Annotated in this window: 40 protein-coding genes, 1 tRNA gene and 2 pseudogenes (1 of these 43 running past the window's edge); 13 read left to right on the top strand and 30 right to left on the bottom strand. The window is 52.8% G+C overall.

The window, feature by feature from the left end:
* The 5 genes from QEH53_RS00480 to QEH53_RS00460 all read right to left on the bottom strand — a co-directional run.
* On the bottom strand, positions 1-409 hold the start of the coding sequence (locus QEH53_RS00480; RefSeq protein ID WP_309021148.1) for a hypothetical protein. It extends 3,191 nt beyond the left edge of the window; 409 of the gene's 3,600 nt are visible here — the first part of the coding sequence; it begins with the start codon at positions 407-409; the stop codon falls past the left edge of the window.
* A gap of 398 nt (positions 410-807) precedes the next feature.
* On the bottom strand, positions 808-2,727 hold the full coding sequence (locus QEH53_RS00475; RefSeq protein ID WP_309021147.1) for a family 43 glycosylhydrolase: 1,920 nt from the start codon (positions 2,725-2,727) through the stop codon (positions 808-810).
* A gap of 150 nt (positions 2,728-2,877) precedes the next feature.
* Complete coding sequence (locus QEH53_RS00470; protein WP_309021146.1) at positions 2,878-3,840, bottom strand: acetylxylan esterase; 963 nt, start codon at positions 3,838-3,840, stop codon at positions 2,878-2,880.
* A 43-nt stretch (positions 3,841-3,883) separates the two neighbouring features.
* Positions 3,884-5,833, bottom strand: coding sequence for a rhamnogalacturonan lyase (locus QEH53_RS00465; RefSeq protein ID WP_309021145.1), 1,950 nt, complete (start codon positions 5,831-5,833; stop codon positions 3,884-3,886).
* Positions 5,834-5,849: 16 nt separating this feature from the next.
* Positions 5,850-8,381, bottom strand: coding sequence for a glycosyl hydrolase (locus QEH53_RS00460; protein ID WP_309021144.1), 2,532 nt, complete (start codon positions 8,379-8,381; stop codon positions 5,850-5,852).
* A 222-nt stretch (positions 8,382-8,603) separates the two neighbouring features.
* Between QEH53_RS00460 and gnpA the strand changes: the two genes are divergently transcribed.
* The 3 genes from gnpA to QEH53_RS00445 all read left to right on the top strand — a co-directional run bounded on the left by gnpA (position 8,604) and on the right by QEH53_RS00445 (position 12,653).
* Positions 8,604-10,790: a 1,3-beta-galactosyl-N-acetylhexosamine phosphorylase gene (gene gnpA / locus QEH53_RS00455; RefSeq protein WP_309021143.1), complete on the top strand. Its 2,187-nt coding sequence runs from the start codon at positions 8,604-8,606 to the stop codon at positions 10,788-10,790.
* A gap of 128 nt (positions 10,791-10,918) precedes the next feature.
* A complete protein-coding gene (locus tag QEH53_RS00450; RefSeq protein ID WP_309021142.1) occupies positions 10,919-11,551 on the top strand; it encodes a DUF6250 domain-containing protein in 633 nt (210 codons plus the stop codon).
* A gap of 19 nt (positions 11,552-11,570) precedes the next feature.
* Positions 11,571-12,653, top strand: a complete 1,083-nt coding sequence (locus QEH53_RS00445) for a PKD domain-containing protein (RefSeq protein WP_309021141.1) — start codon at positions 11,571-11,573, stop codon at positions 12,651-12,653.
* Here the strand turns inward: QEH53_RS00445 and QEH53_RS00440 are convergent.
* The 4 genes from QEH53_RS00440 to QEH53_RS00425 form a co-directional block, all read right to left on the bottom strand.
* A complete protein-coding gene (locus QEH53_RS00440; protein WP_309021140.1) occupies positions 12,646-13,527 on the bottom strand; it encodes a glycoside hydrolase family 43 protein in 882 nt (293 codons plus the stop codon). The genes QEH53_RS00445 and QEH53_RS00440 overlap by 8 nt on opposite strands.
* A gap of 20 nt (positions 13,528-13,547) precedes the next feature.
* Entirely contained in the window at positions 13,548-15,959 is a 2,412-nt protein-coding gene (locus QEH53_RS00435; RefSeq protein WP_309021139.1) for a sodium/solute symporter, read from the bottom strand.
* 10 nt (positions 15,960-15,969) lie between these two features.
* Positions 15,970-18,669 carry a hypothetical protein gene (locus QEH53_RS00430; protein ID WP_309021138.1) on the bottom strand — a complete coding sequence of 900 codons (2,700 nt, stop codon included), beginning with the start codon at positions 18,667-18,669 and terminating at the stop codon, positions 15,970-15,972.
* A 125-nt stretch (positions 18,670-18,794) separates the two neighbouring features.
* On the bottom strand, positions 18,795-19,982 hold the full coding sequence (locus QEH53_RS00425) for a Gfo/Idh/MocA family oxidoreductase (RefSeq protein ID WP_309021137.1): 1,188 nt from the start codon (positions 19,980-19,982) through the stop codon (positions 18,795-18,797).
* Positions 19,983-20,190: 208 nt separating this feature from the next.
* Here QEH53_RS00425 and QEH53_RS00420 point away from each other — a divergent pair, with 208 nt between their 5' ends.
* A complete protein-coding gene (locus QEH53_RS00420; protein ID WP_309021136.1) occupies positions 20,191-21,246 on the top strand; it encodes a LacI family DNA-binding transcriptional regulator in 1,056 nt (351 codons plus the stop codon).
* Here the strand turns inward: QEH53_RS00420 and QEH53_RS00415 are convergent.
* A complete protein-coding gene (locus QEH53_RS00415) occupies positions 21,219-22,001 on the bottom strand; it encodes an MBL fold metallo-hydrolase (RefSeq protein ID WP_309021135.1) in 783 nt (260 codons plus the stop codon). The genes QEH53_RS00420 and QEH53_RS00415 overlap by 28 nt on opposite strands.
* A gap of 148 nt (positions 22,002-22,149) precedes the next feature.
* On the opposite strand from QEH53_RS00415, the gene QEH53_RS00410 reads away from it, so the two are divergent.
* A tRNA-Ser gene (locus QEH53_RS00410) sits at positions 22,150-22,240 on the top strand.
* A gap of 173 nt (positions 22,241-22,413) precedes the next feature.
* The gene (locus tag QEH53_RS00405) at positions 22,414-23,427 is read left to right on the top strand and encodes a zinc-binding alcohol dehydrogenase family protein (protein ID WP_309021134.1); all 1,014 of its coding nucleotides are present in this window, start codon (positions 22,414-22,416) and stop codon (positions 23,425-23,427) included.
* Between the two features lie 17 nt (positions 23,428-23,444).
* Here the strand turns inward: QEH53_RS00405 and QEH53_RS00400 are convergent, their stop codons facing one another.
* From QEH53_RS00400 to QEH53_RS00350, 11 genes and pseudogenes are all read right to left on the bottom strand, one after another.
* A complete protein-coding gene (locus tag QEH53_RS00400; RefSeq protein ID WP_309021133.1) occupies positions 23,445-24,293 on the bottom strand; it encodes a hypothetical protein in 849 nt (282 codons plus the stop codon).
* Positions 24,294-25,085, bottom strand: a pseudogene (locus tag QEH53_RS00395) (Na/Pi cotransporter family protein).
* Positions 25,086-25,314: 229 nt separating this feature from the next.
* Positions 25,315-25,995 (bottom strand): hypothetical protein, encoded by a 681-nt coding sequence (locus QEH53_RS00390; protein WP_309021132.1) that lies wholly within the window; start codon positions 25,993-25,995, stop codon positions 25,315-25,317.
* 161 nt (positions 25,996-26,156) lie between these two features.
* Positions 26,157-26,516 (bottom strand): YciI family protein, encoded by a 360-nt coding sequence (locus QEH53_RS00385; RefSeq protein WP_309021131.1) that lies wholly within the window; start codon positions 26,514-26,516, stop codon positions 26,157-26,159.
* Between the two features lie 15 nt (positions 26,517-26,531).
* A complete protein-coding gene (locus tag QEH53_RS00380; protein ID WP_309021130.1) occupies positions 26,532-27,002 on the bottom strand; it encodes a VOC family protein in 471 nt (156 codons plus the stop codon).
* A complete protein-coding gene (locus QEH53_RS00375; RefSeq protein WP_309021129.1) occupies positions 26,992-27,402 on the bottom strand; it encodes a DoxX family protein in 411 nt (136 codons plus the stop codon). Before QEH53_RS00375 ends, QEH53_RS00380 begins: the two co-directional genes overlap by 11 nt.
* Positions 27,403-27,438: 36 nt before the next feature.
* Positions 27,439-27,816, bottom strand: a complete 378-nt coding sequence (locus QEH53_RS00370; RefSeq protein ID WP_309021128.1) for a DUF1428 domain-containing protein — start codon at positions 27,814-27,816, stop codon at positions 27,439-27,441.
* A 30-nt stretch (positions 27,817-27,846) separates the two neighbouring features.
* Positions 27,847-28,227 carry a YciI family protein gene (locus QEH53_RS00365; protein ID WP_309021127.1) on the bottom strand — a complete coding sequence of 127 codons (381 nt, stop codon included), beginning with the start codon at positions 28,225-28,227 and terminating at the stop codon, positions 27,847-27,849.
* A gap of 72 nt (positions 28,228-28,299) precedes the next feature.
* On the bottom strand, positions 28,300-29,154 hold the full coding sequence (locus QEH53_RS00360; RefSeq protein WP_309021126.1) for a YciI family protein: 855 nt from the start codon (positions 29,152-29,154) through the stop codon (positions 28,300-28,302).
* Positions 29,155-29,399: 245 nt separating this feature from the next.
* Positions 29,400-30,644: an RNA polymerase sigma factor gene (locus QEH53_RS00355; RefSeq protein WP_309021125.1), complete on the bottom strand. Its 1,245-nt coding sequence runs from the start codon at positions 30,642-30,644 to the stop codon at positions 29,400-29,402.
* A 219-nt stretch (positions 30,645-30,863) separates the two neighbouring features.
* Entirely contained in the window at positions 30,864-31,781 is a 918-nt protein-coding gene (locus QEH53_RS00350) for an IPT/TIG domain-containing protein (protein ID WP_309021124.1), read from the bottom strand.
* Positions 31,782-31,894: 113 nt separating this feature from the next.
* On the opposite strand from QEH53_RS00350, the gene hemW reads away from it, so the two are divergent.
* From hemW to QEH53_RS00335, 3 genes are all read left to right on the top strand, one after another.
* Complete coding sequence (gene hemW / locus QEH53_RS00345; protein WP_309021123.1) at positions 31,895-33,061, top strand: radical SAM family heme chaperone HemW; 1,167 nt, start codon at positions 31,895-31,897, stop codon at positions 33,059-33,061.
* 73 nt (positions 33,062-33,134) lie between these two features.
* Positions 33,135-33,551 carry a hypothetical protein gene (locus QEH53_RS00340; protein WP_309021122.1) on the top strand — a complete coding sequence of 139 codons (417 nt, stop codon included), beginning with the start codon at positions 33,135-33,137 and terminating at the stop codon, positions 33,549-33,551.
* Positions 33,552-33,839: 288 nt separating this feature from the next.
* Positions 33,840-36,728: a glycosyl hydrolase 115 family protein gene (locus QEH53_RS00335; protein WP_309021121.1), complete on the top strand. Its 2,889-nt coding sequence runs from the start codon at positions 33,840-33,842 to the stop codon at positions 36,726-36,728.
* Positions 36,729-37,627: 899 nt separating this feature from the next.
* Here QEH53_RS00335 and QEH53_RS00330 read toward each other — a convergent pair.
* From QEH53_RS00330 to QEH53_RS00315, 4 genes are all read right to left on the bottom strand, one after another.
* A complete protein-coding gene (locus QEH53_RS00330; protein WP_309021120.1) occupies positions 37,628-38,605 on the bottom strand; it encodes a hypothetical protein in 978 nt (325 codons plus the stop codon).
* Positions 38,605-39,126, bottom strand: a complete 522-nt coding sequence (locus QEH53_RS00325) for a hypothetical protein (protein ID WP_309021119.1) — start codon at positions 39,124-39,126, stop codon at positions 38,605-38,607. Before QEH53_RS00325 ends, QEH53_RS00330 begins: the two co-directional genes overlap by 1 nt.
* A 95-nt stretch (positions 39,127-39,221) precedes the next feature.
* Positions 39,222-40,805 carry a glycoside hydrolase family 28 protein gene (locus tag QEH53_RS00320; protein ID WP_309021118.1) on the bottom strand — a complete coding sequence of 528 codons (1,584 nt, stop codon included), beginning with the start codon at positions 40,803-40,805 and terminating at the stop codon, positions 39,222-39,224.
* A 159-nt stretch (positions 40,806-40,964) separates the two neighbouring features.
* The gene (locus QEH53_RS00315; RefSeq protein ID WP_309021117.1) at positions 40,965-41,840 is read right to left on the bottom strand and encodes a hypothetical protein; all 876 of its coding nucleotides are present in this window, start codon (positions 41,838-41,840) and stop codon (positions 40,965-40,967) included.
* A 992-nt stretch (positions 41,841-42,832) separates the two neighbouring features.
* Here QEH53_RS00315 and opgC point away from each other — a divergent pair.
* Positions 42,833-44,473 (top strand): OpgC domain-containing protein, encoded by a 1,641-nt coding sequence (gene opgC / locus QEH53_RS00310; protein WP_309021116.1) that lies wholly within the window; start codon positions 42,833-42,835, stop codon positions 44,471-44,473.
* The gene (locus QEH53_RS00305) at positions 44,470-45,576 is read left to right on the top strand and encodes a hypothetical protein (protein WP_309021115.1); all 1,107 of its coding nucleotides are present in this window, start codon (positions 44,470-44,472) and stop codon (positions 45,574-45,576) included. Before opgC ends, QEH53_RS00305 begins: the two co-directional genes overlap by 4 nt.
* A gap of 78 nt (positions 45,577-45,654) precedes the next feature.
* Here QEH53_RS00305 and QEH53_RS00300 read toward each other — a convergent pair whose 3' ends face one another.
* On the bottom strand, positions 45,655-47,121 hold the full coding sequence (locus QEH53_RS00300) for a hypothetical protein (protein ID WP_309021114.1): 1,467 nt from the start codon (positions 47,119-47,121) through the stop codon (positions 45,655-45,657).
* A gap of 191 nt (positions 47,122-47,312) precedes the next feature.
* Between QEH53_RS00300 and QEH53_RS00295 the strand changes: the two genes are divergently transcribed.
* The gene (locus tag QEH53_RS00295) at positions 47,313-48,278 is read left to right on the top strand and encodes a phosphoribosyltransferase family protein (protein WP_309021113.1); all 966 of its coding nucleotides are present in this window, start codon (positions 47,313-47,315) and stop codon (positions 48,276-48,278) included.
* 131 nt (positions 48,279-48,409) lie between these two features.
* Here QEH53_RS00295 and QEH53_RS00290 read toward each other — a convergent pair whose 3' ends face one another.
* The 4 genes and pseudogenes from QEH53_RS00290 to QEH53_RS00280 form a co-directional block, all read right to left on the bottom strand.
* Positions 48,410-51,217, bottom strand: a complete 2,808-nt coding sequence (locus QEH53_RS00290; RefSeq protein ID WP_309021112.1) for an alanine--tRNA ligase — start codon at positions 51,215-51,217, stop codon at positions 48,410-48,412.
* A gap of 83 nt (positions 51,218-51,300) precedes the next feature.
* Positions 51,301-51,567, bottom strand: a pseudogene (locus tag QEH53_RS24120) (GxxExxY protein); the annotation flags it as partial.
* 152 nt (positions 51,568-51,719) lie between these two features.
* Positions 51,720-52,817, bottom strand: coding sequence for a 3-isopropylmalate dehydrogenase (gene leuB / locus QEH53_RS00285; RefSeq protein WP_309021111.1), 1,098 nt, complete (start codon positions 52,815-52,817; stop codon positions 51,720-51,722).
* Positions 52,818-52,963: 146 nt separating this feature from the next.
* Complete coding sequence (locus QEH53_RS00280) at positions 52,964-56,761, bottom strand: two-component regulator propeller domain-containing protein (RefSeq protein ID WP_309021110.1); 3,798 nt, start codon at positions 56,759-56,761, stop codon at positions 52,964-52,966.
* Between the two features lie 239 nt (positions 56,762-57,000).
* Between QEH53_RS00280 and QEH53_RS00275 the strand changes: the two genes are divergently transcribed.
* Positions 57,001-57,645 (top strand): MBL fold metallo-hydrolase, encoded by a 645-nt coding sequence (locus tag QEH53_RS00275; protein WP_309021109.1) that lies wholly within the window; start codon positions 57,001-57,003, stop codon positions 57,643-57,645.
* The last annotated feature ends 26 nt before the right edge of the window (positions 57,646-57,671 follow it).

Below are 57,671 nucleotides of genomic sequence, written 5' to 3'. Positions count from 1 at the left end.
CACCGGTATTCGCAAAGCTGTAACCAGCGCCGGCATCCTTTACGGTACCGCGGTCAGCGAGGCTACCACCCGTTGCGGTGAAGTTACCAAAACCTTCCGTGCTAGACTCGTACAGAAAGACGTCGTTGAGGTCAGTTGCGGCTGTGTCCTGCATTTGCTGCAGGGTCACTACTGTGATCGAAGCTGCGAGGTCAGAGACCTTGCTGTTAAGACGGCTACCGGCCAAGGTTCTCTCGGAGTAATATCCGATGTCGTTTTCTGAGTTGGTGATTTCGAACGGGGAAAGTTCGAAGATCTCATCTTCGTCGGTTTCCTCTTGCGAGTAACCAGCGGTGCAAGCTCCGAGCAATAGCGAGAGAGCTAATGTTGTTCGGAACCGGGGTATCGGGTTCTGTTTCGTTTGTTTCATCTTTGAGTAGTAGGTTTGATGCAAAGGTTGAAAAGGGGGCTTAGTGACCACGTTCGGTGGAGTAGACACGGGTCATCTTGGCGGGATATGGTTAGTCTTGGAAAACGGGACCGATTGGGGTTTGGTCCGGTGAGGTAAGCGTCAGGGTTAGGTGGGTCGGAGCGGATCCGGGGTATTTATATTTGTATGAAAAACTAGGTTCCCTTTTTTTCCAACGTAGCAAGAATCTGACAGTAAGAATACTGGTGTCAGATCCGCGAAATTGCAAACGATCGAGGCGTTTCATGGATACTTTGGGGTTTTCGCACCGCGTATTCATGAAAAACAAAAAGCGCGTTCCAAGGTATGGATACGCGCTAATATGTTGGTATATTGTGACGGTAAATACTGTCCTGCTTCTAGTGAGAAAACCTAGGGTCTAGTTTTACTGAAACGGGTTCGTCTCTATCTGCGTCAAGTTTCCCGTTTGCAAATTCTAACTCGACAACCTGTATCGAACTTCTCCGCGTTTCGTATCCATCCGGTAATGACAAGTCGGTTCTCCCGGGATGGGTGAAGTAGAAAAGGTAGGCGCGGTCGCCTTGCACAAGGACGTCGGGGTGACCGCCAATCACTCCGTCATCCTCGCCAGATCCGGGAGTCTCCAGTAGGTTTTTACCTTCTTGGCGTTGCCAATTGAGCGCGTCGTCAGAGCGATAAACACCGAGGCCGGACCAGACATCGGTTATCATCCAAAAGTAGCCTTTCCAGTTAAAGACCTTCGGTCCTTCTCCTGATTTGTCGCCAACAGCTTTCCCTTTGTCTTCCCAATTGAAAAGGTCCGTGCTGTCTGCGTAGTAGATCGATTTTCCGTCCAGTTCGTTATTGTACCACAGGCGCCAATGGTTTTCTCCGATCTGGTATACGCAGGCATCTATCACTTTCTCGTTAACGAGCGAAAGGGTGGATTGGTAGTTCCAGTTCTCGAGATCGTCGCTGGTTAAGTGCACTATCACTCTAGGGTGTCCCCAGTTATCGAATACTCCAGGTACAAACGTGAGATACATATGGTAGCTGCCATCGGGGCCCCGTATAACCTCGGGAGCCCAGTGCGTTGGATCTTCGACTTGGAGTTCGGGCGGCAGGCCGTTGATCTTCGCTTGGCTGTGGCGTTCCCATGAGGCGCCTTGGTCCTTCGATTCGGCGATTCCTATGTGCGTGCCGTGTACCCACTGTACCCCGAAGAGTTCGTCTGCATTAGCTCGCCGATTTGTGTAGAACATCCACCAGCGTCCGCGTAATTCGTTCCAGATAACGACGGGATCAGCTGCACCGTCGAAAATCGGATCACGGAAGAGGGGCTTGTCTGCGATTTTTTCGGGAGAATCTGGCTGTGGAGCCCCAAAATCTGGAAAGCCGGAATCAGTCCATGTGAATGGTTTGACCCGAGCATGGCGGTTCCAGTCCCGCAAAGAGTCGACTTCAAGATCCTTGTAGTTGCGTGCGTGATACACTAGGATGTCGTTTCCTTCCTCGTCTGTGGTGAAGCCATTGTGGCCAGGCCCGTAAATCCCGTTGTCTTCCGAAGTTTGAAAGACTGGGCCAGGCGACTTTATCCACGAGGCTGGGTCTAGCAGGTCTGCATCCTCGTCGGCCCACAGCAATCCCATGCGATAGTTGCGATCGGTCGCATTGACGGAATAAGTCATGAAGATTTTGCCGTTCCGCTTGAGGAACGCAGGACCTTCGTTGACCTTGTATTTCATAAGCTCCCAGCTGAATTCAGCTGTGGTCAGCATCGCTTGGGGACCTTTCAGCGTCCACGGGTTCTCCATTTCGGAGATATAGATATTAGAGTTCACGCCCATTTCTCGGTCCATCTGAGCCCAGACGTAGTAGCGCTTGCCGCCGTGCTCAAGGATGGTGGCGTCCAAAGAAAAGTCGTCCCAGTTGGTTTTAACTTGGCCTTTCTCCACCCATTCTCCCTCAAGCGGATTTGAAGATTCGTTTTCCAATACATACATCCGGATGCGCCACTTTTCCTCTGCGTCTCCAGCCGCGAAGTAAACGTACCATTTTCCATCGAGGTAATGCAGTTCGGGAGCCCAGATATGATTGCCCATCGGTCCTGTTTCATGGGCGTTCCAAATCGTAGTCGGTTCCGCAGTCGCCAGACCGGCGATGGTTTCGGATCGACGCATTTCGATGCGAAGGTATTGGGGAGTTGTAGCGATGAAGTAGTAGTAGCCGTCGTCGTGCTTGTGGATCCAAGGATCTGCTCGCTGCAAAATCAATGGATTTGGATAGTCTCCAGAAAAGAGATTCAGGGCGGATGCCATGGTAAAAAGGGCGATCAACAAGGGGCGACAGTGGAGCATTGCGACTTAAGTAGATTGTATTAAGGGCTTGGAAACGAATGTCTTTGCGAGCAGCGACTACAACGAGTAGTGCGCTAAATAGTGCCCGAATTCCGACAATTGGTTACGTCCTTAGAGTTTCGATAGGAAATTGAAAACCTGGTCCCACCCTCCAGTAGGCACTTCGTGGCCAAAGTCGGGATAGACGATGAGATCTTTGTCCGATGTGATTTTGTTGTAAGCTGCGAACTGGCTTGAGGGTGGGCAGATAGCATCCATCAAGCCGGTTTGCATGAGAACCTTAGCTTTGATTCTAGGAGCGAGGTGCTGGCAATCGATGTAGCCGAGCTTTTCGAAAACTGCTCTTTTGGTCTTGTGGGCCGGATCTCGCCGCCGGAAATAGTAAGAAAGCTCATCGTAAGCATCCTTTGCCAAGTCCATCTCCCAAACGCGTTGGTAGTCGCAGAGGAATGGGAAAAACACCGCGCAGCGTTTGATAAAAGGGGAAAGCGAGGCACAGGCAAGCGCGAGTCCGCCGCCTTGAGAACCGCCAAAGCAGCCGATTCGTTCTGCGTCGATTTCCTCGAATCCCGCAATCACGCGAGCGAGTTGAACTGTATCCAAAAAATGAGACCTGAAGAGTAGCTTCTTTGAATCGGGATCCTCCAATCCCCGGACGATGTGCCCTCTAAGTGTTGTACCGAGCGCTCCACCCACGTCCTGCGAGAGGCCTCCTTGGCCACGGCTGTCCATCGCGGCAATGGCGATTCCTTCGCTGGTGTAGGAGAGCTTGTCGTTCCATTCGCCGGATTCGGCGCTGTATCCGTGGAACATAAGAGCGGCGGGGCAACTCTTGGCGCTCTTTGGACGAAGGTACTTCGCGTAGATGCGAGCTCCGTCGATGCTGGTGAAGCGGAGATCGAAACAGTCAGCGCTCTTCGTCGTGATCGAGTTATTTGGTGTGAGCTCGGGGTCAGGATCGATCGCGGCGAGCTCCGTTAGCGAGTCATCCCAATAAGTATCGAAATCCTGGGGACAAGGGTTCGTTCCTTGATAGACTCTAAGTTCCGAGAGAGGTTTGTCGACGAGAGGCATGGGAAACAGAAATCAAATTGGGAGGTCAGGTGGCAAGTTCCTTTTATTCGCCCGCGACTTCGACTGGAGCACGTGTTGGCAATGGGGCTTCGTCTCCAAGATAGAAACTGGGATGGGGCGGTTGGTTGTAGGCCACGTTCTGCCATGCAAGGGCAACTCGGTATTGAGGATCGTGCAGTAGAGTCGGCATGCGATGCTTGGTCGGAGTCGTGGTTGTGTAGATGCGTAGCTCTGAGCTGTCGCGGGTCCTCCAGATCACCTCTTCGCGCCAATCACCCCAGACGTCTCCGCTTAGGGCAGGAGTTGCTTTCGTTCCGTTATTGGAAGAGCTGGCGTGAGCGATCAGCAAGGTATCGAGAGAGGACGTTTCTGGATTGAATTTTACGATGAAGTTCTGGTCGAGCAGTTCGCGCTGCAAGTCTCCATCCCACCAGATTGCGAAGTTCGTCGGCATGCCATGCGGCTTATCGTAGATCCATTCGCCTTCCGCGTTGAAGACTTTCGTCATGCCAGTGCCTGCAGCCCAGCTCTCGGCACCTGGGTGGTTTGGGTCGATATTTACGGAGTTTCCTCGCCCAGGACCTTCGCCTTTATCGCCTCCAGAGTTTGCGGCTTTGACAGAAGGCACAGTGAAGATCGCCTCGCCCGTCGCTGCGTCTCGCATGTTCATTCCTTGGTCGTCGAATCGTTCCTGGATGTTGAATACTTCCAAGCCGGGATTACTCGGCACCAAGTCGCTCACGTGCAACGCGTCCCCGTGGCCCCAACCTGTCGAGTAAAGTCCCGTGCCGTCATCGTCCAGCACCATCGAGCCATAGATAACCTCTTGCTTTCCGTCTGAATCTACGTCGGCGATCGATAGGCTGTGATCCCCTTGGCCGCGGTAGGGGCGGTTTTGGGGCGTGGCGTCACTGTCGAAGAGCCAACGTCGCCTGAGCTTGCCTCCCTCCAAGTCCCAAGCGACTACCACAGTCCGAGTGTAGTATCCGCGGCACATGATCAGGCTGGGGTGTTGGCCATCGAGGTAGGCGATTCCAGCGAGGAAGCGATCCATGCGATTCCCGTATCCATCGCCCCAGATTTCCTTCATCTCGTTGGCGGTCGGGCTTTCAATACTAGGATGGCGCGATGGCTCGTAGGGGACGGTGTCGATCACAGCTCCGGTTTCGCCGTTGAATACGCTAAGGTACTCGGGACCGGCAATTATGTATCCATCTTTGTTGCGGTGGTCCGCTTCTGGGTCACCGATTGCGTCTCCGAGCCCGTCACGAGTTCCGTCTCCGGTTTTGCAGGCTAGCTCAGCCTTGCCGTCACCGTCTAGGTCGTAGACCATGAATTGGGAATAATGGGCACCTGCCCGGATATTTATGCCGAGGTCGATTTGCCAGAGTAGTTCGCCCTCAAGGTTGTAAGCCTGTAGGAATACGGGGTCAGTCACGCCTTTGCGCGAGTTGTCCTGAGCCCGGCCTTCTTGTTTGATGATGATTTCGAGATCTCCATCGCCATCGAGGTCCCCTATGGATGCGTCGTTGGCGTGGTAGCCGTCTGGAGTTTGTAATGGAATGCTGAAGTATGCTTGAGGCTGCGATCCTGGAGCGAATGTGAAGGGCTTGCTGGGACCCGATTCCTCTTCGTCGACGATAGCTCGAACTGTGTATTCAGTTTTTAGATGCAAATTAGGATTGTCATCGATGAAGTGGGTTGGTCCGGTGAGCGGCTTTTCGTTTAGTTTCTCTAAGCCGCTGCTTTGGCCGCGGCGAGCCGCGTAAGCGCCCCAGTCGGTAGGTTGCTCTGAAGTTACAGTGTTACGGTAGACATTGAATGCGGTGTGGGAGGGCTCGGTGCCGAGAAGCCGCCAACTGAGGAATACCTTGCCGTCACTTGTCTGCACGGCGGCGAGTCCTCGATCGAGCTTCTCCATTTTTGGAGCCGCGTTGGCAAGGGATGCGGCGAGCAGAAGAAAGGGTAGCAGGAAATGTGTACGACTTAACATAGGAATTCTGAGTAGATTATTGCCTTGCTGATGTTTCCGTAATTTGGACCGGACCTAACAAACCGTAGGGTGCAACTTCCCAGTCAGAGGCGTCGAAGGCTCGGTAGTCGATATTCACCAAGTTGATGTCTTTAAAAATTCGCCAAGGGGTCTTGGTTCGGTCTAGATGGCGAATTCGATTGGTGGCAAGAGTGGCAATTTCGACGCGAAGCAGGTTGTCGCCTGTTCGGAGGGTATCGGCAGGGATTTCGAGTGTATGTGGTTTCAGAATACTCGTTCCGACTAGATCTCCGTTTACAAAGAGTTGTCCGCTGCTGCTCAGCTCTCCCAGATCGATTCGTAAGGGCAATTTGGACTGTTTCGAACTAAGGCGAAAGCGATTTTCGTAAGCGAGCAAACCGGCGAAATTTTCCATTTCCACTTCTCCCAGTTTCGTAATGGGTGAAAGCGATTCAAGAAGACGGCTTTCGGGCAGGGTGGGGCCTCCGTCCCTAAAGCTCAGGGTCCAGTCGTCTAGGAGTGCGATGGTGGTACCTCCAGCCGTATTCGTTGCGAAAGTCGCCCGATCCTCGGCACGTTCGTTGACCGTTTGAATTATCGTCGATTGGTAGGGCTCGAGGGAGAGGGTGAGGATTCCGTCGTTTAAGGGTGAGATACCGATCTGGCCTGTCCAAGGATCGAGCCGGCGGCAGACGGAACTTTTAGTCGGCAAAGGAATATTTACGCTTTCCCTTTCGTCGCTTCGATTGACGATGAAGTAGCTGTGTGTGCCATCGTCTTGGATACGGCGAATGGTACGGAAGGTAGAAAGTTCCTGCCATGTGTCGGGAACGAGATTCAAAATGTCTTCCGTGGTTCCATAGTGAATACGATTTGACTCAACAGCTTGGGTGACAAATGCGTCGAGCTCCGCCTGGCGTTTCTCGTGTGCGTGGTAGCCCGGTACTATCCATTCTTTCGGGTCCACCAGAGAAATGACTTTGATGCCTTGGCGGGCAAGTTGGTCGAGAGCTTTGACCGTGCGAAGCGGAATCCGTTTGAGCGACGGAAGCACAATAGTAGGAGTGGAGGCGGAACTCAGCACGCGTTGCTCGATTTGCCGGTCGGAGATGAAGTCGAAATGGACTCCGGCCTCCCAGAGCTGCTTGGAGGTGTGTTCTAAACCGGTTCCCTTGAACCAATCCCTGCCATCGATATTTTGGCGAAGTTTAGTTCCTCCGATTTCGGAGTATGGGTCCGCGATAGGTGAGTAGAGAAAGAGGTCGGCGTGAGGCTGGCCTTCTTGCAGGACTGTTTGTACTCGGGCTATGTAAGTATTGAGGGCAGGGATGTGATGCCAGAGCGGATTGCGGTTGTTGAGCTGCGTTGACGCGTAGAATACCCAGCCTGGCCAAGCGGCGTCCGCAGGGGAGTAGGCTGTCCCGTGATAAAAAAGATGATTCACGCCGCAAAGGAAGAGGTAGTCGGTGGCGCGTTTGATCTTCGCCAAGTCGCTAGTCCAATGCTCCGATAGCCACGTGTAGCTTTCAGCGGATACAAGTTTCTTACCGGTGACATGTGCCGCAGACGAGGAAAACTTGTGCATGAGAAAGTCCTGGCTGTCGCCGAAGATCTCGGTCTCCGGGATGTCAGATTTGGCGTAAACGTCGAGCAAGTTGGCTATGGATCCATGGGCTTGGTTGCGGGTAAAGAGGTGGTAAGCGTGCGTTTTCTGAGCCCAAGTGTCGCTGAAGTTTTCCAGCAGGAGTTCCTCAAGTGTTTTGCGATAGTCGTAACGCCAACGCTCGATCGTGTCCTGCGGAATGTCGGCGCGATCTGTATCGAAGATTGAATACGCATCCGGCGATGTGAGTCGGCCCCGACTTTGAAGCTCGCGTTCGAAGTCGTGAGACCAATCGGTCTCGTATTCCCATGAATCGTGGAAGACAGCTCTGATAAGATTAGGCGAAACCTTTTCGAAGAAGCGTTCGTGAAATCGGTCGAGGTAGTTCGAAACGGCCTCTCGGTCCAGCATGTCAATAGTGTATCCAGAGCCTCCCGGCGCTGGGCGTTTAACGCGCTCGCCACTGAGTTCGGGTTCGATCTCATAATGGATCTGCTCGCCGTTGATCTCCTTGTGAAGCTTGAGCTCGACGGCGCGCTCCGATTCGGGAACGAACTCGTGTCCGAGACGCCATCCCGTTCCAGGAACGATGTCGACCAGCAAGCCAAGGCGTTGAGCTTCCAGGCAAGCGTGCTCTATGAGCTCCAGCCATTCATCGCTCAGGAATTCCTTTTCCAGGTGTTCTAAACCTTGCACGCCGTAGATGGGAGTTATTTCGACACCGCCGATGCCGACGCTGCGAAACTCTTCCAGCTCGCGGCTGATTCCCTCTTTGGTTACCGCAGAGCCGTGCCACCACCAGCGCGTCCACGGTTTGTTGGTGGAGGTGGGTTCTGGCCAGTCCGCAGATTGTCCCCAAGCCGCAAAGGTAGCGGCGCACACGATGATTATTGACGGTAACAAGCGTTGAAAGAGAGTCGCTGGGAGGCGGGGGCAGAATTCCATAGGGGCGTCGTTGGAAGTGGAGCAATTTAGTAATTGCGAAAAGAAGTGAGATTAGGAGACGAAATGGAGCAAGCGATTCGCATGGAATCTGACTGTCAACAAAGGCACGACTGTATCCCAAGCCTCCGGCGGGCGCTAATTCTACTGTAGCGCCCGTGTCGAGGAATGACCCGTCGCAGGGATACAGCTGCAATACCTTTACCCTCTCACCCTAAGCAGAACATGGACAATCGATCACTGAATACTGGCGGATTCACCCTCCCCGGAGAAGCGGGCTACGAAACCCTCACTCTTGAACTTGCGAAAAAATGGGGGGCGGACGTGATCCGTGATTCAGACGGCACGCAACTTTCGGACGAAATTATCGAGTCCGACTACGATATCTATTCTACGCTTTGCCTCGTGCGGGCGGACAACGAGTGGGCCAAGGCCAACCGCTCCAAGCTCCAGCAGTGCTGCGTGATGAGTCGCCCCGTAACGGCAGCCACAGGATCCGTAACTGTCGATTTGCTCGACGGCTATTTCAAGGAACAGCTGGTGATAAACTCCGACGACGATCCTAAAGAGTGGTGGCAGGTCTTCGACCGCACTACGGGTGAAGAGGTTGACGTGGCTGATTGGAGTTTCGATCACGAGAATGGTTCAGTCACAATACGTGAGACCGTGAAGTGGCACCGCTACACGGTGAACTTCTTCTGCTACCGTATCTGGGAGGAGATTTCCATGTACAACCACGTAACGAACGATTGGGGAGACAAGGAGCACCTGATGCCGATCGACCCGATTTATCCGGAAGCTCGCGACCAAATCCGCAGCTATCTTACTCGCTGGCTGGAGGAACATCCTCATACCAAGGTGGTTCGTTTGACCTCCATGTTCTACAATTTTTGGTGGTTCTGGGGTGATCCAGATAAGCAAAAGTTCATCGTCAACGACTGGGGTTCGTACGAATTTTCTGTTTCGACTGGGGCGATACTCCAGTTCGAAGAAGAAAAAGGGTACAGACCCAAGAGTGAGGACTTTGTGAACGGAGGGCTCTATAATAACTCATACAAGGTTCCGAGTGAGCTCTACCGCGACTGGATGGACTTTGTGAACACTTTCGTCGTGGAGTTCGGCAAAGAGTGTATCGAGATGATCCATGCTGCCGGCAAACTGGCCTTCGTATTCTATAACGATCATTGGATCGGCATCGAACCGTATAACGAACGGTTCAAGGAATTTGGATTTGATGGTATTATCGATGGCATCTTCAATGGATTCGAAGCGCGTAAGGTGGCCGAGTGTCCTGCTGTATCCGTACGGGAGATACGAATGCACCCCTACCTTTTCCCAACCGGAGTCAATGGAGAGCCCTCGTTTTTGCCCGGTGGAAAGCCGACAGACGAATGCAAGCGCTACTGGACCGATATTCGCAGAGCTTTGCTGAGGAAGGGTGTCGACCGTATCGGATTCGGTGGCTACCTGCATCTCGTGGAAAACCACCCGGATTTTGTCGATTACATCGAAACGCTAGGAAGTGAATTCCGGGAATTGAGAAACCTGCATCTCGAAGGTCCGTCCGAAATGTTGCCGGTCAAGGTTGCGCTCCTGACCGGTTGGGGAAACACCCGAGCTTGGGCGTGTTGCGGACATTTCAATAAAGGAAACTACTACAACGAAGTTATGGAGTCGATGTCCGGATTGTCCGTCGAAACAGTGTTTGTTTCTTTCGACGACATAATTAATAAGGGAAGCATCGATTCTTCTATAGACGTCGTAATCAATGCCGGTCTCGTAGATGATGCCTGGTCAGGCGGAAAGTACTGGTCGGATCCGCGCATCGTGGAAGCGCTTTCTGACTTCGTTGCCAGCGGAGGCGGATTGATCGGTGTGGGTGAGCCGACGGCGCAACGCCACAGTTCCCAATACTTTCAACTCTCCCATGCGCTTGGAGTGGACCGGGAGCTAGGGCGCACGCGCGCTTTTAACCGTTTCGCATTCGAGGATAATTCCAAACACTTTATCCTCGAGGACATACACGGCGACTTGGATCTCGGAAAGTCGGTGGATGGTATTTATCTATTCGATACGAATACTGAAGTGCTGGCCTCAGTTTCGGGTTCTCCAACACTCGCAGTTAAGACCTTTGAAAAAGGGCGATGCGTCTACCTGGCGGGCTACCAATATGACGCGGCAAACGTTCGTCTCCTACTGAGGGCCATTCTCTGGTCTGTCGGGAAGGAGTCCCTGCTGAAACACTGGCAATGTAGCAATTTCCATACGGAGTGCGCCTACTATCCGCAGTCTTCCAAACTCGTTGTAATCAACAATTCGAATACCTCTCAGGAGACTGTCGTACACAGTCCGAACGGAGACCACGCGGTTTCGCTCATGGCGAACGAGTCAAAAGTCATCGATTTAAGCTGATGCTAGTGCTCGTTTACCAAGTGCATTATCTGGCGATAAGAGCTTCCCATCCTTGCTAGTGCTGCAGACCTCGCTACTGTCTCAAGTCTATGATACCCCGCTACTGTCTATATTTCGCTTTCACATTAATGTGCTCTCTTAAAGCCAACGGTAATCCTGACGGAGAAATTGCTTTTGAAGCATCAATGGATGATTGGGTTGTCGAGCAGCAGCCAGGTGGCGAAGTGCAGATCGAAGACGGTGTCCTGGAAATAAAAGATAAGAAAGGGTGTACAGTTTGGTACAAGCATTCCATCCAGGCACCCGTCCGTATCAGCTATACGGTTACGGCTAATTCGACTGGACGCATCTCTGACATAAACTGCTTCTGGATGGCTAGCGATTTAGACCATTTGGACGATTTGTTTGCGGAGGGCCACGGACGTGAAGGAGCTTTCGCCCAATACGATGACCTGCAGCTTTATTACGTGGGGTACGGAGGGAATTACAACGCGACGACTCGCTTTCGCAGATACTTAGGTCGCGGCGAGAAGCCACTGCTACCAGGGTTCGACTTGTCCGCAGGGGAATTTCTTATCGAATCGGATAAGGCGTACCGCATTGAATTGGTCGCTGATGGTAGAAAGGCGCAGTACTTTCGGGATGGAGAACTCGTTTTTGAATACGAAGATCCTGAGCCTCTCACACGCGGATGGTTTGGCTTCCGCACCGTTTGGAGTCACCTCTCTATCAGCGATCTTCGGATCGAGCGAATTGACTAACCTCAACTGTAGCACTACTATGCTCCGCTTCGGTTTCATCAGTCTTGCCTTTTGGGGTTGCCTTGTTTCGCACGCTTTGGAACGGCCGGACACCGAGTTCAAGGTCTATCAGTTTGGCCCAGAGGCTATTCCTCAAATAGATGGCGACGGTGCAGATTGGTCCGAGGTGCCAGAGGCTTATTCTGTCGATACGGATGAGCTCTGGGAAGACTCTGGTAAGCATGAAGGGATTTTGCCTGAAAGCCTTGATGTTAAAGTCAAGGTGGCATGGGTGAAAGGTTTGAATCGCTTGTACTTTCTCTACGAGGCCTATGACGATTATTGGGATTTCGAGTTGCCTGGATTGAAGAATGATACCTTCGAGGTGGTCATTGATGCCGATTTGTCAGGTGGTCCGTTGATCGATCGTTTCCGTGCCAATGCTGATAGGTTCGGTGAAGTCGAAGCTTGGTTATCCATGCATGGAGCCCATGCGCAAAACTACCACATATTCACTCCGGCGCAGGACAAGGATTGGTGCATGCTCTGGGGACCCGCTCAGTGGTTGAAAGAACTTCCGTATGCGAACTACGCTTACAACTACGATTTCAAACCCGGAGAGAGCGGAAAACTGGTATTGGAATTTTGGATAACGCCCTTCGATTTCGCGCACTTCGAAGGTCCCAGTAAATCTGTGGAAAGCCAATTGACCGAGGGAAGGACAATAGGGCTCGCTTGGGCGATTATCGATTACGACGACGTCGACAGTACAAGGAACAACGGATTTTGGAACTTGTCACGGAGCCATACCATGTACGGAAAAGCTGAGGAGCTGGTGGCTTTTCGACTCATGCCGCGCGAACCTGATCAAATGCCCGATTTCAAGGCGGGGTGGAGCTGTCGCATAGTGAACCGAGACGAATACAACGTCGCATTCTTTGATGAGTCACTTGGAGAGGTCGTCGCTTGGAGCTGGCATTTCGGCGACGGTGAGTCGTCCGAGGACGCGGATCCTATCCACAAATACGCTGAACCAGGGCACTACGTAGTAACCTTGACAGTTACTGACGAAGGCGGAAGGACGTCCAAGTTTAGCCGCGTGTGGGACGTGAGCTTCAAGTAGCGCTCGAAGCACGAAGTTTGCTCTCTATTGCGCCAAACTCTTCAGCGGAAAGGGAGATGATGCTCCCGTGCCGTGCTCCATGCGGAAAGCTGACTTCGTGGGAAATATCCTCCCATGACTTAAAGTCTTGAGTACGCTTTGCTTCGTATCGTTTTTCACGATACACATCGTAATAAACATAGGTCCAGTTGTCGATTTTTAGTGTTGTGGGACCCTCTACCCAAGAGTCGGTGAACGCTTCGCCTGGATTTGAAAAAGGACCGTATGGTGTCGATGCTTCGCAAACGAACAGGTTCTTCTTTTCAGGATTGAGGCGCTCGTCCTTGCCTATGAGTCGAAACTCTCCGAATTGGTCGCGGGTCAGAGTGACATCGATCACATTAAATCCTAGGTCAAAGAATACCTGCGGTGAGCTGAGGCTTTTAAAGTCTGATGTCGTGCAGGACCAAATGCGATGATTATAGCCGCTCTCTGAAGTATTTTCGTCATCGGGAAACTGTCCAGGCACCGTTGAAGCCCAATAGATTAAGAAGGTTTCGTTTTCGTGGTCATAGATCATCTCTGGAGCCCAACAATTCCGGGTGCCGGGTATGGGTTCCATAACGGGTAGCCTCTTTTGCTCGCTCCAGTTTACGAGATCCTTTGAGCAAGCGTATCCAATGTCTCGCGACTCCCACTCCGTAGTCCAGATTAGGTGAAAGGTTTTATCCGGTCCTTGAAGGATGAAAGGATCGCGCATCAGTCCGCCTCTGGGAGCGATGAAGAAATGATCCGCGATGTCGGTCCAGGAGCGACCGTCGCTACTCTTTGCGAGCCGCAAGCCCTCGAGGCCGTTGCCTACGAAATAAGCAAAGAGATATACTGACTTGGACACGGCCGCTTTTGATTAGAAGGTTAGTCGTCCAGTCCACCGCGTCGCGAATTCAAGGTGTAGACCGTTAAGCCATCGATACCTTTCCGGTTGCCACCGAACGCTAGACTAACGGCAACTCCCACGACGTAGGTCACTCCTGAACCAGTAAACGGGTAGAACCAGTAGCTCAGTGGTGTATACGTCTTGAGGTAATAGGTAGAAGCGATACCTGCGATGATACCTGCGATAACACCGATCTCATTGGCCTTCTTACTGAAGAGTCCAAGGGCGAATATGCCGAGGGTCGCGGATGTAATAAAGCTGATCAAACGGTTTGCGAGGTCCCAGATGGAAGGCGTTTTGAAGTCTGCCAAGAAAAGGGCCGCTGCGATGCCGAGTCCTCCGACGACCACTGTGAGTATTCGTCCCATGATTACAGCTTCACGGTCAGTGGTTCCATTGCGGAAGCGACGGTAGAAGTCGTCCACCCCAAGATTCGAAACGCTGCAAATAGCGCTGGAAATAGTGGACATCGTTGCCGCGAGCAGGGCAGCTACCACGAGCCCTGAGACGCCGGGAGGGAGCTGTTGAGCTGCGAAGAAGGGAAAGATGCCGTCGGTCTTCATTTCCGGATTCAAGTCGGCGGGATGAGTTCGGTAAAAGAGGAAGAGCGCAGTTCCAAGACCGAAGAGTAGTAGGTTTATGGGTACAGCGACCGCCATTTGGGTAGCGATTGCCTTTTTTGCATCACGCAGGGTTGGCGTACATTGTACGCGTTGCACGTAGTTTTGGTCACTGATGCCGAACAGGGTTATGGCTAATATTCCGAAGAACATCGTCATGACGTTATCCTGTGTGAAATTAGTGCTCCAATTGAAGGTGTGAAGCTTATCGTCTGCATCGAGGATGGAAAGCATCTCGTTTGCTGGCATATCTATCTTGATGTAAACGAGGATCAGACAGCCAAGCACTGCGGCGATCATCACGAATCCTTGGATGGTGTCGGTCCAGATCACAGCCGCCAATCCACCAAGGAAGGTGTAGAGAGTAGTGACGACACCCATGGCGATGATGCATGTTTTCACATCGATACCGGTGATGGCGTTCATGGCGATAGCCGGCAAAAGCATGACAGGACCCATGCGACCGAGGATTTGCTGCATCACGAAAATAGCGCTTCCAAACATCCGCACGGTTATCCCGAAACGGTGTTCTAGATACTCGAAGGCGGTTGCGAAGTTGAGCTTCCGAACCAGTGGGGCGAGCAGGTACATCGAAAGTGGAAGGCAAATCACCGAAAAGACACTGATGCCGAAGAAAGTCCAATTCGTAGAGTAAGACTTGCCAGGCATCGCTAGCAGGCTCAGGGCACTAGCTCCCGTTGCGAAGAGGCTCATCCCGGTGGCCCACCATGGGATATTGTTGCTGCCGCGAAAGAAGCTATTGGAAGTCTTGCTCGCTTTGGTGAAGTAGAAGCCAACATAGATCATGATGGCGAAATAGCCTGCGACTGCGAGGTGGTCCCACCAGCCGTAGTTGGTTTCAGGAGCCTCAAATGAAAGCTTAACCGCAGAATTCTCGGAGATCGCCATCATGTCGTTGTTGGCGCCGACCAACTGGACAGGTGCTTGGTCGAAACCTTGCAGCTCGTTAACCTTGACCCAGCTGTCTCCAATAGCGTGATACAAATAGATTTCAGCTGCAGTCGATTCGTTATTGAGGAGAATCACGGAGTGAGAGTCTCCAATCGAGGCGAGTGAGACATTGTTTGACCAAGCAGGAGGAGTTCCCTTTTCGCGCCAACCGTAGAGTGGGTGGTAGTAGGCGATAGGGAGGCGTTCACCCATCGAATCATAGCCCCCAATGTAATAAATACTCTCGATGGCTTTCACAAGTTTTCCACCACTCCGGCCAGGAGCTGGAAGATCGGGCAATCGTTGCCAAGCAGTAGATTCAATCCCGATATCCAATGCTAAAAATTGTGTAGGCTGATCGGTTGCTCCCCCGGCCACGTATAGCTTCCCACCCGTGAAGATCGCGGTAAGGTTTGGAAGTGATTCAGGCAAAGGAGGAAGCGCCCTAGTGAGGATGTCGCCCATCCCGATTCTTTCTAGTTTTGAAACTGTGACCGAGCGAGATCCAGTCCCTCCAATCACATAAAGAGCGTTTTCCGTAGCAGCGAAAGCGGCTCCCTCAAGGTTGCCTTCGAGGGATGTCGCGGTTGTCCAATTATTGTTGTCTTGGGAATAAGCCGAAATCGATCCATCAGAGAACGAGACTGCTATAGGAGTCTCACCCAGTTTTGCGATGTGTGCTTTGGATACATCGGCAGTGAAGCCTTCAACCGGTTCGACGAGGAGCTCCTGAAACAAAGCCTCTTCTCCTCGGGATATCCCAAGGAGCAGCGTTGCGAATGCGAGGAACGAGAAGATTTGGGAGCGAAATCGGGGCATCTTTTTAAAGCTAGAGAGCGTCAGGTACGAGGGCCAGGTTTTGTATCGCAGCGAGCCCCCATTGCGAGGAGTCGTTGGTCGAAACCCATTCTGCAACGTCGACAGGATTCAAGGTAGTTGGACCTTCGATACGTTCGCTCCCGATTGTCTTTTTGCCACCCCATTCCTTCTCGAACTCTTCCCATGCTCTCTTGGCTAGCTTAGAGTTTCCGGTGGAGTTGGCGGCATACGCGGTGAGTCTCGAGTGAGCTTGCTCGAGGCTGCCTCCCCTGAGGGAGTGACCTAACTGAGCTGCTTGCTCCTCCTCGGATGCATTGTAGAGCGTACAGTATTGTATCCACGCGTTCTTGAATGCTGGCACGTCGATGAGTTCGATTAATTCCGCACAGATTTCGACGAGTCCGAAGACAGCACTGAGGTGAGATACGCTAGCCCTAGGATCTTCCGGAGGTAGCAGCTTTTTTGTGACAGGATCGTATCCAAAGTCACCGGCGAAGAAACCAAGTTCTTGCGCTCCGATCGTCTTCATTGCATCCTCAAGCCAGGCTTTGTATTTCGGATCGCCGGTGCGTTCCCAGGCGGTTAGCCAGTTCGCAGCGGCCGAACCAAAGTCGGTACCGACCCCAATGCGTGTAGCGGTAGGCGTAGCGCTTCGTCCCTTCAATTTACGGGTTGGGACAAGGTTTGCCAATTGCGTGTCCGCTTCGGTCACCTCATTGAGCACGTCGCCTGTGCGTTCGTCTCCGGTAAGGAAGTAGTGGAAACGTCGATACGCTGAAGTACTGATGCGCAGTTGCTTCGCGCTGCAACCCCAGTGCTGAACATTGTGGCGAGTGCCAAGTCCGGCCCATTGGCCAAGGTGGTAGATATCTACGTCACGGTTGTGCCGCGTCATCGCTTCGGCGAGTCGAAACTCGTCACGGCGGCCAGTTCGAAGAAAAGAGTACCAAAGCCATAGATCCGGTGATAGCTCTGAATTATCCCATGCGTAACCTCCGATATCGTAGCGCCACATTTGCCGATCGGAGTCGTAAGTATGCATCACGTCACCGTAGTTCCAGAACCCATACCAATGACGTTGGTCTACTTGCGATTGGTAGTACTGTACTGACCAATCGAGACGATCTTCGATTTCAGCCTTACTTCTGGATGAACGGTCGGGTAGGCTCCAAAGGCTCCCGAATACTCCAGAATCCAAAAAGTCATTGGGGGTTGCGGTGAGGAGCGGAGGCTCGCTGACCGAATGGGCTAGTGAAACGGTGTCCTCGCGGCTAGGTGTGGTTCCGAGGGCGAAGATGCTGAAATCGCTGGTACGTGCGACTCCGTGTGGAGTCCCGAAACCCGGTTCGTAGTCTTCATAGGTGATTTCCAAGCCGCCATCGTACTGCTCCTCGTAAGTGTCCATGCCGAGACCGTCATGGTAGAAGCGAATGTCCATGGCGGGTGATTCGGGAGACCAGATCCAGATGGTGGCTTGTGCAAGCTCGGTATTCGCATTGCGGATATCAAGCTGCGTAGGGTGAAGCTTCCAGAAGTCCCGCATGCCGAAAAGCACCCCCCCCGACGTGCCCCCCACATAGGCTGTGCCGGCTGCGCGACCCCCCTGGTCTGCATCGATCCATCCGTGTCCGACCTTGGTACGTTTCCGTACCGTGAAACCGTTAGCGGATGGTTGGCTGAGAGTGAAATCTCCCCATGTAGGGATAAAGCGGATACGATCGCTTACGCGTGGCGACCATTCTGATATTGGCGGCGTCGGCCGACCATCGATCTGAGCCTTCTTGACTTCCTCACCTGGATTTCTCCGAAGCCCGGTGAGGCCACGCACTGACTCTGCCCAAAGTCCCGAGTCTTGGCCTGCGAAACGTACATGGCGGTTATGCATCTCGTCACGCATAGGCACGTCAAAACGCAGTCCGAGACCTTTGATGAAGTCTTTCGATTCGTCTCCGTCGTAGATGAAACTGTGAGAGATTTGGGCGGATTCTCCGCCTGCGAAGAAGGAAATACGCATCGAATAGGGCAGCCATTCTCGCCCGCTGGCAGTCCTGTGCTTTCCCTTTATGTGGAGCACTGCCCGCACGGGGCCGGTCTGCTCGACTGTGACCGATTCGGTGATGCCCTGAAAGGGCTCCCGTACTGGAGTAGTTTCAAAGCTTTCGTCTACGCTGTCTTGTCGGTAGCCGATCAGGCGCGCGTTTTCCGCGATCGCGATTCCGTTGCGCTCTATGGAGGTGAATACATGGTCGCCGGAGACCGGGACGATGCAGCGGATGACTCCAGTGTCGGCGACGATGTAGGCACCGCGATCGGTTATTTGTACGGGAGACTCGGGTGTTGCTGGTGCGCCCTTCGAAATGAAGAGAGTTTGAGTAGCCGCGACGTGAGCGGGGATGGCATGAGCCGTCCATTTGACTGATCCGTCTGGCCAGAAAGCAGTTGCCCAAGTCTGGACGGGGATCGATTTACCGGAATCGTTTTCGAGTTTTACTGGTTCGTTTTTGAAGAGCTCGCCTTGGGGCCAAGGCAGTCCCCACATGGAGCCGCTTTGAACTCTCGGCGCATCTCCGTCTAGCCAGCTGATGGACCGTGCCCCTGTCGGAGCTTTCTTGGCAGGAGTGCGTGTTGATGATTGTAGTTGGGTAGCGGATACGGCGATCGGAATTGCCGCGGCAAAGGCGCTTTTTACTAGGAAGTCACGTCGGTTCATCGATGTAGGAAGTGGGGTGTTTTCGGGTAAAGTTAAACGCTCGCCTCGAAGGTTAGAGGAGAAGCGATCTGGATCGCTTGGGAGCGTTAGGGAGATGCAAGCAATGTAGGGTCTTCGCTATCCTACTATGCTCGTAAAGCGCTGACGGTCAAATCTCCCAGAGGACCATTGGTATCGAAGGCTTGCTCGAGCAATCGAGTGATCTCTTTGATGGCAGGGATTGACTGGTTTTCAGAATCGCCCTCGCATGGTTCGATCAGGTCGGGATGGACAGCATATATGGCGGCGTTCTTATGAACTCCTTCGATCAAGTAAGTGTGGGATTTGGCGATTAAGGTATCGCAAATCGGGGCGCTCGCTTGGGTTAGGCGATCGATCACGCTCTCGAACATTTTCTTGCGGGTATGGCTGTAGCGTGGGACGGGGATAGTGACAGGGAGTTGGCTTTCCGTGAAGATCGTACAGTCCTTTTCGTGCTCCCAGATGATTGACCCTTTTTCGCCCACGATTCGTATACGCGGCTCGATGGTCTCCGAGCATGCATGCGTGACTCCGAACCACAGTGAAACCGAATTCTCCGCGGTCGCTTGCACCACAGCTGTATCGAAACTTTCGATATCGTGAGCGTGGTATAGTTCGGCCTGGTCGACCTCAGCCTTGACGGAGGCGTGCAGGTTATCGCCAGCGAGGAAGAGAGAAAGATTTACGAAATGGGCGAATGCGTTGTTGAGCGGAGAGTCCATAACGGCGTTGCCATTCACCGCTAGTTTGCCGGCCCATTGATTTCGTTCGTAGTAGGAAACGGGTCTCGGCCAAGCTCCGAGCATGGAAACGGACTGTACCTCGCCGATGATTCCACTCAATAGGCTCTCCTTTAATTGCAGTATCTCAGACGTGTACATGTCCTGGAAACCGACGGCTATCCACTTATCGTACTGTTTCTCCGCGGCACGTACGCTGTCGACGTCAGAGATCGAGCCGGCCAAGGGCTTTTCGACCAAGACGTTCGAGCCAGCTTTCAGGGCAGCGATCGCCATAGGAGCGTGCCACTGAATGCCAGTGGGTATGAAGCAAATGTCCAAGTTGCCCGCTTCCGCAGCGAACATATCTTCATAGCTGTCGTATATCTTCGATGCGATTTCTTTTAAGGCGAGAGCTGGTGCTACGTTTCGTTCGCTCGGAAGAATAGTGGCAGCGACCAGATCGATAAGGCTTTCGGCGTGTGCTTCCAGCAGCCAGTCGATGTAGACTTCGGCGTATCCAGAAACGCCGATAAGCGCGATTCGGGGAGGGGTTCCTGCTGATTGAATCATTGAGGGTTAGGAAAATCTTTAGGGTATTGATGCCGCACACCAGACAGTAAAAAGGGAATGAGACAGCACGGGTAACTCAAAAAAAAATGCTGAGAGAAGATTAATTTGTACTTGTAAGTGCGAGCGAACCGCGAGACTTCTGACAGTCAGAAAGACAGGGGGCTGCTATCAGACATTTCCCTGGGACTCTAGCTAACCCCAACGCCCCATGAATTCAGTCAGAGAACTCGCGAAAGCCCTCGGCCTCTCACATACCACCGTTTCCGATGCCTTGCGTAACAAGCCGCGCGTGAAAAAGGAGACTCGCGATCGCGTGCTCAAGGCAGCCAAGGAGGCGGGTTACAGGCACAACCCGCTTGCTGGTGCGTTGATGTCGGAGATGAGGCGTTCGGGTGCTGGCTCATTCCGGGGAGTGTTGGCGGTAGTGGACCTCGAAAGCTCAGACCAGCGCGTCTCTGCGGCTCGGCGCTACCACCGCGAGGTTTATTCGGGAGCCGAAAAAATGGGTCAGGAGCTAGGCTTCAAGACGGAGATATTTGCTCTGGGAGCTGAAGGTTTAACGGTGGCACGGCTCAATACTATTTTGAAATCGCGCGGTATTCGTGGCCTGCTGGTGCTGCCAGCGGCGACCACTCCAGATATCCGCAATTTGGATTGGGACCTCTATGCGGGAATCTATACCGACTATATCATCGAGCAGCCTGCTTTGGACTCGGTGTGTTCCGACCACTTCCGTTCCATGGTAGTGGCGATGAGGAAATTGGAGGAGCTCGGTTACCAACGTCCGGGATTGGTCCTCCATAGGGCTCACGACCAGAGATTGCTCTACCGTTGGGAAGCGGCCTATCGTATCCAAAATACGAGGTCAGAAACGTTCGAGGCGCTCGAGCCGCTGGTTTTGGAAGACGTAAACGAGAAGTCTTTCAAGTCATGGTTTGAAGAAAACGGGCCAGATGTGGTATTAAGTCACCGTCCCGACGTGTTAGAATGGATGGAGGACATGGGAGCGAATGTTCCGGAAACGCACGGTTTTTGTTGTTTGAATGTATTGATGAGCGAAGTTCCGTGCAGCGGGCTCGACTTGCGACCGAACCTCATCGGCCGGCGCGGAATCGAATTGCTGGTCGGCCAATTGCATCGCAATGCTTACGGCATACCAGACACAGCGTCGACGACTACGATACCTGCTATCTGGATCGATGGCCCCACGACGAGAAACGTTGCTGAATCCGATCTTCAGATTTCTAAAACGAGCTTGTCGTAGCTCAGATTTATTCCATCGGGCAATTCCGTATCCACTTTTTCATGATCAATATGGTGGGTCATGTGGACTAGGTAGGTTTGGCCTCCGCCAATTCTCTGTGCAGCCTCGACCGCTTCGTCGATCGTCATGTGTGAAGGGTGGGCCATGGGGCGCAACGCATCGAGCACCACCACGTCTGCGCCCTTGGCGAGGCTTTCTGCCTCTGGACTGACGCTGCTGCAATCTGTGAAATACGCGAGCCGCTTGCCTGATTCCGCTTCTTCGAAAACGAAGCCCAAGGTCTGGAAGCGTCCGTGTTCTTGATCTGTGGAGTACACGCGACCTGCGATTCCCAAGTCGAGGACCTTGGGCATTCCGAGAGCGCGAAAGGCGGGATAGCTCCTGAAAGCAGCCTTGTCGCGGATTGCGTATGGATAGACCTCTCTCAGCCGGTTGAGCCCGTCACTGTTCGAGTAGACCGGTATAGCTTCGCCCTCGCGCTGGTCGCAGTATTGGCGGAGGTCATCGAATCCTTGGATGTGGTCTGCGTGTCCGTGAGTGAGTAGAACGAGGTCTACTTTAGGGATGCCGAGTTCCAAGGCGCGCAAGCGAAACTCTGGCGCGGCGTCGATTTGGATGTTAAGCCCGCCCATTTCTAGGTGGGCGTGCGTTCGGTAGCGAACGTTCTTGGGATCGGCAGAGTGGCAAACGGCGCAGTCGCAGCCGATCATCGGCACACCCTGCGACGTACCTGTACCCATGAAACTCCAAATCATCGGAGGAAATTCCCATCCGATTCAGATTAAAATCCAAGCAAAAAGCCCTGCAGGGCAAAGCTTTAAGAGGAAGGTGATTTTCTTAGCGATAAAGCGGTTTTAGGGCTTGATCTCCAAAACTGAATTAGCACTGTTCCAAGACCTTAGCGGAGAGATGGCTGAGTGGCTTAAGGCAACGGTTTGCTAAATCGTCGTACGGGTAAACCGTACCGGGGGTTCGAATCCCCCTCTCTCCGCCACTTATTTTCGAGAAAGCGTCGTCCTACCGGACGGCGTTTTTTTGTGATTGCTAGCAATGCGATTTAAACGGATGGAGTGGACGCGGAATGGGATCGCTTGAAGCTGTCGTGCTCGTTTCCGATTGAATCGATTCAGGCGCAGGCGATTGCGACTTAGATGCGTTCTCTGGGCGATGAAAGCGATCCAGTTTCAACCCGGACTCTCCCTCGAAAATACCGACGTCGCTCGCGAAGTTGACTTGCCCAAACCAGAGCCAACCGGTCGCGACATCCTCGTGGAGATCGAAGCGATCGGTCTCAATCCTGTGGATACGAAGGTTCGCCCTGGGGAGGGAACAGAACCGAAGGTCCTTGGATTCGATGCGGCTGGCACGGTGGTAGCAGCGGGCGATGCGACGGAGATGCTCAAAGTCGGCGACAAGGTTTACTACGCTGGCAGCGTAGCCCGTCCAGGTACGAACTCGCAGTTCCATTTGGTCGACGAGCGTATCGCAGCGGTTCGACCCAGCTCGCTGGATTCTGCGTCAGCCGCAGCCATCCCTTTGACTGCTTTGACTGCATGGGAGTCCCTTTTCGATCGCTTGGGCATCGATCCCGATGGTGGCAACGTGGGAAAGTCACTGTTGATCATTGGAGGCGCTGGAGGTGTCGGTTCGATCGGTATTCAACTTGCGAAGTTGGCGGGCCTGACCGTGATCGCGACGGCTTCTCGCGAAGAGAGCAAGCAGTGGTGTCTCGATCTCGGGGCGGACTTCGTGGTTAACCACGGCGAGGAGTTACCGCCACAAATGGAGAATATAGGTTTTAAGACGGTCGACTTCATCGCTAACTTCAACAACACCGACGCCTATTGGGATGCGATGGGTCAGCTGATTGCGCCGCAGGGTGGGGTTGTTTTGATTGTGGAACCGAGCGGAAGCTTGGACATCGGTGGCCCTTTCAAGCTCAAGAGCGCTCGCATTTGCTGGGAGCTAATGTTTACCCGGGCTGTATTCGAAACGACAGACATCGAAGAGCAGCATCGGATTCTCGAAAGGGTTGCCTCCCTCATAGATGAAGGAAAGCTCCGCAGCACTGCGAAGACGAAACTGTCACCCATCAATGTGGGTAACGTGCTCGCCGCCCACGGGCAGCTCGAGTCCGGACGTTCGATCGGTAAGATCGTGATCGTGGGCTGGAGCGAATAGGTGCTCCAGTAATACCGTCAGCCTTCTGCCAAAAGCTTGGCTGGGCGACGACAGTGATGGTGGATGTGCTTGAAATTCGAGATGAGATCAGACTCGAGCCGAAAGAGCTCCATGCGTTCGGGGTCGCGACCGACGAGGCTGCTGCGGAGATCGCTCTCCGCATCGTCCGCTAGCTTGCGAAAGGTCGCTTTGCTTCGCAGCAGGCTTTGCATGTCCTGAGGGTCGCTTTTGGTGGTCACGAGCAGCGCAAGCCTTAGGTCTTGAAGTAGGGCCTGGTGGAGATCGAAGAGAGTCTTCTTAGTCTTGTCACTGATTGCGTGGCCGGTCTCAAGCCTGTCGTGACCGAGAGGAAGGACGTGCGAATCGAGTAGGTCCCCGATATTCTCCCAGCTATTGACCAGGGCTATGATCTGGTTGATAGCGTGCTGATCCTTCTGGGCGAGTTTGGCGGCTTGGATACATGATAGATAGTTAAGGATGGCAGTTTGCAAATCGTCGAGTTCGTCGTCGCGAGTGTCCAACTTTCGCAAGTCTCTAAGTTCGCCCTCGATTGCTGCGTGGGGAATGTCTTCCGCCATGGATACAGCGAGAGTCGCGAGACGACAGCATTCGAGATGGGCACGGTCGATGGCCATATTAGGCGTTTCCAAGTAGATCGGATCTAGGTAGAGTGGCTTGCCCGCGACAGTGGTTTTCTTAGGTCGGTCCGGAGCGACTAGGGAAGCGAGGCGTGCTAAGGGAACCGTGAAGGCGATGAAAAGCAGCAGGTTGATGAGGTTGAAGAGAGTATGAGCAACTGCGACCTGGCGACCGAGTGTCGCATCGTTGAAAAAGCGCTCTCCTACGAGACGGCTCAGTTCGGCCAACTAAGGAATGAGCCCGAACCAGACAGCTACGCCGAGAAGATTGAAGATCACGTGGATGAACACGATTCGCCAAGCGGCAGCTGGGCGTCCGAGCGCCGCGAATGTAGCGGTAATGCAAGTGCCGATATTTGCTCCGAACGCGATGGCGATCGCGGCCTCAAGGGAGATGAGTTGTTGGTTGGCAAAGATAATTGCGAGACCGATGGTCGCAGCAGAACTCTGTACTACTGCTGTGAATACGAGTCCGATAGCAACGCCCTAGAGGGGGCTTTCGATAGTTTGCATTGCTTCGAGGAAAGGCTCGTAGCCGCGGAGGGGGCGGGTTGCGTCACCCATTAGCTGCATGCCGAAGAATATGGCGCCGAGTCCAAGCAATAGAGTGCCGAACTGGGCTAGACGCTCGCGTTTGCGCACAAAAGAGATGGCGAGGCCGACTGCCATGAGAATGGCCCCCGCCTCGGAAATCTTGAAAGCGATGATTTGGGCGGTGACGGTCGAACCGAGATTCGCTCCGAGGATGACGCCCACACTCTGTGCCACGCTGATGAGTCCGGCTGAGGAGAAGCCGACTAGTAAAACGGTCGTGACAGAAGAAGATTGGACGGAAGCGGTGATGGCTGCTCCGGTTGCCGCGGCGGCGAATCGGTTGCGTGTGAAAGATGCCAGCAATTCCTTCATGCGAGCTCCGGCGATATTGGTGAGAGCCTGGGTCATGTGGCCCATGCCTAGGATGAAGATCGCGAGCCCGCCGAGCAGAGAAAGCGTGATGGAGGTGAAAAACGGGGTACTCATGGGCGGAAGCGTAGCTGCTGAGACGTGAGCTGTGAAGCTGGTTATGCATTGAAACCACCAGAGTAAAGGCGCGATCAGAGAGCGCGTGTTGCGATGCGGCAAACAGCCGATTTCTACGAGCTGCGCTGCTGGAAACGAAAGATCCCCACCAGTGCGGACGAGGATCTTATGAATTTGGGTTAGGGCGCGGTGAAAAAGGCCGATGCCCGCTCCAATTGTTCGGCATTGGTTAGGTCTCTTTCGACGAAACTAGGAACTCGAATTCGTAAACTTCGCCTGCGATGGTGACGATGAGTGTTAACGGCTCGTCGGCTTGTATTTTCTCTCCGTGGAACTTTACCAATCCCTCCAAACTCTTGCCCGGATTGATTTGGTGGAAGTTAATCATTTCCACCGCTCCGTCGCCGATACGGTTGGCAGCCTCTTGTTTCGCTGCGGCGTCATTGGTCCTCTTGGCGGCACTGATCTTAGCGACGGCCTGGCTGTTGTCGTTAATCATTTCATTTCGATGGCCATTCTGAGAGCCAAGGGTGACCTCCGCCTGCCGCGCTCCGTACTCGTCGGCTTCACGGTGCGCGGATTCGTAAACGAGCTTAACATACTCGTCGAAAGTATAGCCAGGTACTTGCTGGCTTCCAGACCTCAGTTTCACGTTGTTGGTACCGAACAAGATCGATTCCTCACCTTGGTTGTCGATAACGACGACGAACGTCGGCAATTCGTCATATTTCCTCGAGAAGGTCGGAGTCAGCAGCTCGACCGAGACTCGATGAGTCTTTTCCAATGCAAACGCGTCGGAGGATTCGCCGGAATTTTGGGTCGGAACCGGCGAGATTGTTAGCTGAGTCGATTCGCAACCTGTCAGCAGAAGAGCGAAGGCTAGCGCGTAGACCGGGAGTATTCTGATCATGTTAGGGATGGGGTTGTAAGCTTTAGTCATATACTACTCAGTACATGCGCTGCATTCTCTAGGATCCCGCCACCCAGTTTTACAAATGATCGAAAATGACAATTTCGCGATGTCGTATCCTGAACCTCTTGGAGGCTAATATTGGAAGTGAATATGGAGGTTCAATCCGCCTCCGGTAATCCTGTGACCTCAAGGACGGGTCGGATCTCGGCAGTGCCACGGTGTGATCCGGGAATTCTAGCGGCGATTTCGATGGCATCCTCTATAGAGGGAACATCGATCAGAAAATAGCCGCCGAGGTGTTCCTTTGTTTCAGCGTACGGACCGTCCGAAACGGAACGTTTCCCGTCGCGAACGCGCACGGAGACTGCGGTTTCTGGCGGCTGAAGGGGCGATGCTCCGCAATATTGCTTTTTAGCATTTAGCTCGTGGCAGATCTGTATCGATTTTTCCAGCGCAACTTTGTGCTCCTCAGGAGGCCAAGTCCCTTCTTCGGCGTAAAGTAGTACAAGGTATTTCATAACAATGAATAGAGGTTATTCGTTTTCTGAATACGCAGCCTCGAGGGAGGCTATGTCGAGCTTTACCATCCCCCAAACCGCATGCAGCACGCGGGTTGCTCGCTCTGGGGTGGAGGGATCGAGATAGGTTGACAATCGGGCAGGAACAATTTGCCAGGAAAGACCGAATTTGTCGGTTACCCAACCGCATTCAAATTCTTGACCACCTTCCGAGAGGGCTGCCCAGAGGTGATCGAGTTCCTCTTGATCGTCACAGCCAACGGAGAAGGAGAATGCAGTCGAGAATTTCCAGTCTTGCCCGGAGTTGAGGGCGTATACGGGAAGACCTCCGAGTTCGAATTTGACTACCAATGCATCGCTGGTTCCGGGTTTTTTGGTGATGCTGTGGATGCTCGAGTGAGGGATGATGGATGTATAGAAGCGGGCAGCTTCCTCGGCCTTGTTGTTAAACCCGAGCCACGGGGTTACTTTTGTTTCAAGTTTCATTTGATAATGATGTAGTCGAGGATTCGGGTCGTTTCGACAGTAGAGCCTTGAATACTGAGGGATCTCTGAAGGCTAACGCGATCCAGACGAGAATGCCTATAACAATAGGCATGTAGAAGGCTTCGCCCATACGAATGTGCGTAGCTGTGGCACCGCCAAGGTAAGCGGTGAGCAGGATCGCACCATAGATAGCGATCTTTGGAACGAGGAAAAGCAAGGCGACAAGGACCTCGACAAAACCGATTTTGAACATGATTTCGGTCGACCAACCCATTTCGGCGAACAACTCCTCTTTTCCCTCCCACTCGGTGAATTTTCCGCTCGCGCTAGCGAAGGTAAGGAAGGCTGCGATCAGGGCGCTGAGGGTCCAGCCGATGATCTTTTTCTTAGAACTTTTCATGTTTTCGTTTGTATGAAATAGAAAATATAACCCTGCTTATTGGACGGGATCTTTAGACACGAACACCTCGAAACCTCCATATAGCATGCGTGTTGGGTCGAAAGGCATTTCACCGCTTTCACACATACCGGCGATTCGCGGATCTTTCATAACTTTGGCGTTTACCTCGTCGCGATGTTCACGGGACTTGTAGCTTATCCAAGCGAAAATGACGACTTCGTCTTCCTTTATGCCAAGAGAGTCTGGGAACGAGCCGCAGTCTTTATTGGCTGCTAGGTCTTCGCCTATGCACTCCTTGTAGTCTAGGACTCCATGCTCCAGCCAAACCTCGTTTGCGGCTTCGGCCATTTTACGGTACTCCTCGATTTTTCCTTTGGGTATCGGTATTACAAATCCATCTGTATATCCTGACATAACATATTCTCCTTCTTAGATTGTTTTAGTTTAGCGGGTTTCCTCGGCAGTAATGTTGCTTGCTCGCCTCGCTGGTAGTGGGAAAAGTGGGCGAATTTCGACCGTGCCTTTCTTAGAAGGAGGAAGGCGTTCGGCGATGGAGAGCGCTTCGTCGAGATCGACTACATCGATAATATAGTATCCACCAAGCTGCTCAACAGTTTCGGCAAAAGGCCCATCGGTAATCTGTCGCTTTCCGTTGCGAACGCGTAGGCTGGTGGCGCTGGATACCGGGAAAAGAGGAGAAGAAGCGATCCATTTACCTTGAGATTCCAACTCGTCGGAGATCGCCATAGACTCTAACATGCAGTCTTCGCGTTCTTGTTCAGTCCAAGTATCCTCGGATCCGTAGATTAATAGCATGTATTTCATTTTATATATACGAGTTTTTCGTTGTTGCTCGATCCCAGCATTTCAAGTTTTGAAACATGGGCCTATCTGTTATTAGTGATCTGGGTTTTTGTGGTCGGGTACCATCACCATCCAACCGACACTGAATTTGTCCGTGACCATACCGAAGCATGGCGACCAAAATGTTTTTTCGAGCGGCATCACGCTTTCGCCCCCATCGGCAAGAGAGGCGAAGACGCGTTGAGCGTCGGATTCGGTGGGCACGGTGAGAGCCAAGCGAAAACTGCCAGCGTCGACGGATTCGCCGCAGCCGTCGGAGGCCATCAGAGTGATTTTGCCCACTGTGAATTCCGCGTGCATGATCTTGTTTTCGAAGCCTTCAGGAAGCATGCCTTCGGGAGCGGGTTCAGGACTTTCGGAATGCCGCATGACCATGCCTACTTTTGCGTTGAGCGCTTTTTTGTAGAATTCGAGGGCTTCCTCGCAGCGACCGCCGAAAAAGAGGTAGGGTCGAACATCAGCCGACTGCATCGAAATGGCGTCGCGCAGAACGTCCTCGTTTTCGCTTAGGTCGCCGGAGGGGTCTAGCTCGGCGAAGTCGCTCATTTCGTAGAAGGGTCGGATTTCGATATCGGAATCCTCAAGCATCGGGTTCGGACAACGTTTTACCCAATCGATGGCGTGCTGCATCGAGTCGACTTCCCATACCCAATAGCCAGCAATCAGCTCTTTCGTCTCAGCGAAAGGCCCGTCTGTGACACTGCGGTCTTTGCCGCTGAATCGTACGCGAACGCCTTGGGAGCTCGGCTTGAGGCCGTCGCCCGAGCGCATGATGCCCGCTTCGACGAGCTCTTCGTTGAATCTCCCCATTTCTGCCATCAGCTCTGTCTTCGGCAATTCGCCGGTTTCCGAACTTTTGGTGGCCTTAACCATTACCATGACTCTCATAATCTAGTTCCTCTATCTGTTGTGCTCGCTTGGGTGTTTCACCCTGCGTATTCGATTGTTCATTCACTAGTCGAATGCAGGCGGCGGTTTTCGACAGGTGGAAAAACTTTTTTAGCATAGCGTAGCGAAAGCAGGGGTGCTTTGTTGGGCAAATGCGGGAGTACCCGGCATCTTGCAGCCCTGCGATAAGGTGAAGGACGCGGAAGTTCGAGGGTCGTTGAACGCGACCTCGGTTTTTGGCGGTGCTATTTGAGAACTAGCGAATCGATGCGTCGCCGTAGAAGGCGTTGCTCCGGCGTTTGCCTGGCTAGGGATAGGGCCTTTTCGAGAGCGGATTTCGCATCGGTCGGCTTGCCCAGTTGCCTGAGGAATTCACCGCGGGCGGAGTGGGCGAGATGGTAGTCCGCGAGCTGGTCAGTTTCGAGCAGATTGTCTACGAGATCCAGTCCGGCTTGGGGGCCGTCTCGCATGGCGACGGCGACGGCTCTGTTTAGTTCCACGACAGGAGAAGGATCGATTTGCCGGAGTACATTGTAGAGAGCCACGATCTGGGCCCAATCCGTTTCCTGGGTCGATTTGGATTCGGCATGAACCGCGGAGATCGCAGCCTGAATCGTGTAGAATCCGAACTCGCGTGAAGCCAGGCTCTGCTGGACGAGTAGCAGGCCCTCTTCGATCAGCTTTCTATCCCAGAGGCTGCGGTCCTGCTCCTCGAGCAAAACGATATCGGCCTCCTGGTTCGTGCGGGCAGCCTGGCGAGATTCGTGCAAGAGCATCAGAGCCAGCAATCCTCTGACTTCGGGATCCGGAAGCAAATCTAAGAGGGTGCGAGCGAGCCGAATCGCCTCTTGCGATAAGTCAGAGCGAAGGGCCGCTGTACCTGAGGAGGCTGAATAGCCTTCGTTGAATACAAGGTAGACGACTGAGAGCACCGATTCGAGACGCTCGGGCAGAGATGCTGCGTCCGGCATAACGAAGGGTATTCTAGCGGAGCGGATCTTGGCTTTACCGCGAACGATTCGTTGGGCCATCGTTGCGGTGGGGACGAGAAAAGCCTTTGCTATGTCCTGCGTCGATAGGCCGCAGACCTCTCGGAGCGTTAGCGGAATTTGGACAGTAGGGTCGATGGCGGGGTGGCAACAAGTGAAGATGAGCCGAAGGCGGTCGTCCTTGATATCGCGTTCCGAAAAGGAAAGGTTGGCCTCTTGGATTTCCTCGATTCGGTGTTCGAGTTCTGGCTCGAGCACGGTCAATCGTGAGCGTTTGCGGATGGCGTCGATCGCTTTGAATCGACCTGTAGATATAAGCCACTCGACCGGCTTCGCAGGAATTCCCTTAGACTCCCAAGATTTCAAGGCGGTGACAAACGCGTCTTGCGTCGCCTCTTCCGCAAGGTCGATGTCGCCGAGGAGCCTTGCCAAAGTGGCCAGCACTTTGCCGGAATCCTGGCGGTAGATGGCTTCGACTTGCAGGCTGAGGCTGAGGGACATACGCGGGAAACTCCAAAGGAGAAATGAGCACAGCAAGGATCTAGCTACGAGACGAAGTTGCCAGCGCTAAATGATTGAATCCCACCTGTCATTTCAGGTCGAAAAATAGTTTTTAGCATCCGAAACTGGGCCCGTCCCCTCGTTTGCAAAAGTCTGCTCACGAAAAAGCCTCGGAGCGGTTGGGCTGCCGAGGCTTGGAAAATTGCTTCGCGTCGTCGTCTAGTTAGAGACCGTGATGGGAATAACGACGTCTGAGTAACCGCCCAGTTCGACGTAAAGATTGCCCGAACCAGGTTCGCCGCCCTCTACGCGGATGCTGGCGGAGCGCTGACCCGCGGGGATTATGACTTCTGGCATAATCACGCTGTCGGGCACATCTGTGGTTACGGTGACTGCTAGGCCACCTGGGGGAGCCTCCGTTGGGATAGAGAAGGCCAGGATGCCGCGCTGTCCTTGACGAAGGTTTAAGCTGCTCGGCGAGACGCGAATGTTGGAAGCGTCGATGCGAAGGGTCCCGGCTGAGAGTTCTCCGTTGAGGCCGAGGACGCTTACGTTGTAGTTGCGGCCTTCTGGTAGGCTCGGAACGTAGAAGGCGAGGGAAGTTGAGCTCTCGGCTTGGGTGACTGCCGGGGTGCCGCCAACCATGACCTTGTCGTCCCGAGTGAAGCCTCGACCGAGAATGGCGATGCGGGTGCCGACTGGAGCTCGGTTGACCTCGAGTTCCACCGAGTAGCGGTTTTCCACGTTGATGGTCTTAACATCGGTCGGAATCTCCTTGGACACGACAGCGGTCGCCGTCTTGCGCTGGTAGCGGACGAGCAGGTAGTACGCTGCCTTGTCGCGGCCCGGAGGCATTGTGTAGTCGTATTCGTAGAGGGAATCGCTTCCAGGAACGCGGTTCATGGTGTGAGCCTTGCCGTCGATGATGATCTCTGGCCGCACGCTACCTTCTACGACCGCGTTATTCTTCACCGAGACCTGTGCGGTGATCGAATAGGTGCGGGAAGGGTTGGCCTTGTGGGTCGACGGAGTTAGGTCTACGAGCTTCAAGTCGCACCCTGCTAGAAAAAGAGCGAGGGGGACGAGAATGATCGAGAGCCAAGTTCTACGGTTGGTTTTGGAAATTCGCTTATCCATGTTTTCGGGCTGGTAGAGTGAATTAATGCCTGTATTGCAATCACATAACGGACTTGCGGTGAAGCAAATAGTTCACCCGTCCTTAGCGATTTAATAGAAATGGAGAACAAAGAGTGAGTAAAAGCAAACACAAGGAGCCGTCTGAAGAGAAACAAACGCCCCTCGGCCTCTACTTGCACGTACCCTTTTGCTCCACTTCTTGCGACTTCTGCGGTTTCTACCAGATTCAGTCTGATCGTAAGGGTATTCTTAACTACATCGATGGCGTTAAGCGCGAGCTGGACTTAGTCGATGCCGGTAACCGAAAACTCGATACCATGTTCTGGGGAGGGGGCACGCCAGGATTGTTGCCCGCGGCTGACATGCTCAAGGTAGGGGCTGCGATCACTGAGAAGCTGGGAATGCCGGCTAAGGAGTGGACCGTCGAAATGGCGCCGTCCTCCGTCAAGCGGGACAAGCTGGAAGCTCTCAAGGAAGCCGGCGTCACCCGTATTTCCATGGGTATCCAAAGCCTCAACGAGCGACTGCTCGACGCTCTCGGCCGCCAGCACTCCCTCAAGCAAATACACAAAGCCTACGACTTGATCCGCGAAGTCGGTTTCCACTCTGTCAATGTAGACCTGATATTCGCTATTCCCACCCAAAGCGAGGAAGAGTGGCGGGCGGATGTGCAAGGAGCTCTCGCTTTGCAGCCCGATCACCTTTCCACCTACTGCCTGACCTTTGAGGAAGATACGGCCCTCTTCATTAAACTGCAGCAGGGGAAAGTATCGATCGATTCAGAGCGCGAAGCTCGGTTCTACACAGCGATGTGGGAGGAGGCGGAAAAAGGTGGCTTCCGGCAGTACGAGATTTCCAACTACTCGATTCCCGGTCACGAGTGCCTCCACAATGTGAATACTTGGAAAATGGCGGAGTGGATTGGTATCGGACCGTCAGGTTCCAGCCAGTGGGCCGGTTCTCGTCATACCAACACGCCCGACCTTAAGGCTTGGTTGGCTGGGCTCGAGCGTGGCGAACGTGGTCTGGTGGACCGAGTAAATCTGAGCGATGAACTGATGCTCGAAGATTCGCTGATATTTGGACTGCGTATGAACGAAGGCGTAGACCTCGCTTATCTGGGCCGCCGCTTCGACAAGGACCTCAGTCAAGTCGCCCTGTTCGACCAATTGGTGGAGGAAGGCCAGGCAGAGCGTGAAAGGGGTACCCTACGCCTCACCCCCGAGGGTCGAATGGTTGCAGACGCGGTGGGCGAAGCTTTGCTCGGAAGTTTCGGGTAGGGTTCGAACCTGCTTATCGGTCCCAATTTATTGCGGGTTTACAGACGCTCCCCGAGCCTTCAGCATTCAAAAAATGGAAGCAACGATCGTAGGTCTAGCGGAGAGGATTGCCACGGAAGCTCATGCGGGCCAGTACCGCAGGGACGGGTCGACTCCATACATCGAACATCCTAGAGCAGTTGCCAGTCGTGTTGGCAGTGATCCCAATGCGCAAGTGGTCGCTTGGTTACATGATGTGTTGGAAGATAGTGATTTAACCGCGGATCATCTTCTGGAGAATGGCATCCCGAGGCATTGCGCAGACGCAGTTGAGCTGTTGACCAAGTCGGAGGACACAGACTACGAAACCTATCTGGAGCGGGTTGCCCAGAGTCCGCTTGCCACCAAGGTCAAGATCGCGGACATGATTTCAAACCTCGCCGACAGCCCTAGTACTAAGCAGCTAAAGAAGTACGCCGAAGGCCTGATGCGACTGACGCGTGAATTGTAGCGGAGATCATCCGAAGATCAGGAAACGGCGTGCCTTGAACGATATAATAGCCGGCATGGTTGTTGTACGACTAGCGCCCGAAGCGTTCGAATGCTAAGAGCCGAGTTCACGCCAAGCCCCCTGGCGTCGAGAATCGGTAGCTTAGCGAGGCCGTCACTTTGAGACCGTGAAGCTGTAGGACGGTGATTCAACGTTCGCCAACGCGAACGATTCTTGGCTTTCTATAGCCTCAAAAGTTGAGGCATACTAATGTTTTAAGCCCAGAGTTCATCTACCCCGCGTTTTATCATGAAGCTGCTTTACTTGTCCTTTCTTCTGATGCCTGCCTTGGCGTTGGCTCAATTCCGCCTTGTTCCCGAGGATTCATTGCCCGGCGTAGGTTTCGAGCTGCTAGGTGGCGATGCCCTCGCCAGTATTCACTTTGACGCCACGGATGCGGTTTTAGTCGACCGAGTTGCAAACCTATTAGCCGAAGACATCGAGCGAGTGACAGGTCGTCTGCCAAAAGTCGAAAGCGATTTGAAGAGCGTATCCGAGAACTGTATACTGATTGGTAGCTTGGGGCAGAATCGTTGGATTGACGAGTTGGCTGATTCGGGCCGCATAGACGCTGAGGCGATTCGAGGATCTTGGGAGCGGTATCTGGTTGAAGTAGTGCAGAATCCTTTTCCAGGGGTAGAGAAAGCCTTGGTAGTAGCAGGCAGCGATCGTCGCGGTACAGCATATGGAGCCTTGAGCCTTTCGGAGACGATCGGAGTCTCTCCTTGGTACTACTGGGCTGATGTACCTGTCGCAAAACAGGACACGTTGAGTCTAGAGGTTGATTCCTTTCTATCGCCACCGCCAACGATCAAGTATCGCGGCATCTTTTTGAACGATGAGGATTGGGGGCTCTTTCCTTGGTCGGCGGAGACCTTCGATCCTGAGCTCGGAGATATCGGTCCTAAAACCTACGAAAAAGTATTCGAACTCTTACTACGCCTTAAAGGCAATATGGTAGCCCCAGCGATGCACGCTTGTACGCAAGCGTTTTTCACGGTTCCAGGAAATATGAAGATGGCGGACGACTACGGAGTGATGATAACTACGGCCCATTGTGAACCGTTGCTCTACAACAACGCGAGTGAGTGGAATGTGGATACGCAAGGCGAGTGGAATTATATGGTCAACCGCGACGAAATCACTCGAGTCCTAGACGAGCGCGTCGCGGAAGCCGCGGCCAAGGAGAATATCTATACAATCGCTCTCCGTGGCATGCATGACGAAGGAATGCTCGGAGTGGAAGAAGGTAGCAAGGTGGAGGTGCTGGAAGCAGCCGCTCAAGACCAAAGGAATATTTTATCCAAATACATCGAGAAGCCGATCGAAGAGATCCCGCAAATTTTCGTTCCGTATAAAGAAGTTCTCGAAATCTACGAGCAGGGAATGGAGCTTCCTGAAGATATCACAATCGTATGGCCGGACGACAATTATGGATACCTTAAGAAGTTGAGCAATTCCGAAGAGCGTCATCGGTCGGGCGGTGCGGGAGTTTACTACCATATCTCCTACCTCGGTTGGCCGAACGACTACCTTTGGCTCAATACGACGCCTCCTTCCCTCATGTACTCCGAGCTCGAACGGGCGTATTCGCTAGGAGCGGACAAGTATTGGCTTTTGAATGTCGGCGATATCAAGCCCGGTGAAATGGGGATGCAGCTTTTCTTGGATATGGCGTGGAGTTTTTCTGACTTCTCTTTCGAGAATATCGCCGATTACCAAGCCAAAAAGCTAGCTAGCATATTCGGAGAATCCTACCAGGAGGACCTTGCCTATATTTTTGACCGCTATTACTTCCACGGCTTCGCTCGCAAACCCGAGTACATGACCGGTGACTATCGTTGGAACAGCCTTTATGAAAAAGAGGAAGTCAAGGATACCGGTTTTTCCTTCGCCAACTACCGCGAAGCTGAAACGAGGTTAGCCGAATACAAAGCAATATCAGACTCTGCTGGCCGAATTATGGAGCAAATTCCAGACAGTCACAAGGCATCCTTCTTCCAACTAGTCTACTACCCTGTGAAGGCAGCGCAGCTCTACAATACCCAGATGCTCACGGCCCAGAAGAACCGATGGTATGCCGTTCAGGGTCGAGTCTCAGCGAACGCGTTGGTCAGCGAGGTAAAGGATCTCCACGACCAACTAGCCGATCTGACAGAGCGATACAATTCTCTGCTCGACGGCAAATGGAAGGGCATGATGACGGCGCCGGGCTTTCTGCCAGAGCCGCAATTGCCGACCACCCAGACTGTAGCCTCAAGCAGAGGTCAACAAGCTATGGGCATATTTGTCGAGCAAGGAGGAGTGAATCCTACGGCAAATCTGCAACTGCCGGAGTTCAGCGCTTTCAATCAAGGAGATAGCTTTTTCGAAGTCTTCAGCAAGGTAGATTCGGAAGTGAGCTGGGAAGCGACCTTCACTAAACCTTGGATACAGTTGAGCCAGTCTTCTGGTAAAACAGCAACCCAAGATCGAGTCTACGTGAGTATTGACTGGAAGGAAATACCGGAAGAAGAGGAACTAGCGGGAGAGATCAAAATATCTGGCGGAGGCCAGGAGCGGCGGATAGGGCTTTCGGTCGTGAATCCTGCAATGCATAGTCTGACGGATCTTGCTGACTCATACGTCGAAGATAACGGCGTAGTGAGCATATCGCCAGCTCGTTTTCACCGCAAAGTTGAGAACGGTGAAATCGCGTTTCAGCCAATCGAAGGACTTGGATATAGCAACACTGCTTTGAGGTTAGGAAGCTCGATGTATGACGATGGGAGAGAATCCTATGTCGAGTACGACTTCTATATAGCGACCCCCGGCGAAGCAGCGGTCCATATTTACATGCTTCCACTCTTCGCCAAGGATAAATCGCACAGTACTCGTTATGGTATACAAGTGGACGACGGAGAGGTCGAGATACGCCACAACGACGAGAAGGAATATTCTCAGGAATGGGCGGACAATGTCATGCGCAACACGGCAATAAATACGATCAACGTAGAGCTTGCCACCGAGGGCAAGCATACACTGCGGCTCTATTGCGTTGATCCAGGAATGATTGCCCAGAAAATTGTAATCGACCTTGGCGGACTAAAGCCGTCCTACTTGGGTCCTCCTACTACGCTTGCCGCTCAGCAGAATTAAAGTGATGTGCAGCAAGTCAGGCCAGAGTAAAGCAGCGCTACGCTCGTTGCTCTCTGCCGTCTCGTCAGCTCACTCACTATTCCGAAGTTTTAACCTACCGTGAGGAAATTGAAGTAACTTGAGTGAAAAACATCGCTGAGCCTCCTCGCGTCGAAACTACGGGCGTGAGTCCCCTAGGGCGAGAAACTCGTGTGTCACTGCTGTTGGGCGTCTGAACCTATTTTCCGCTTCGGATTTGCCGCATTTTCGCTCGTTCATCTATAAATTTTTGACGATTGCAGTTACAGTGCGGGCAAAGAGGAGAGTTATAGAGGAGGACTATTTTTTCCGTAATCTTGAGCGGCCGCTTTTTACCGCGCTCAACCATTTCCATGGCTGGGCCGCAACTAGGTACGACCGCGCTGAGAATTCCGTAGATCATGTTCCCGGCGCTTTGTGTTCTTGGTTTTTGGCCCATACTGCAGTTTCTTTTATTTGGTTTGGTTCAAGTTACGAGTAAGCTTTTCCTATTCAGATACCGGTTCGTTCGCAATTGTCGCGACAGTGGCGACTGAAATTATTCAGTCAGCCACGGCCTCGGAAAACAGAAATACTTCTTTACTCAGCTCGCGCACCACTTGTAATGATCCCAAACGAGGCAAGGGTGATGTTCATTGCTAGTTTTTCCAGCGAAGTGGCTATAGATCGCCAGAGGGAGTTGAGTTCTGGATTTGTTGTCTAAACCGCAAAGGAAAACGAAAGGATCAAATCCACAATGTCTTGATGGGACGGGAAAGCTAGATTGACGATGGAGCTGGAGTGGCGTCGACCCGCAAAAATGTGGAAGAGCCGTTCTTTGGCAATTTGACAGAGTAGCCTCTTCGGCTGCCGTCGAGCAGTGCTTGAGGTCCTCGAGGGATTCACTCGATCGGTTTCGGCTTCCAGCTTCCCGTGCTGAGATCCGTGCTATATTCAATTTGGACGTCGGCTCGTCGGAATGGGCAGACAACTCCAAAGTACGTTTCGTCTTCGTATGTTGTGAAATAGAAAGGTCTTTGATGGCTGGATTGGTAGTGTTCATGACCGAGAGCGAAAGCCAAGTACATGGGGATGCCAGCGGGTGATTTTGAATCAAGTTCATCGCCGTCGTAATAGTACTGGTTAAATCGATGCCACTGCCCGAATGGAGACTCCTTTTCGTGAGAGAGTCTCGCGACTAACCTCACGTTTTCGCCTGTATTGAGCGTAATATTAGTGCCTTCGAGCTTCTCGGATCCGGTTTCATCAGAAGTCAGATCGAAAGATATATCATATTGATATCCATAAATATCGTCCTTAATTCGCTCTATTTTGAGTTTGGGTGCTTTTGTCAGGGGCAATACAGTTGGATTCTGCTGTAAGTCGACAGAGTCGCTTTCGAATGTACCATCGACTTCCAATGCGAGCCAAACGCTTCCGCTATTGGTCAATAGTTGTAAGTCGTCAGTGTTCATTTCTCTCGTTTCAGGGTTGATTCTGACGGATCCGTCCTTCACTGAAACCTCCAGTTTGAGGTCATTGAATTGCATTGCCACATTAGTACGAATCGTTCCGATGTTCTCGTACATGATGTCCGAATAGATGTTGAAACCGAAAATGCTCCATTCTATCTTCGCTCCGTCCCTGATACCAGAGTTACTTACTTGGAGCGTTTCTGTATCGAAAGTTATCGTTGCTGGAATATATCCTGTAATGCGAGGAGCTACTTCGCCATAACCACCAGTCGAAAGGCTGATTTTGTAGTAACTTGTATGTTCAGCGATCGCGAACGTATCCTCGACAGTAAGTTGCTCGGCTGCTGCAGGTATAGCGGCTATTCTGAGAATCAAAAGAAACAGAATACCCCATGTTGTATTCATTATAGTGATGAATGTATGGCTGGGTTTTTTTTAGCTTCTTTTGAAACCGAACGCCGGACTCCAGGGGAGAGGGGGTCGATCAGTTCCGGCAGCAAGACCAGTTTCACTTCCTCGGCCAGTTCCGGATATTTATGCACCGTGTCGGTGATAAACTGAAACGCTTTCCACCGTACGGAAGCTTGCCTGTCTGGGTTTAGCCACTGCTGCATAGCAATGTCGAAAACGTGTCCCTCCTGTTCGTCGTTCAAACTCATTACCGCAACGATCTTCATCAGTTCACGCCAGTGTCCGTCTGGTTTTCCGGGCATAGCCGCTATAAGCCGATCTAGCGAGGAACGGACTCGCTTATCATTCTTCTCCATGCAGTTTCCCAACAGCCATGCCGCTCTCCACGAGTAGCGCTCACGTTCCGCCACTGCCAAGTCGATCGCTTCCGGGAAATCTTCCGGATGACTCTGCAGGTAAGCTTCCATCTCGTGGGCGTAACCACTGACCAGTATGTCTTCAAGCGGGGTGTTCATGGTCGAAGGTGTGGGTATCGAAGATTACTATTTTACACAATTGACCCTCGTAAGGGCATCGATGTGACGATCGAACCGTAATTCGTAGGCAGCTCCTATTTGTTTTGGAAGTCAGTAACTTGGTAGAGGTTGAATTGCGGGGAACCCGTTTCTTCGGGGAAGTGGCAGTTGTGAAATTCGACGCTGTGCACGTCGTGGAGAACGATCGCTGAGCGCTCGTCCGGCTGCATCAGCGTTACGGATACGTCGGTAAAATGAAGCTTCTTGGCGTGGCGAGCGTAGACGGCGTAGGCCGGAAGTAGGCCGAACATGCTTGGCTCCGGGTACGCTCGCGGACGTTCTGGCACTTCGAAAGGATTGCGTGGGCCGACCACTCCTGGCTCTTCCTTTCGGAGGAAAAAGGGGTTCACCAAATTGGTTGGCTGCTGGGAGGCTTGTTCGAGTGTGATGCCTCCTTTGTACTCGATACGGACATTGCTGAAAGAGATGTCTTCGATTGGGTGGCCCGGCTCTCCCATTATTTGAGAGGCGTAGCGTGAGTCAGCCTCTAGTACGGAGACGTTGGAGATTGAGACGCGGCGGAGTTTCCCAATGGTAGTTCCTTCAGGACCGCGGCAGCGTGCCCCCAAACGCAGGAAGAAGGGAGCGGTAACAATATCGCGCATTGATATATTGGATACTACGACATTTTCGATAGTGGCCCCATCTACGGTTTCTAGAGCGAGACCTCGGCAGTGATCGAAAGTGCAGTTCGTTATGGCTATATTGCGGAAGTCGCCAGTAGACTCAGTGCCAATCTTTATCCGTCCGGTGGGGCCGTCCTGATCGGTGGCTCGACTAAAGCTACGGTCGTACGTTCCATCGATCAGTGAACCGACACTGTAGCCGCTTACGAAGCAGTTGATTATTGTTATGTTCTCGCAAGGTCTCAGCTCGTTGAGAGCGTAAGAGGTTTTGAGCACGATGGCGTCGTCGTGTGGTGAATTGACGGAGCAATTGCTGATGCGAACATTGCGGCAACAGTCGATGTCGAAAGCGTCGCGATTGGTATCCACTTTTAGGTTATCGATCGTCAAATTGTCCACACCTGTGGCAAGCAAAGCGAAATGCCCACCGCGGAAGATGGTGAAGTCTCGCAGGGTGACGTTGCGGCAGTTCTTAAGGGCGATGGCTTTGTTGGCCTGGAGCGGTTGCTCTGCAAGATCGTAGTCATGGAAGTCGTCAATGCTGCCGTGGTTCTCGCCTTGGAAAGGGCTCGGCTTCTCTCCTGGGAGAGTGACGTGGTGAGCTCCCACGAGGGCTAGACCGTCTATGGTTCCGAAGCCTGTGATTGCGATCGAGTCTAGATTCTCTCCGCAAATGAGACTGTTTCGAAAATGGCTGTGCCCAAAGTCTTGATACCCTTTCTCTCCGGATTGGCTAAATTCTGGAAAGTCATATCCTGCTTCATCGACAGGTGAAGGGTAGGCAGCGATCAAACGCGATCCGGACTCAAACTGAAGGGTAACGTTCGAGGCGAGGTGGACCGTGTAGCTCGCGTAGCTACCGGAGGGGAAGATGACCGTACCACCGCCAGCTTCAAAAGCGGATTTGATCGCTGTTTGAATAGCATGCGTGTCGATAGTCTCTCCATCGCCGATGGCTCCGTAGTCACGGATGTTATGAAAAATGGGGTGCATCTGGGACGATCAAACAGAGTGTCGCGAGGGAACTTCGAAAGTTTTGCTGCCGTACAGTTTGAGAAAGCGTTAACATCTGCTTCTAAAGTGACCGGTTCTCGATCTAGAAAAACGATCGTTGATGGTGTCGGCCAAGCCAAGAACAGTTTAGAGCGAAGCTTAGGGCTGGATGGATTGGGTTTGAAACAGCAAGGAGTAGTTCGTCGAACTCAGATTTGGAGGGTCGCGATAAAGAGAGATCCGATTTTGGATTCGGTCGGCATCGGAATCGAGGGCCAGTTGTGCTTGATTGAGTTTCCAGTCTAGCCAGGCGGCTTCGCCCTGTAACGTGCCGTAGTCCGTGGCGTAGTCGATTTTGGCTAGAGCGAAGTTCTTGCGGTCGATATAGATAGTCATCGACTTGTAGCCTTCAACTCGCAGGACATAGCAGCGAAGCTTGCCCAACCTTCGCGTGCCCGTGAGCCGGATTTCGTTGGCGAATAGGTCCTCGTGAAAGGCTGGATTAAGAAACTCTCTGAGGAGCGCCGTGACACGCAGGCTTGCGAACTCAGAGTAGTCGATGGCTCGGTCCAAGCTCTGGAATTGGTCGGGTTCTTCAGTCAGTTCTGGGTTCTGAGGATATTGGTGACCGAGGATATAGATGTCCTCCGCGGTGGAAAGGCTACCGGTGCGTTGAACTTGTTGAGAGCCGTCCACGATAGTCCAGTAGGCGATGATCTCGCTAGGGCGGGTGAATTCCAGAGAGAAATTATGCGACAAGACTACCTTAGGCGTATTCAATCCTTGCTCTAAATAAGCGTTGTCTTGGTAGACTGTTACCTCTTCCTCGACCGTCGCATTGCATGAATAGTATCCAGCAGAAGAATACAGCTCTAATGTGTTCCTTAGTATTCTATCACCGTCTAGTTTGTCGGCTGCCTGGCAGGTCAGCGCGGAAGGGAATCCCAGAGCTAATAAGAAATGCGAAAACAGGACGGGACAGTGAACGAGTTTTGAGAATATGTGCATGTATGCGAAGCGCGAGGGGAGGCTCAATTCGTAAAGGAAGAGCGAGCAGGGGGTTCCATGTGCGGTATCCTACCGCCTTTCCAGCTCTACTCAAGCACTTCAGGAAGGTTCTGGAAATCTAGATTTACAAGGATACCTAGCAAAATGCCCTCTCAGACACAGCTGGATTGGAAGCTGCTCGGGGAATCTTCGGTCGTCTGCTCAACCTTCCATTTTTAAAAGTATGGTTGGCTGTTAGTATGTGGGCCGAAAGAAAATGTGGCAACGATGTGATCGTAGTCTCCGGCATCTTAGACACTTCTAGTTCGGGATGTATTGGAGCCCAACGCTCCAAATCGTTGCTTACGCAGTAGGAAATCGAATAGAGATGAGCGGTCCGCGTAAAAATTCAAGTACCATGCGGCTACCATTGGAGGGGCGACAGCGAAACTAAATAGAGGTAACTCGTCTTTTTCGAATGGATTAATTTTATGGGTAATTTCGAGCCAATTCGGGATGCCATCATTGTTAGGATCAGCACCTCTTTTCTTGGTGTCTGTATCGAGGTTTAGAGGAGAGGTGCCCGAGCGATGATCCGACCATCGGTCTAATGTTTATGTGCCCAATCGATTGATACGGACTCCGTCGAGTCTAAGATAGCTATCGCTTTCTGCTCCATTGTTTTCGGTTTCCGATACGGTACCGTAGAAACGGGTTTAGGAATCGATCTACCCAAGCAGAGTGAAAGTCCCAGACTTCCGCATCATCCGAAAACTTCGATCTCCGTCCAATCGGCGTGGTTTTGGTTATCCTCCTGATTCGTAGGCAATTTCGTCGTTCGGGTCGAAGCATTCGCTCTTCATGGTGATACGCATGAAATTGGCGCTCAACGTGAATCCAAAACGTGGCGACTCAGTGGATTCGAAGGGACCTTCGAAACCTTAATTCCGGGCTGTAGGAGCTTCTCGGAGCTAAGCAAGAAAACCATACATCGACGAAAGTCTTGCAGCGATAAGTCGTTACAGGTGATTTGAACCTGAATGAGTTGCCCGGAGAAAGGAAGGTTGTTCGCCATCGATTGGCTTCGAGGGCTCATGCTGATTCTGCTCACCGTGAATCATATCGAGGCCAATCCAGGGAAAGGGCTGACGTTTGAATCGCTCGGCTTCTTCGGAGCAGCGGAGGGTTTCGTTTTTCTATCGGGCATTCTGGCGGGTTACGTTTACAGCAAGATTCCGAGCACCGGCGGGGTGCTGAGGGAAAAGCTCCTTTGTCGCGCAATGCTGATCGGTTCCTGTTGGATGGGCTTGATCGTGGGCGTTCCCCTTTTGGCCCACACCTTTGGGGGATTGCCTTTTGCGGCGCTGACAGCGGATTCATTCCGTTTTCCACTCCGGCTCGGCTATGGCGAGGTGCTGGGTCTCTACTTCGTTCTTTTTCTGGCGGCTTACCCGATTCTCACTCTGCTTCAAAAGGGTCGTTCTGGCGTATTGTTTGGCGTGTCGGTGGCGCTTTACCTAGTGTCATGGGTGCCAGCCTCTGCGGCCAAGCTAGCGATCGTGTTCGGCGAGTGGACTGAACCGGTCGTCCGAGTCGCCATGTTTCTGCGTGGAAGTGTCCCGAGTCCTTGGGGACGGGTTTACGAGGGTTACGAATGGATCGGTTTTTCGGTGCTATCCTGGCAGTTCCTATTTGTCATTGCCATCACGCTGGGTCATCGTGCCCAGAAAGGCACCCTGCCAGGCCTCCTGCGGAGCCCGAAATTGATCTGGGTTACGGGCGCCATCTGCTTGGGAATATTTCTTCTCAAGCACTTCGGTGATGCGTCAGGTGTAGTGCCTGAGTTATTTTTAAAGAAGGAGTTTCTGGGAATCGTCCGCCTGTTTAGTTTCCTCGTGTTCTCTCTATTGGTGTACGGAGCGCTGATACGTTTGCGGACGAAGTCGCGGATTCGCGGTTTAGAATTGCTAGGGCGCAACTCCCTGTCCGTGTACGTGTTTCAGGTGTTGCTTGTGTTCGGGGTAATAAATAGCCGATTGGCGGAGGGGGTTCATGTCGCTGTTGCGGCAGCAGTTGTATTGACCTGTGTAATCTCGCTATTCCCGGCCGCAGGGTGGTTCGAACATTGCTCCGCCCGCTTAAGAAAACTTGGTCGCGCACTGGGGAAGAGCCTTGGACTGCCCGGCAAACTGGATTGGAAACGACGCGCTGCTCTCACGCTAGCGAGTGCTTACCTCGTCATCAATGGCGTCAATCTCATCAATCTACGGGAAGACTTTCCGCTAACCTCTGCTTCTATGTTCGCTCGATACATCGACCGTGAAACTCAGCTGTATTCGGTCGATCTCTACAAGCGTGCGATTGATGAGAAGAATGCGTTACGGTTTAGCGACTATGGCCTGAATCGTCGTATATTGCTGTACTCGATCTATTGCAGTGATGAGGAATGCTCCCCTTACTATAACCCTGGTTGCGCGGAGGAAGGTTTTTCCCGCCGGATCGAACTCTGGTTTGTCCAGCTACACCGCCGATACATCGAACAGCACGGTGAGGACCCAGGACTATTTTTACTAGTGCTTTCGCCCGTGAATGAAGGCCTTGAACCGATCGTCATGGCACGCTACTCTACAGATCTAGGTTTGGTATCATTTGACGAAACGATCGAAAGGACACCGCGATGAGAGTGGAGCCGAAACAAGCGAGCCTAAGGCCAAAGGTCTATAATCCCCTCGGATTGATTCGAATCGCAGCCGTCATCTACCTCGTATTCGCTTTAGGAGACCGCTTGGATTTTTTCTATTATGCCTCGAAGGTAGATCCCATATTGATGACCGAAAACTACTTTTTTCGGTTCATCGGTTCAACGTTCCCTTTTGATATTCAGAAAGAGGTGCTGCTGGGCAAGACAGCTTGGGGCCTATACAAAGCAGTATTCTGGGTTGCCGCGTTTTGCGCTGGAGTCGGTTTCTTCACTCGGTTTTCGTTGCTTGTTTTTGGCGCGGTATCGCTTTATCTGAACGCCGGAATCGCGGCGAACCTGCAGTACAATCATGAATCGGTGCTTTCTCAGCACTTGTTGTTCGTCCTGGCAATCAGTCCGGGAGTGAAGTCGATTTCCGTGGATGCGCTGTTGCGCGGCTTGCTCTCTATGCGGGAATTTGGCGTGCAGGCCTTCCTGCGGCATTTGAAGGGGCGCATCCGAAGCGAGCAGTTTTGGCGTTTAAAAACGAGAGAGCCTTGGGGAACCAAGCTGGTTCTGGCGGTTTTCTTTGTGGTGTATTTGGCGTCAGGCGTATCGAAATTGGTCATATCAGAAGGCAAGTGGTGGGATGGCCAAACGCTGGGGTACTATCTTGGCCGAACTCAAGTCGAGGACTACTGGATCGCTGACTTGACCGACGCAGGACCGAGTGAAGAGGGCAAACCGTTTATTCGTTTTGTGGACCACACTTACGGATTTCAAACCACCGAGATTGGCCAATGGATCGCAAGTTTCCCGGAGTTGCTGGTACTCTTATCGATTGGTACCTTGATTTGGGAGCTCTCTCCATTTCTGCTTTTTTTTCCGCCGCTATACCGGAATGCATATCTGCTCTGGAGCGTGTCTATGCATGTAGGAATCGGTCTTGCCATGAAGTTGGGGTTTCCGAGTTATCAGGTTTATCTGCTTCTTCTCGTGGACTGGCCCGCATTTATTCGGGGATGTCGGAGAGTGCGGGAGGATTTGCGAATGTCCTCTCGTTTCTCAGCCGATGGGAATTCGTTTCGGCGTCGTTTGAGTTAGACGACAGAAACTTCCGCAAGGGACCGAGCAATCGTCGCTCCCGAAGCTCGGAAGGATCTTATTGGACCGGAACGAGCTCTAGTACTGGCATGAGCAGTCATCGATTGGTACTGGCCGGTATATACGGAAGGTTTGTCCGAACCAACCAACTGGGGCGGCGAGTTCGGGATCGAGCTCCGCATTAGCGGTCTCGTAATTTACACCGCCCCGGCTGTAGGAGAGTCGTATGTTGTCGATTTCCTCTTCCTTCAACATCGAAATCCGGCGACGTAACTCGAAGAGAGGAAGCGCGACATCAGGGGCCCAACGAAGGGAAGCTGAGTGGCTTGTGAAGTCCTCCCCGAGAGGATAGAGTAGGTCAAGTCCGTCGGGACTCAGGGGAAGCACGGGCATGAAGAGATGATTGGTTTGATTGTCACCGACGGTTAGACCCGAAAACATCGAAAAGGCCTGGTGGGTTTTGAGGCCCAAATAGGGACAGAGGCCATTGAAGGCGACAAGAGCGATTGCTGCGACGGACCATAAGGATGTGCCAGTTCGGTTGGGTTTTTGGTATCCTCGACCCTCGCGGAAGACGAATAGTCCAAGCAAGAACGTGTAAACGCAAAACGGTAGCCAACCAAAAAGAGTCCTCACGTTCAGTCCGAACTCCCAACCGTTACGCGCGCCCCTAGAAAAGGAACCTATCTCCCACTCGATGTTCTTTATTGAGCCTTTCAGACCGTAGAGAATCGGCAGGGCGATTATACAAAAGACGAGTAGCCAACGAACCTTTTCGTGAGAGCAGACCCTCTCAATAACGCTGAATAGCCTGTTCTGGAACGTCTCTGGCAAGAACAGTATATACATGGCGTAGAGGACGGGCGTAAAATGCCAGAAGTAGAAAAAGCCGAGCAGAAAGTGAAAGACTAAGCCGAGAATGGCACCGATCCACGCAAGTCTTGGAATGAGCAAGAGGACGGGTATGAGTAATTCGATGCCGAGGCTACTGAAAATGCTGGTCTGGCGAAACCAATTCGCATCGCTTGGTAGGCTTGCGGCAAGAGAGGCAGTAAAAGGGTGATCCGCTGCGTAGTCCCAGAGTAGGGTCCCCCCACACGAATCCGGTGACAGGTAGCAAGTGTTTAGCTTTTGTAGTACCGCGAATACGTAGAGCGTTATCAGAAGGCCCTTGAGCCCGGGGAGGACGTGTCGCTTCCAACTCGTCGCCCAATCGGCTCCTGCGACTCCAAGGCGACTGGCAACAATCATCGAAGTGATATAACATTCGCAGCAAAAGGCAAAAAACTCGTGATTCCCTGTGTTGGGAGCGTTGTCCAAATAGAGAGTGGCGTGAAGGACGCAGAATGCCAAGAACCGGTTGAGGCTATCTGGCTTCAGCAGCAGGTAACCGGCTGATGCGGCCGTGACCATCGACAACGGCGTAGCGACAATGTCGCTCCGGTGGAGCATGTGAAAGAGTGACGCAATAACCCAAGAAACTGAAAAGCAGGTATACGTCTGCAAGTTTCCTAGGTCTGCTGCCTGTGCTCTGTTTGCTGACATCTGAGCCCGACTTTGAGGATCCTAAAAGAGAAGGGAGTTATAAAGCTAGGTAATCAATCCGAATCTTTTCTGTTGCCAAAATATTCCAATCTCCATCTTTTTGCGGGCTGCATCGGTTTAGCTAAAAATTTCGTATGGTGTTGTAAGTAGTTGTTTATTAATATTTAATGACGCCTCGTAGGTATAGTTTTGTGTCTCTTTCTGGCTTAAGCGACATTGTCGTTAAGAACCTTCCAAAGCTGCCACCCAATATTGACGTGGTGGTCGGCATTCCTCGAAGTGGCATGATTCCCGCCTACACGATTGGGTTGCTACTGAATCTTCCAGTCGTCAATGTCGATGTATTCGCGGAAAACAGATTCCAAGGCCACGGTAGGACTCGGCCAATTCGGAAGCGGGTTGAGGCGCCCTTTGACGCGGAAAGAATACTGCTAGTGGACGATAGCGTCTACACAGGCAAGTCCATGAACGAGTGCGTCGAATTCTTGCGTAACAGTGGTTTTAAGGGCGAGATCGTTACCTGTGCTGCGATTGTAGCGCCCGAGTCGATTGGCAAGCTGGATTTGTGCTTCGAAGTCATGGAGATGCCGCGCATTTTCGAATGGAACCTCTTTCACCACGGCGCTATCGAGAACGCTTGCTTGGATTTTGATGGAGTGCTGTGCGTCGATCCACCAAAGGAAGTTAACGACGATGGCGAGCGCTACATGAAGTTTCTGGAGACAGCGAAGCCGCTTTACCTTCCCTCGACTCGAATTGCCCACATCGTATCGGCTCGTCTCGAAAAGTATCGGCCTCAATGCGAGGAGTGGTTGCGAAAGAATGGAGTCGAGTATGGCCAGCTCCATTTACTCGATTTGCCAAGTCAGGAGGAGCGACGTCGTACGCAAGCTCACATTCCTCACAAAATAGAAGTGTACCGCAAAACGGATACCGAGTTATTTATTGAAAGCGACGAATGGCAGGCACGGCGGATAGCCGAAGCGATCGGTCGTCCCGTATTGAGCCTAGAGACAATGAATCTGTATCGAGGCTCTGGTATTTATATCAACAATATACCCGAAGTTACTGTTAGGCTCAGGAGACGAGTGAAACAAAAGGTCAAGCGCCTAGGACGCCGTTTTATAAACACGTTTAAGACCGCATTCTTTTCCTAGGCTGCGGGCGATCTCGGATAGCTAGGCTTTCAAAGTGTTTGCGTGCTCTAAGGCTTCTTCTGCAGAGCTAATTGGGTGCGAAGGTAATGGCCGAAGCAGGAAAGCTGCGGCCATCCAAGTGCAGCAGACGACTATAGCTTAATGCTGCCGAGCGTTTTTTCTAACGAGTCCACGTCTGTGGCGCCGCCCATGGCGAAGTCGGGCTTGCCTCCGCCGCGGCCGCCCAGCTTGGCGGTGAGGTCGCGGATGATGTCGCCGGCTTTGTGGCCTGCGGCAATTGCGTTCCCGCTGCTGAAGGCTACGATGCTGACCTTTCCTTTGACTTCGGCCCCGAGGATTACGACGCCTTCGCCGAGCTTGCCGATGAGGTTGGCTCCGAGTTGGCGGAGAGCGTTCGGATTGTCGGCATCGACCTTGGCGGCGACGAGCTTGAGACCGTTCGAATCTTGAGCGGACTTGAGCAGGTCGTCGGCGAGGTTGCCGCTGGCTTTTTGTTGGAAGCTCTTAAGCTGCTTTTCGAGTTCGGCGTTGCGAGCGAGTACGGTGTCGAGCTTTTTAAGAAGATCGGCTGGCGCTGCGGATAGGCTTTTGGATGCGGTCGCGATCGTGGACTCGATGTCGTTGATATGCGAATACAGACTGTCGCCTGCAATTGCTTCTATGCGGCGTGTGCCGGCGGCGATGCCGGATTCGCTGGTGATCTTTAAAAGACCTATTTCGCCGGTGCCGCGTACGTGGGTACCGCCGCAGAGCTCCTTGGAGAATCCGCCGATGTCTACAACGCGTACTACGTCGCCGTACTTTTCGCCAAACTCTGCCATCACGCCTTCCGGCCTTTGGTCGAAGGGCGTTTCGAACCACTTGACCTTGCTGTTCGCCAGGATGTGCTCGTTGCAGAGTTTTTCCACGAGGGCGAGCTCGTCGGGCTTAACGGCTTCGAAGTGGGAAAAGTCGAAGCGCAGGCGTTGGTCGTCCACGTAGGAACCAGCTTGGCGCACGTGGGTGCCGAGGACTTTGCGTAGCGCCCAATGGAGGACGTGGGTCGCGGAGTGGTGGCGCTCGATGGACTTGCGGCGGTCGTGGGCAACGATGAGGTTGGCTTCGTCGCCGACGGAAATAGCGGAGAGGTCGCCGGACACTTTGTGGAGGAAGCGGCCGTTTGGATCTTTTACAGTATCAAGCACATCGAAGTGTACGTCGTCGAAATTGATCTCGCCGGTGTCGCCGACTTGGCCACCCATTTCCGCGTAGAAGGGTGTGTGGTTGAAAACTAGATACGCAGCGTCGTCGCTCTTGACGATGTCGATAAGTTCGGCTTCGTCGGCGAGCGTATCGAAACCGAGGAACTTGGTGGCCTGGGCGGGCGCGTCGGAATCGGCTACGAGGATGTCGGTCGACTTGTGGGCGGCACGGCCTTTGGCCCGTTGCTTTTCCATTTCGAGCTCGAAGCCTTCGGTGTCGACGGAGATACCCTTTTGTTTGGCCATGAGCTCGGTAAGGTCGAGCGGGAAGCCGTAGGTATCGTAGAGCGTGAAGGCAATTTCACCTGACAGGAAATACGGTGATGACTTCCTAAGTTGTTCAGTTTCTGGCTCGAAATACTTCCGAAGAAGATTCTCAAGTCCATTGTTTGAATCGGTTGGTGCGGATTCACTACTAATTTTGAAGTACGCCTTAGTGCCATCCAGCTCATGCTCTTCAATCCATTTGAAAAGGTCCGCCTGAAGCATTGAGTAGAAGTATTGGAGCCCTCGGTCGAGGGTCCTACCGAAAGCGTCTTCTTCGGACTTGATGATCTTTTGGATGATTTCTTCCTGTTGCTTGAGCTCGGGGAAGACGTGGCCGAGTTGATTGACGACGACCGGAACGAGCTTGGCAAAGAAGCCTTGCTCGAGGCCGAGCTTGCGTCCGTACATTACGGCGCGTCGCAGGATGCGGCGCAGCACGTAGTTGCGGCTTTCGTTGCCGGGCAGAATGCCGTCGGCGATGGAGCAGCTGAGGCAGCGTATGTGGTCGGCCAATACGCGGAAGATGACGTCCTTCATCTCGACCTCGGAGATGTTGTCGAGGTCTTCGGGAAGGGTGCGTTGGTACTTGTGGCCGGAGAGCTTTTCGAACTCTTGGAAGAGGGTGTCGAAGAGGTCGGAGTTGTAATTGCTCGGTGGAGTCGAGAAATCGGTGAAGTTCTTGGACGTCGCCATGATGCCGGCCACGCGCTCGAAGCCCATGCCGGTGTCGATGTGCTTGGCTTTGAGGGGGACGAATTCGCCGTCCGGAGTGGCGTTGTACTGGATGAAGACGAGATTCCAGATTTCGATGCAGTAGGGAGAGTCGGCATTGACGAGCTTGCCTTTGGTATCGCCGGCAGGAGTCAGGTCGACGTGGAGTTCGGAGCAAGGGCCGCAGGGGCCGGTGTCGCCCATCATCCAGTAGTTGTCCTTCTTGTCGCCGAATACGATGTGGACTTCGGGATCGAGTCCTTCCTTTTCGAATACAGCTTTCCAGAAGTCGTAGGCTTCCTGGTCGAATTCGCCGGGATCTCCTGCGGAAGGCTGGTAGACGGAGGCGTAGAGGCGTTCCTTGGGGAACTTCCAGACTTTGGTGATGAGTTCCCATGCCCACTCGATGGCTTCTTGCTTGAAGTAGTCGCCGATGGACCAGTTGCCCAGCATCTCGAAGAAGGTATGGTGATAGGTGTCGAGTCCTACATCTTCGAGGTCGTTGTGTTTACCTCCGGCCCGGATGCACTTCTGGGTGTCGGTGATGCGACGGTTGGAGGGCTCGCGTTCGCCTAGGAAGTAGGGGACGAACTGGTTCATGCCCGCGTTGGTGAACAGCAGATTCGGCGAGTCCGGCATGAGGGATGCGGACGGCACGATGGCGTGCTGCTTAGAAGCGAAGAAGTCGAGGAAGGACTGGCGTATTTGGTTGGAAGTCATGCTGGGATGGAAATGGATGGTTGTGCTTTTTTTGCCCACAGATTACTCAGATTTACACAGATGATGATAGGCTCCGGGTTGATTTAGAGGACTATCCTTTTGCATTCGAGTTTTGGATGGGAGCCGAAATTGATTAGTAGGCCTACTTTGAGCTTGGCCGCTTTTAGGTAGTTTAGAAGTTGAGACTCTTCGCGAGAGGTAAGCTTTGGCAGTACTTTTAGTTCTACGATGATTTTCTCAAAGGCGATGATATCCGCGAAAAAGTCCTTTTTCAGGATTTGTCCTTTGTAGGCGACCTTTAGCTGTGGCTGTTCAACGAATGGAATTTCTTGGAGCGCTAATTCGAATTCGTAGGCTTCTTGCTAGAGCGGTTCGTTGTAGGCGCAGGTGAGCTCGTTGTAGACTTCGAAGGCTGCACCGATGAGTTGATAGCTTTCCTCTTTGTAAAGAAAATCTCCACTATCTGTGCTCATCAGTGCAATCTGTGGGCTAAAAATTTAGGCTACAGGCGGTCTATGATCGCTTGCGCCATTTCTTTGGTGCCGATGCTGGGTTTGCCGAAGGAGATGTCGCCAGTGCGGAAGCCGTCCATGACGGCTTGCTTGACGGCTTTCTCGATCTTCTGGGCGATTTCTTCTTCGCCGAAACTGTGGCGGAGCATGAGAGCGGCGCTGAGGATTTGGGCACAGGGGTTGGCTATGCCTTTACCTGCAATATCTGGCGCGGTGCCGCCGGATGGCTCGTAGAGTCCGAAGGGGAGATCGTACTTGTTCTTGCCGGTTCCGAGGGAAGCGGAGGAGAGCATTCCGAGGCTGCCGCAAACAATGCCCATTTCGTCCGATATGATGTCGCCGAACATGTTTTCAGTTACTATTACATCGAACTGGTTCGGGTCGCGGGCCATTTGCATGGCGGCGTTGTCGACGTACATATGGGTAAGCTCGATCTCGGGTGCATGCTTCGCGACGTACTCGATGGCGGTCTTGCGCCAGAGAACGGAAGTGGTGAGGACATTGGCCTTGTCGACGGAGCAGATCTTGTTGTTGCGAGAGCGGGCGGTGGCGATGGCGACGTCGAGGATGCGCTCGATTTCGGACTTCTTGTACACCATCTCATCGGTGGCTTGGATGTCGCCGTCGGGTAGGGTCTCGGTGCGCTTGGGGCCGAAGTAGATGCCGCCGGTGAGTTCGCGTACGCAGACCATGTCGATCCCTTCGGGGATGCGTTCGGTCTTGAGCGGGGATGCGTCGGTGAGTTCCTTGTAGAGGAGGCCTGGACGGAGGTTAGCGAAGAGTGAGAAATGCTTGCGGATAGGCAGGAGGGCCGCGCGTTCGGGCTGTTCAGCGGGAGGGAGGTTTTCCCACTTTGGTCCGCCGATTGAGCCGAAGAGGATGGCGTCGGCTTCTTCGCAAACCTTGATGGTGGACTCGGGCAGGGCCTTGCCTTCGTTGTCGATTCCGGCGCCGCCGACGTGGGCTTCGGTGTAGTCGAGGGTGAGGCCCGCGGGCTCGGTTGCGGCCTTGAGGACGTCGAGCGCGACGGTCATTACTTCCGGGCCGATGTAGTCACCGGGGAGAACTGCGAATTTGAGCGTTTTCATGAAGGGGGCCATTGAGGGGGAAAACGCGGCTTTTTAAAGCGTAATTTTAGGCTGGATCAGAAATGCAATTTTCGGTGCCGAGAACCTGAGCTATTGCTCGGATCCGGTCTCAGCTCGGGTCGTGAGGCTAAGACTGCCGATTGGGCCTAGTAATCGGTTGTTTTCAAAAGGTATTTGCTGAGGATATCTATCAGAGCTCCGGGGCTGAAGGGTTTGGACAGGTGCTCGTTGGCTCCTGCTTCTTTCGAGCGATGGACGTCATCGCGCATCGCGAAAGCCGATTGCACGATAATGGGGATATCGGGAGCTATTTCTCGGATCTGTCTTGCGATTTCGTGTCCATCAACCTCGGGCAGCTTGAGATCGAGCAAAACGAGATCGAATGGCTGGCTCTTGAATTTCTCTAGAGCAGTGCCGCCGCGATCCACCCATTGGATATTGATTCCCGTCCTTTTTAGCACGCGACTGATGTATTCGAAATTAGGTGTTTCGTCCTCTACCACCAGCAAGTTGAAGGCTGATAGGTCTACCTCATTTCTATCAGAGCTTAGTTTGGCGTGCTTGCTAGCGGGGTCGGTACTTTCGAGTTTCGACCTGTAAGGAAAGGTCACGAAGAACTGGGTACCCACGTTCGGCTCTGACTCGAGTGTGATCACGCCATCCATCAGAGTGGTGAGCGTTTGGGTGATGGCCAGCCCGAGTCCTGTCCCGCGATACAATTTTTTGCCGTCTTCGTCTAGTTTGTGGAAGCGGTTGAAGATTCGCTTATGCTCTTCCTTTGGGATGCCGATGCCCGTATCTTTGACCGAAAAGTGTATTTCCGGGGATCCGTCGCCTTCGTCGTCTTTGACAGACACGCGAAGGCGGATTTCACCTTCTTCTGTAAATTTCAAGGCGTTTGAGAGGAGGTTCCAAAGGATCTGTTTTAGGCGTAGGGGATCGATGACCGTGATGAGAGGGCCGGCTTCCTCGAGATGGCGTGATACGTTTTTTTCGAATTTGTAGGAAACCTTGCCTTTCTTCTGAGCGAGAAGAGATTCACGAAATAGAGCGCCGAGTTCTTCGCAGATTTCGTCGATGTCGCTCGGTTGGAGAGCTATCTCGGCCTCGCCGGCTTCGATGGCTGACAGGTCTAGGATGTCGTCTATCAGCGACATGAGTGATTTGCTGCTTTGGCTAATTATTTCGTGGAAGTGCCGCCGCTCTTCATCCCTCAAATCGGTGCTTTCGAGCATGTGCAGGAAGCCGATGATTGCGTTCATCGGGGTACGAATCTCGTGCGACATGTTGGCGAGGAAGGCAGACTTTAGGCGATCGGAGTGTTCGGCTTTATCCTTGGCGATCTCCAACTCTTTGGTGCGCTCGCGCACTGTTCTTTCAAGGAGCTCGCCATGCGACTGCGTTTTAGCGTTTGCCTCTTCGAGCCAGATGTTGGCCTGCTTCAGGTCCTTAGTACGTTTTGCTACTGCGACTTCGAGACGGCGAGCTTCGTTGCGGATGGAATTGATTCTCCAAAAAAAGAGAGCGATCGGGACCGTAATAACGAAAATTATCAGTATTACTCGAAAACTTAGAGTGCCCCAGAAAGGAGGGGTGATTTGAACGGCGAGAGTGTCTCCTTGGTAATTCCAGAAGCCATCAATGTTTGAGGCCTGGACTCGGAATATGTAGTTACCGGAAGGTATGTTTGTGTAGATCGCTTCCGCCTTATTGCTCGGTATTGACCAATCTTTGTCGAATCCTTCGAGTTTAAAACGGTACTGATTCTTGGCGGGGTTTTTGAAGTCGACTGCTACGAACTCGAATACGAGAGCATTTTGGTCGTGCCGCAGTTCGATCTTGGCGGTCTGAAGCATGCTTTTTTCGAGCGGACTCTTATCGGATACCTGCAGCGGGGTGCCAAATACGCGAAGTCCTGTGATGAAAACACGAGGCGTTACTCCATCGTCGACGATTTCGTTGGGGTTAAAGCGGGTGATACCTTTGTTTTGGCCAAAATAGAGCATACCGCCGATGCCCCTCGCCACCTTTGTCTCAAAAAAGTCGTCGCTCGAAAGCCCGTCTGTCGTGTCGAAAGTTCGCGTCAACTCCGTCTCGGGGTCGAAACGGGCAAGACCTCCAAGAGTTCCGAGCCAAAGGAATCCTCTCTCGTCTTCGATGATTGAGACGATTGTCCTGTCTGGCAGTCCTTCCGGGACCGAGTAGCTCTTGAAGGTATGGGTCTCGGGCAAAAATAGATTTAGTCCATCTTTGGTCGCAATCCACATACGTCCCTTGGAATCTTCGAACAAGTCTATGGTTTGGGAATGGGAAAGGGCGCCCGGCGTGTTTGCGTCTGCTTCAAAGTGCTGGTAACTCTTTCGATCCTTTGAAATTTTGACGACTCCGTTGCGAGCGGAGAGCCAGATGTTTTGCTCGCTGTCGATGAGTAGGGTATTGATCCAGTCGTTAGGAATATAGAAACTGGTTTCGTCGCGCGTACCCAGAGTGTAGTTCGCGAACTGTTCGTTATCGGGATCGTAGCTTATGACGCCGCTGCCGTGAGTCGCGAACCAAAGCGCTCCATCAGAATCTTCATCGATCGCTCGTATATCGTGGCCTCCGAGCGAATGTGGGTCGTCGGGGTCGTGATGAAATCCAGTGAGTTCGCCGGTACCGGGACGATATCGATAGAGTCCGCCACGGTAGGTACCGATCCAGATCTGACCTTTAGAATCCTCGAAAAGACAGAGGATAGGTTGGTCGGTGAGTGATGAATCGTCTCCCGGTTCGTGGAATATGCGTAGTACGCTGTCACCATCACGCGGATACATCGCTAGCCCAGATTCGGGATGACCGACCCATAAATTACCGCCCCCGTCTTCCACAAAAGCTGCTACGGGCGCATACGCCCTGACCTCCGGATTTCTAGCGTGGAGGTCAATCGTCTCGAATCGTTTGTAACTGGTCGATTTACTGACGCCATCGTAGTTGCTCCCGATCCATATGCTCCCTTGGTGGTCGACAAACAGGGAGTTTATGCCGCTCGGCGGAGTTTTTAGTCTGTCCGCATCGTTTTGGGGTTGGAGGATCGGCTCTTTAGTCGACCGGTCGTAGAGGGTGAGTCCTGCGTTGTTAATTGCCCACATACGTCCCGCTTGGTCGGAGTAGATGCCATTGGCATAGGATTCAGGTTGCGAGCTAGCGGGAATCCTTTGGAACGCACCGGTGCTGGGGTTGAGCACGATCAAGCCACTTGTCGAAGTGGCAAGCCAGACTTCGGATTCGTCTAAGTAGGAGATTCCGAGGACATAATTTATAGTGACGGCGTCTTGCGTAACAATGGGCTCGGTAAACGACTGTATTTCCTGTGTTTGCGGATTGAATACGTATACGGCGTCGTTTGAACCAATCCACAACCTGTCCCGAAGGTCTATCGATAGTGACTTGATTGCTCCGAAGCGGTAGTTTGTGGCCTCGACAAAGTTGCCTGATTGTTCGTCAAAGCTGAATACCCTCCCGGCTTCATTGGTAGCGTAGACGGTCCCGTCGCTAGTGTGCCCTATACCGTTCACTTGGCTCGAAATTTGACCGTCACCCGTTTGCTCGGGCTGAAGATAGCGAATGAACTCTTCTTTGTCTTCTTGAAATAGCGCCGCCCCCTGCTCGGTAGCGACCCAAAGGCGTCCCTTACTGTCGACATGAAGGGCGGTAACGCTGTCATTCGGGATGCTCGTCGAGTCTCTAGGATCGCTGTAAAAGGGGAGTACTCTGCGACCGTCGTAGCGGTAGAGTCCTTGCTGGCTTCCAATCCAAATCAGTCCGTTTCTGCTTTGGGTGATTGTTTGGATCCGCCCAGCTGAGCGGCTGCCAAAAAGGTTGACGGTCTCAAAGCTGAGTTCCTCTAAGTTCCAATCTGAGTCGAGATTCGAAAAGTCAGAATTTTGTGCGCCGCTCGCTGGCATCGAGCAAAACGAGAACGCGAAGATGGCTAAGACACCGTTAAGTAGTGTCCTGAAAGGAGAGTGCATTGCGTAGGGCACAGGGCGAAAGGCGAACGGAGATGGAATGGGAGGAAAGTCGAATTGGGGGAGATAGAATGAGAATTGAGGGAGTTTTGTTCGAGCGCAAGCTCGCCTGTTGATTGAGTAAAAGTGGTTCTTGGAGGTTGAATTCCCGTAGCAAGCGTCTATGCCGTGGCAGCATGTCTTTGAACGTAAGGATAATTCCAGCAGGCTCGATACAGACCAACGCTTTCCTGATCAGCGACCCAGAGTGCGGCGAGGCGATCTTGATCGATGCTCCCAATGATGTTTGCGAATTCGTTGATCCCGCTTTGGCCGAAGATGGCTGCGAACTTAAGGCGCTGCTGCTGACCCACGGGCACTACGATCACATCGGAGGCGTGGCAACTTTCGCTGATCGCGGAGTTCCGCTTTACGGACACAAGGCGGATAGGGGAATGTTTGAGAATCCAGAATGCATGCGCTCCTACGCTTACCCCCCGGATTTGGAGCTGCGTGGCTTCGCGATAGATCACTGGGTGGAGGACGGAACGAAACTCACGTTTCTTGGCCTCGATTGCGAGGTTCGGCACGTACCCGGGCATTGCCCGGGAAATGTGCTATTCTATTTCCCTGCAGCTAAGGCAGCTTTTGTAGGGGACGCCCTCTTCGCGGGTGGTATTGGCAGGACGGATCTACCTGGGGGAAGTTTCAAGGAGTTGGAACGTTCGATAAGAGAAAGGATCTACACCCTTCCAAAAGAGACGAGTGTACTGCCCGGACACGGGCCAAATACGACCGTAGGCGAAGAGATATCCTCTAATCCCTATGTATCCGGCGAATAGGGCATTGCACGAACACACAAAATTCG

This window comes from Pelagicoccus sp. SDUM812002, assembly GCF_031127835.1.
Classification (GTDB): domain Bacteria; phylum Verrucomicrobiota; class Verrucomicrobiia; order Opitutales; family Opitutaceae; genus Pelagicoccus.
This window is presented reverse-complemented; position numbering and strand designations above follow the sequence as displayed.

Coding starts and splice junctions, on each gene's coding strand:
- QEH53_RS00460 (WP_309021144.1), bottom strand. CDS start 8,381: ATGGAATTCTGCCCCCGCCTCCCAGCGACTCTCTTTCAACGCTTGTTA.
- leuB (WP_309021111.1), bottom strand. CDS start 52,817: ATGAAAACGCTCAAATTCGCAGTTCTCCCCGGTGACTACATCGGCCCG.
- QEH53_RS00340 (WP_309021122.1), top strand. CDS start 33,135: ATGGAAGCAACGATCGTAGGTCTAGCGGAGAGGATTGCCACGGAAGCT.
- QEH53_RS00390 (WP_309021132.1), bottom strand. CDS start 25,995: ATGATCAGAATACTCCCGGTCTACGCGCTAGCCTTCGCTCTTCTGCTG.
- QEH53_RS00325 (WP_309021119.1), bottom strand. CDS start 39,126: ATGAACACCCCGCTTGAAGACATACTGGTCAGTGGTTACGCCCACGAG.
- QEH53_RS00435 (WP_309021139.1), bottom strand. CDS start 15,959: ATGCCCCGATTTCGCTCCCAAATCTTCTCGTTCCTCGCATTCGCAACG.
- QEH53_RS00280 (WP_309021110.1), bottom strand. CDS start 56,761: ATGCCAGCGAGCGGCGCACAAAATTCTGACTTTTCGAATCTCGACTCA.
- QEH53_RS00420 (WP_309021136.1), top strand. CDS start 20,191: ATGAATTCAGTCAGAGAACTCGCGAAAGCCCTCGGCCTCTCACATACC.
- QEH53_RS00415 (WP_309021135.1), bottom strand. CDS start 22,001: ATGATTTGGAGTTTCATGGGTACAGGTACGTCGCAGGGTGTGCCGATG.
- QEH53_RS00275 (WP_309021109.1), top strand. CDS start 57,001: ATGTCTTTGAACGTAAGGATAATTCCAGCAGGCTCGATACAGACCAAC.
- opgC (WP_309021116.1), top strand. CDS start 42,833: ATGAGTTGCCCGGAGAAAGGAAGGTTGTTCGCCATCGATTGGCTTCGA.
- QEH53_RS00425 (WP_309021137.1), bottom strand. CDS start 19,982: ATGATTCAATCAGCAGGAACCCCTCCCCGAATCGCGCTTATCGGCGTT.
- QEH53_RS00305 (WP_309021115.1), top strand. CDS start 44,470: ATGAGAGTGGAGCCGAAACAAGCGAGCCTAAGGCCAAAGGTCTATAAT.
- QEH53_RS00360 (WP_309021126.1), bottom strand. CDS start 29,154: ATGAGAGTCATGGTAATGGTTAAGGCCACCAAAAGTTCGGAAACCGGC.
- QEH53_RS00405 (WP_309021134.1), top strand. CDS start 22,414: ATGAAAGCGATCCAGTTTCAACCCGGACTCTCCCTCGAAAATACCGAC.
- QEH53_RS00355 (WP_309021125.1), bottom strand. CDS start 30,644: ATGTCCCTCAGCCTCAGCCTGCAAGTCGAAGCCATCTACCGCCAGGAT.
- QEH53_RS00450 (WP_309021142.1), top strand. CDS start 10,919: ATGTGCTCTCTTAAAGCCAACGGTAATCCTGACGGAGAAATTGCTTTT.
- QEH53_RS00365 (WP_309021127.1), bottom strand. CDS start 28,227: ATGAAATACATGCTATTAATCTACGGATCCGAGGATACTTGGACTGAA.
- QEH53_RS00320 (WP_309021118.1), bottom strand. CDS start 40,805: ATGCACCCCATTTTTCATAACATCCGTGACTACGGAGCCATCGGCGAT.
- QEH53_RS00370 (WP_309021128.1), bottom strand. CDS start 27,816: ATGTCAGGATATACAGATGGATTTGTAATACCGATACCCAAAGGAAAA.
- QEH53_RS00445 (WP_309021141.1), top strand. CDS start 11,571: ATGCTCCGCTTCGGTTTCATCAGTCTTGCCTTTTGGGGTTGCCTTGTT.
- QEH53_RS00375 (WP_309021129.1), bottom strand. CDS start 27,402: ATGAAAAGTTCTAAGAAAAAGATCATCGGCTGGACCCTCAGCGCCCTG.
- QEH53_RS00385 (WP_309021131.1), bottom strand. CDS start 26,516: ATGAAATACCTTGTACTACTTTACGCCGAAGAAGGGACTTGGCCTCCT.
- QEH53_RS00350 (WP_309021124.1), bottom strand. CDS start 31,781: ATGGATAAGCGAATTTCCAAAACCAACCGTAGAACTTGGCTCTCGATC.
- QEH53_RS00290 (WP_309021112.1), bottom strand. CDS start 51,217: ATGACTTCCAACCAAATACGCCAGTCCTTCCTCGACTTCTTCGCTTCT.
- QEH53_RS00470 (WP_309021146.1), bottom strand. CDS start 3,840: ATGCCTCTCGTCGACAAACCTCTCTCGGAACTTAGAGTCTATCAAGGA.
- gnpA (WP_309021143.1), top strand. CDS start 8,604: ATGGACAATCGATCACTGAATACTGGCGGATTCACCCTCCCCGGAGAA.
- QEH53_RS00430 (WP_309021138.1), bottom strand. CDS start 18,669: ATGAACCGACGTGACTTCCTAGTAAAAAGCGCCTTTGCCGCGGCAATT.
- QEH53_RS00330 (WP_309021120.1), bottom strand. CDS start 38,605: ATGAATACAACATGGGGTATTCTGTTTCTTTTGATTCTCAGAATAGCC.
- QEH53_RS00300 (WP_309021114.1), bottom strand. CDS start 47,121: ATGTCAGCAAACAGAGCACAGGCAGCAGACCTAGGAAACTTGCAGACG.
- QEH53_RS00335 (WP_309021121.1), top strand. CDS start 33,840: ATGAAGCTGCTTTACTTGTCCTTTCTTCTGATGCCTGCCTTGGCGTTG.
- QEH53_RS00465 (WP_309021145.1), bottom strand. CDS start 5,833: ATGTTAAGTCGTACACATTTCCTGCTACCCTTTCTTCTGCTCGCCGCA.
- QEH53_RS00380 (WP_309021130.1), bottom strand. CDS start 27,002: ATGAAACTTGAAACAAAAGTAACCCCGTGGCTCGGGTTTAACAACAAG.
- QEH53_RS00475 (WP_309021147.1), bottom strand. CDS start 2,727: ATGGCATCCGCCCTGAATCTCTTTTCTGGAGACTATCCAAATCCATTG.